At 35.0% G+C, this 57,671-nt stretch carries 43 protein-coding genes and 1 riboswitch (2 of these 44 cut by a window edge); of the genes, 18 read left to right on the top strand and 25 right to left on the bottom strand.

Translation table 11 applies throughout. The annotated features are described in order from the left end of the window. Both VB798_RS08390 and VB798_RS08385 read left to right on the top strand, forming a co-directional pair. Positions 1-313 carry the 3' portion of a RagB/SusD family nutrient uptake outer membrane protein gene (locus tag VB798_RS08390; RefSeq protein ID WP_323257876.1) on the top strand. The gene continues 1,169 nt to the left of window position 1, outside the view, so 313 of the gene's 1,482 nt are visible here — the last part of the coding sequence; the start codon falls outside the window, past its left edge; the stop codon is at positions 311-313. 86 nt (positions 314-399) lie between these two features. After that, complete coding sequence (locus VB798_RS08385) at positions 400-1,848, top strand: arylsulfatase (RefSeq protein ID WP_323257874.1); 1,449 nt, start codon at positions 400-402, stop codon at positions 1,846-1,848. A 164-nt stretch (positions 1,849-2,012) separates the two neighbouring features. Here the strand turns inward: VB798_RS08385 and VB798_RS08380 are convergent, their stop codons facing one another. From VB798_RS08380 to VB798_RS08360, 5 genes are all read right to left on the bottom strand, one after another. Continuing rightward, positions 2,013-3,203, bottom strand: a complete 1,191-nt coding sequence (locus VB798_RS08380) for a cysteine desulfurase family protein (RefSeq protein WP_323257872.1) — start codon at positions 3,201-3,203, stop codon at positions 2,013-2,015. A gap of 135 nt (positions 3,204-3,338) precedes the next feature. Next, positions 3,339-3,794, bottom strand: a complete 456-nt coding sequence (locus VB798_RS08375) for a protein-disulfide reductase DsbD domain-containing protein (protein ID WP_323257870.1) — start codon at positions 3,792-3,794, stop codon at positions 3,339-3,341. A gap of 69 nt (positions 3,795-3,863) precedes the next feature. Next, positions 3,864-3,959, bottom strand: a riboswitch (SAM riboswitch). 87 nt (positions 3,960-4,046) lie between these two features. Continuing rightward, the gene (locus VB798_RS08370) at positions 4,047-5,519 is read right to left on the bottom strand and encodes a tetratricopeptide repeat protein (protein WP_323257868.1); all 1,473 of its coding nucleotides are present in this window, start codon (positions 5,517-5,519) and stop codon (positions 4,047-4,049) included. A gap of 14 nt (positions 5,520-5,533) precedes the next feature. After that, complete coding sequence (locus VB798_RS08365) at positions 5,534-6,478, bottom strand: sulfite exporter TauE/SafE family protein (RefSeq protein ID WP_323257866.1); 945 nt, start codon at positions 6,476-6,478, stop codon at positions 5,534-5,536. Between the two features lie 36 nt (positions 6,479-6,514). Beyond that, positions 6,515-7,732: a sterol desaturase family protein gene (locus VB798_RS08360; protein WP_323257864.1), complete on the bottom strand. Its 1,218-nt coding sequence runs from the start codon at positions 7,730-7,732 to the stop codon at positions 6,515-6,517. Between the two features lie 248 nt (positions 7,733-7,980). On the opposite strand from VB798_RS08360, the gene VB798_RS08355 reads away from it, so the two are divergent. Beyond that, on the top strand, positions 7,981-9,942 hold the full coding sequence (locus VB798_RS08355) for a hypothetical protein (protein WP_323257862.1): 1,962 nt from the start codon (positions 7,981-7,983) through the stop codon (positions 9,940-9,942). After that, positions 9,924-11,609 (top strand): hypothetical protein, encoded by a 1,686-nt coding sequence (locus VB798_RS08350; RefSeq protein ID WP_323257860.1) that lies wholly within the window; start codon positions 9,924-9,926, stop codon positions 11,607-11,609. Before VB798_RS08355 ends, VB798_RS08350 begins: the two co-directional genes overlap by 19 nt. A 62-nt stretch (positions 11,610-11,671) precedes the next feature. Here VB798_RS08350 and VB798_RS08345 read toward each other — a convergent pair whose 3' ends face one another. The 3 genes from VB798_RS08345 to VB798_RS08335 all read right to left on the bottom strand — a co-directional run bounded on the left by VB798_RS08345 (position 11,672) and on the right by VB798_RS08335 (position 13,572). Beyond that, positions 11,672-12,319, bottom strand: coding sequence for a redoxin domain-containing protein (locus tag VB798_RS08345; RefSeq protein WP_323257858.1), 648 nt, complete (start codon positions 12,317-12,319; stop codon positions 11,672-11,674). Between the two features lie 125 nt (positions 12,320-12,444). Beyond that, complete coding sequence (locus VB798_RS08340; protein ID WP_323257856.1) at positions 12,445-13,008, bottom strand: redoxin domain-containing protein; 564 nt, start codon at positions 13,006-13,008, stop codon at positions 12,445-12,447. A gap of 18 nt (positions 13,009-13,026) precedes the next feature. Next, positions 13,027-13,572 (bottom strand): RBBP9/YdeN family alpha/beta hydrolase, encoded by a 546-nt coding sequence (locus tag VB798_RS08335; RefSeq protein ID WP_323257854.1) that lies wholly within the window; start codon positions 13,570-13,572, stop codon positions 13,027-13,029. A 313-nt stretch (positions 13,573-13,885) separates the two neighbouring features. On the opposite strand from VB798_RS08335, the gene VB798_RS08330 reads away from it, so the two are divergent. Beyond that, on the top strand, positions 13,886-15,547 hold the full coding sequence (locus tag VB798_RS08330; RefSeq protein WP_323257852.1) for an alpha-L-fucosidase: 1,662 nt from the start codon (positions 13,886-13,888) through the stop codon (positions 15,545-15,547). Positions 15,548-15,678: 131 nt separating this feature from the next. Here the strand turns inward: VB798_RS08330 and VB798_RS08325 are convergent, their stop codons facing one another. The 4 genes from VB798_RS08325 to VB798_RS08310 form a co-directional block, all read right to left on the bottom strand. After that, positions 15,679-17,097, bottom strand: coding sequence for a gluconokinase (locus VB798_RS08325; RefSeq protein ID WP_323257850.1), 1,419 nt, complete (start codon positions 17,095-17,097; stop codon positions 15,679-15,681). A gap of 119 nt (positions 17,098-17,216) precedes the next feature. Then, entirely contained in the window at positions 17,217-18,113 is an 897-nt protein-coding gene (gnd, locus tag VB798_RS08320) for a phosphogluconate dehydrogenase (NAD(+)-dependent, decarboxylating) (RefSeq protein ID WP_323257848.1), read from the bottom strand. Positions 18,114-18,300: 187 nt separating this feature from the next. Beyond that, positions 18,301-19,803, bottom strand: a complete 1,503-nt coding sequence (locus VB798_RS08315; RefSeq protein ID WP_323257846.1) for a SusD/RagB family nutrient-binding outer membrane lipoprotein — start codon at positions 19,801-19,803, stop codon at positions 18,301-18,303. Positions 19,804-19,909: 106 nt separating this feature from the next. Further along, positions 19,910-23,080, bottom strand: a complete 3,171-nt coding sequence (locus VB798_RS08310; protein WP_323257844.1) for a SusC/RagA family TonB-linked outer membrane protein — start codon at positions 23,078-23,080, stop codon at positions 19,910-19,912. Positions 23,081-23,288: 208 nt separating this feature from the next. On the opposite strand from VB798_RS08310, the gene VB798_RS08305 reads away from it, so the two are divergent. Both VB798_RS08305 and VB798_RS08300 read left to right on the top strand, forming a co-directional pair. Next, positions 23,289-24,170: a helix-turn-helix transcriptional regulator gene (locus VB798_RS08305; protein ID WP_323257843.1), complete on the top strand. Its 882-nt coding sequence runs from the start codon at positions 23,289-23,291 to the stop codon at positions 24,168-24,170. Positions 24,171-24,333: 163 nt separating this feature from the next. After that, positions 24,334-25,854, top strand: coding sequence for a gluconokinase (locus VB798_RS08300; protein ID WP_323257841.1), 1,521 nt, complete (start codon positions 24,334-24,336; stop codon positions 25,852-25,854). A gap of 93 nt (positions 25,855-25,947) precedes the next feature. Here the strand turns inward: VB798_RS08300 and VB798_RS08295 are convergent, their stop codons facing one another. Both VB798_RS08295 and VB798_RS08290 read right to left on the bottom strand, forming a co-directional pair. Next, positions 25,948-26,181: a hypothetical protein gene (locus VB798_RS08295; RefSeq protein WP_323257839.1), complete on the bottom strand. Its 234-nt coding sequence runs from the start codon at positions 26,179-26,181 to the stop codon at positions 25,948-25,950. A gap of 134 nt (positions 26,182-26,315) precedes the next feature. Next, the gene (locus tag VB798_RS08290; RefSeq protein ID WP_323257837.1) at positions 26,316-26,945 is read right to left on the bottom strand and encodes a 3-keto-disaccharide hydrolase; all 630 of its coding nucleotides are present in this window, start codon (positions 26,943-26,945) and stop codon (positions 26,316-26,318) included. Positions 26,946-27,276: 331 nt separating this feature from the next. Between VB798_RS08290 and VB798_RS08285 the strand changes: the two genes are divergently transcribed. Together VB798_RS08285 and cydB are read left to right on the top strand one after the other, a co-directional pair. Next, entirely contained in the window at positions 27,277-28,656 is a 1,380-nt protein-coding gene (locus VB798_RS08285; RefSeq protein ID WP_323257835.1) for a cytochrome ubiquinol oxidase subunit I, read from the top strand. A 37-nt stretch (positions 28,657-28,693) separates the two neighbouring features. Next, positions 28,694-29,728 (top strand): cytochrome d ubiquinol oxidase subunit II, encoded by a 1,035-nt coding sequence (gene cydB / locus VB798_RS08280; protein ID WP_323257833.1) that lies wholly within the window; start codon positions 28,694-28,696, stop codon positions 29,726-29,728. A 202-nt stretch (positions 29,729-29,930) separates the two neighbouring features. Here the strand turns inward: cydB and VB798_RS08275 are convergent, their stop codons facing one another. The 4 genes from VB798_RS08275 to VB798_RS08260 form a co-directional block, all read right to left on the bottom strand. Continuing rightward, positions 29,931-30,296, bottom strand: coding sequence for a helix-turn-helix domain-containing protein (locus VB798_RS08275; RefSeq protein ID WP_323257831.1), 366 nt, complete (start codon positions 30,294-30,296; stop codon positions 29,931-29,933). Positions 30,297-30,300: 4 nt separating this feature from the next. Further along, on the bottom strand, positions 30,301-30,615 hold the full coding sequence (locus VB798_RS08270) for a type II toxin-antitoxin system HigB family toxin (RefSeq protein WP_323257829.1): 315 nt from the start codon (positions 30,613-30,615) through the stop codon (positions 30,301-30,303). Positions 30,616-30,814: 199 nt separating this feature from the next. After that, positions 30,815-31,768 carry an SGNH/GDSL hydrolase family protein gene (locus VB798_RS08265; RefSeq protein WP_323257827.1) on the bottom strand — a complete coding sequence of 318 codons (954 nt, stop codon included), beginning with the start codon at positions 31,766-31,768 and terminating at the stop codon, positions 30,815-30,817. Between the two features lie 12 nt (positions 31,769-31,780). After that, entirely contained in the window at positions 31,781-34,486 is a 2,706-nt protein-coding gene (locus VB798_RS08260; RefSeq protein ID WP_323257826.1) for an alpha-L-rhamnosidase, read from the bottom strand. Positions 34,487-35,010: 524 nt separating this feature from the next. On the opposite strand from VB798_RS08260, the gene VB798_RS08255 reads away from it, so the two are divergent. Together VB798_RS08255 and VB798_RS08250 are read left to right on the top strand one after the other, a co-directional pair. Further along, on the top strand, positions 35,011-35,691 hold the full coding sequence (locus VB798_RS08255; protein ID WP_323257824.1) for an HNH endonuclease: 681 nt from the start codon (positions 35,011-35,013) through the stop codon (positions 35,689-35,691). Positions 35,692-35,998: 307 nt separating this feature from the next. Next, a complete protein-coding gene (locus tag VB798_RS08250) occupies positions 35,999-36,496 on the top strand; it encodes a YcxB family protein (RefSeq protein WP_323257822.1) in 498 nt (165 codons plus the stop codon). A gap of 214 nt (positions 36,497-36,710) precedes the next feature. Here VB798_RS08250 and VB798_RS08245 read toward each other — a convergent pair whose 3' ends face one another. Beyond that, positions 36,711-37,175: a hypothetical protein gene (locus tag VB798_RS08245; protein WP_323257820.1), complete on the bottom strand. Its 465-nt coding sequence runs from the start codon at positions 37,173-37,175 to the stop codon at positions 36,711-36,713. A gap of 151 nt (positions 37,176-37,326) precedes the next feature. Next, complete coding sequence (locus VB798_RS08240; RefSeq protein WP_323257818.1) at positions 37,327-37,521, bottom strand: hypothetical protein; 195 nt, start codon at positions 37,519-37,521, stop codon at positions 37,327-37,329. Positions 37,522-37,640: 119 nt separating this feature from the next. Between VB798_RS08240 and VB798_RS08235 the strand changes: the two genes are divergently transcribed. From VB798_RS08235 to VB798_RS08225, 3 genes are all read left to right on the top strand, one after another. After that, the gene (locus VB798_RS08235) at positions 37,641-38,777 is read left to right on the top strand and encodes a hypothetical protein (protein WP_323257816.1); all 1,137 of its coding nucleotides are present in this window, start codon (positions 37,641-37,643) and stop codon (positions 38,775-38,777) included. Between the two features lie 63 nt (positions 38,778-38,840). After that, positions 38,841-39,716 carry an alpha/beta hydrolase family esterase gene (locus tag VB798_RS08230; RefSeq protein ID WP_323257814.1) on the top strand — a complete coding sequence of 292 codons (876 nt, stop codon included), beginning with the start codon at positions 38,841-38,843 and terminating at the stop codon, positions 39,714-39,716. 96 nt (positions 39,717-39,812) lie between these two features. Beyond that, entirely contained in the window at positions 39,813-40,499 is a 687-nt protein-coding gene (locus VB798_RS08225) for a TerC family protein (protein WP_323257812.1), read from the top strand. Between the two features lie 239 nt (positions 40,500-40,738). On the opposite strand, the gene VB798_RS08220 is transcribed toward VB798_RS08225, so the two are convergent. Further along, complete coding sequence (locus tag VB798_RS08220; RefSeq protein WP_323257810.1) at positions 40,739-42,379, bottom strand: ABC-F family ATP-binding cassette domain-containing protein; 1,641 nt, start codon at positions 42,377-42,379, stop codon at positions 40,739-40,741. A 207-nt stretch (positions 42,380-42,586) separates the two neighbouring features. Further along, positions 42,587-44,947, bottom strand: a complete 2,361-nt coding sequence (locus VB798_RS08215) for a TonB-dependent receptor domain-containing protein (RefSeq protein WP_323257808.1) — start codon at positions 44,945-44,947, stop codon at positions 42,587-42,589. 405 nt (positions 44,948-45,352) lie between these two features. Between VB798_RS08215 and VB798_RS08210 the strand changes: the two genes are divergently transcribed. From VB798_RS08210 to VB798_RS08195, 4 genes are all read left to right on the top strand, one after another. Beyond that, positions 45,353-45,946, top strand: a complete 594-nt coding sequence (locus VB798_RS08210) for a TetR/AcrR family transcriptional regulator (protein WP_323257806.1) — start codon at positions 45,353-45,355, stop codon at positions 45,944-45,946. A gap of 361 nt (positions 45,947-46,307) precedes the next feature. Continuing rightward, positions 46,308-47,438: an efflux RND transporter periplasmic adaptor subunit gene (locus tag VB798_RS08205; protein ID WP_323257804.1), complete on the top strand. Its 1,131-nt coding sequence runs from the start codon at positions 46,308-46,310 to the stop codon at positions 47,436-47,438. A 24-nt stretch (positions 47,439-47,462) separates the two neighbouring features. After that, positions 47,463-50,639 carry an efflux RND transporter permease subunit gene (locus VB798_RS08200; protein ID WP_323257802.1) on the top strand — a complete coding sequence of 1,059 codons (3,177 nt, stop codon included), beginning with the start codon at positions 47,463-47,465 and terminating at the stop codon, positions 50,637-50,639. A 7-nt stretch (positions 50,640-50,646) separates the two neighbouring features. Beyond that, entirely contained in the window at positions 50,647-52,065 is a 1,419-nt protein-coding gene (locus VB798_RS08195; protein ID WP_323257800.1) for an efflux transporter outer membrane subunit, read from the top strand. Positions 52,066-52,136: 71 nt separating this feature from the next. Here VB798_RS08195 and VB798_RS08190 read toward each other — a convergent pair whose 3' ends face one another. From VB798_RS08190 to VB798_RS08180, 3 genes are all read right to left on the bottom strand, one after another. Then, complete coding sequence (locus VB798_RS08190) at positions 52,137-53,663, bottom strand: RagB/SusD family nutrient uptake outer membrane protein (protein WP_323257798.1); 1,527 nt, start codon at positions 53,661-53,663, stop codon at positions 52,137-52,139. A gap of 64 nt (positions 53,664-53,727) precedes the next feature. Further along, complete coding sequence (locus VB798_RS08185; RefSeq protein ID WP_323257797.1) at positions 53,728-57,048, bottom strand: SusC/RagA family TonB-linked outer membrane protein; 3,321 nt, start codon at positions 57,046-57,048, stop codon at positions 53,728-53,730. A gap of 38 nt (positions 57,049-57,086) precedes the next feature. Then, a protein-coding gene (locus VB798_RS08180; RefSeq protein ID WP_323257795.1) for a hypothetical protein crosses the window boundary here: on the bottom strand, positions 57,087-57,671 show its 3' portion. It continues 312 nt past the right edge of the window; 585 of the gene's 897 nt are visible here — the last part of the coding sequence; its start codon lies off the right edge, out of view; its stop codon occupies positions 57,087-57,089.

Raw genomic sequence — 57,671 nt, 5'->3', positions numbered from 1 at the left:
AGCAAAAGGCACACAAACAGAAGTAGATGCTTTGGTGAATCAAGTAAGAAATCGTGCAGGACTACCAAGTATTTCGAACGTTACTTTTGATACTTTATTGGAAGAAAGACGCAAAGAATTTTTAGGAGAAGGCACCCGTTGGAATGATTTAGTTCGTTCTGGAAATGCTGTTACTAAAATGAATTCTTGGATAAAAAATGATGGAATTCTAACAATCAATGCCGTAACATCCGACTTTTTGATTTATCCAGTGCCTGCCACTGAAATAGGAACAAAAGTAGGGCTGTATCAACAAAACCCTGGGTATAATTAAACATTTCTTGTCTTTAAGAACATACGTAGTAATTCTGTTTGCTACGTATGTTTTTGTTTTATAGGTAATTAAAAAATAGCATCATCATGCAAAAAATCATATTAGCTGTCGCCTTGCTGTTCACACAAGCAGTTACTTTATTGGCACAAAAAAATAAACAAAAATCAAATGATACTCGCCCGAATATCATCTTCATTTTAGCGGATGATTTGGGTTATGGCGACATCGCAATCAACGGACAAAAACTTATCAAAACTCCCAATATTGATAAATTAGCCAAGCAAGGTATTCGTTTTACGCAATTTTATGCGGGAACAAGTGTTTGTGCGCCATCACGTTCTTCGCTATTAACAGGGCAACATACGGGTCATACTTATATCCGTGGCAACAAAGGTGTTGACCCAGAAGGACAAGAACCAATTGCTGATTCTGTGCGCACTGTGGCTGAAATACTTCAAAAAGCGGGTTATCAAACTGGTGCTTTTGGTAAATGGGGTTTAGGACCAGTTGGTTCGGAAGGAGATCCTAACAAACAGGGTTTTGATCAATTCTTTGGTTATAATTGCCAAACGTTAGCACACCGTTATTACCCAAATCATTTATGGCAAAACGGACAAAAAGTTGTGTTGGAAACTAATAAAAATTTGATTGAAAATAAAGAATATGCCCCAGATATTATTCAAAAAAAGGCATTAGAGTTTGTTGATAACAGAGTAAAAGACAAACCGTTTTTCTTATTCTTACCTTATATTCTACCACATGCTGAATTACTTGTTCCTAACGATAGCATCTTGGAATATTATAAAAAACAGTTCAATGAAAAGCCATATAAGGGAAATGATTATGGTGTAAAAGCCACAAAAGGCGGTTATACTTCGCAAGAATATCCACATGCTACTTTTGCAGCTATGGTTAGCCGACTTGATTTATATGTCGGTCAAATTCTTGAAAAATTAAAGCAAGAAGGTTTAGATAAAAATACTTTGGTGATTTTCACGAGTGACAACGGTCCACATAAAGAAGGTGGTGCTGACCCTGTTTTCTTTAACAGTGGCGGTGGTTTCAGAGGCGTAAAACGAGATTTGTATGAAGGTGGAATTCGTGAACCATTCATCGCTCGTTGGACGAACGTCATAAAACCCAACTCACAGAATAATCATATTGGTGCTTTTTGGGATATTCTACCCACTTTCGCTGAATTAGCTGGTGTAAAAGCGCCTAAAAATACTGATGGACTTTCATTTGTCCCAACTTTAAAAGGTAATAAATCACAAGCAAAACACGCATATCTTTATTGGGAATTTCATGAAAATGGTGGGGTTCAAGCGGTACGACAAGGCAATTGGAAAGCCGTAAAATTGAATGCTTCTGTAAATCCTAAGAATGAAGTAGAATTATATGATTTAGCAAAAGATCCAGCTGAAAGTAAAAATATTGCCAAGCAATTTCCTGAAAAAGCAAAGGAGTTGGAAGGATTGATGAATTCATCACATGTAGAATCTACTTTATTTCCGTTTGTAAGTCAGAATAAGTAGGTTTGTAAAAATTTAAGCGACAGCCCGCCAAAACTAAAGAGAGTCAACCACCGACTTTCCTGAAAGATTTGACAAAGCTGTCGCTTAAATATTAATATTATATCCTATTTATTCGATAGACAAAGATACTAATTTTATCTAAAAGAACCATGCAAAATCAAAAATTAAGCATAAATTAATTGCGCTGATTTATTTTGAACTGACTTTCTTACGAAAATATCTTGCTCGTAAATATCCACAATAGCTTTTATAATCAAGTCGATTTCAGCTGGTGTGTTATATTTACAAAATGAAAAACGAACGCTGTCTTTATCAAGATTACGATTCAACGTTTTTAAAACATGTGAACCATTATTCGTTAAATTAGAACAAGCACTTCCTCCAGAAACCGCTATTCCAAGTGCATCTAAACGATTTACCAATACTCCACCTTTCTTTAAATTCGGGAAAGCAACGTTTAAAATATTGGGTAAGCTATCGGTAGTAGAATCACTTTCTCCGTTAAATGAAATTTCATCTCCAAACAAATCATGCAAGGCCGTAATCATCTTTGATTTCAAGAAAGCCACATAATTTTCGTACTCTTCTAAATTTCTGTAAGCAATTTCCAAGGCTTTTGCCATTCCTACAATACCAGCCACGTTTTCGGTTCCACCTCTTGTTCCTCTCTCTTGAGCACCGCCGTAAATATGTGGTTGAATTTTTCTGTATTTATTGATGTAAATAAACCCAACCCCTTTAGGACCATGAAATTTATGCGACGAACCAACGATGTAATCAATATAAAGTTTTGTGACATCAAATCTATGTTTCCCGATAGTCTGTGTGGTATCACTATGAAAAATAGCATCGTATTTTTTACAGATTTCTCCAATTTTTTTTATGTCTGTCAGATTCCCAATTTCATTATTGCCGTGCATCAAACTCACGAGTGTTTGCTGATTATTTTTCAAAAGCCATTCAAATTGCTCAAAATCTACATTGCCTCTATTATCAAGTCTTACAAAATCAATTTCTAAATCATTATGCTGACTATACTGCCCTAATGTTTGTAAAACGGCTTTATGTTCTAATCTACTTGTGATAACATTTCTGACTTCATAAGTTTTAATTGCACCAGAAATTGCCAAATTATTTGCCTCTGTTGCACCAGAAGTAAAGAAAATATCATTTTCAGAAGCGTTTAAAAGCTTCGCAATTTTATGACGAGCCTCTTCTACGGCCTCTCTGGCTTTTCTTCCAATAGCGTGGCTAGATGATGGATTTCCGAAATGATTAGTCAAATACGGAATCATCGTATCTAATACTTCCAAATCTAAGGAAGTTGTCGCAGCGTTATCACAATAAATCTCCATGGTGTTTTTTATGTTGTTTAGATTGTTGAAGGTTCAATTTTCAAGTCAATAGGTTTAAAAGGTTTTTTCCTTTCACTGTAATCTGTATTTATTGATGAAATGTAAATGAATGATATAAACTAAATTAACTAATTCCTAAAACTGAAATTTCTGTTCAAATGGAATGCAGACTCCTTTTTTATCATTACAAAATTGTCCTTTTATCCCTCCGAAAATATCTAAGGCATGTTCAACAATTCTTACTCTTGTTCTGAATTCCGCTTTGTCTTTAAAGTAGGTTACTTCAAATCCCCAGTTTTTATCTAGCTTCTTTAAGGGAGCAACTGGCGTAATTTTTCCGTCATATTCAAAAGAACCATTTTCTGCAAACCAAAAAGTAGTTGGTTGAGGACCAATATCCGCTTTGAAGTCATTAGAGTACAATGACCAACCTTTTTCTATATTCGCCGTAAAAATCAATTCTACTTCATCTCCTACTTTAAAATTAGGATTTGAATAAGTATATTTCCAATTAGCAATCTGATTTACTTGCTGGGCTTTTGCCGATACAAACGACAAAATTAATACAACGATAATAAATATACGTCTCATGATGTATTAGATTGTGGAATAGCAAGTGCTATTCCTTGATTAAACAAAATGTGTAATTTGATTTCTTCTGATTTATCATTAGAATAAGGTTGGGGCACCTTGTTGGTGGTAACAGGTTGCCAGAAGTTCGTTGAGCCTTATCTCTCCCTTCGTTCTTTATAAATCTATTTATTCGATAGACAAAGTTCTATTTTTATAATGAGTAATCCAAATATTTTAGGAATTTATTTCTTCAATTTTTCAAATTATATATCAAATTCCCATTTCGGTTAACGCTGCTTGCGCTTTGTTATCAATAGAATTTTTATACTCATGTTTTTTATAGGCAATGGCTTTTTCGAAAGACATTCTAGCTTTTAATTTATCATTCTTTTGCTGATAAATATATCCTAATTGTAAAGAAGAACTCGCTCCAAAATGGCAATTCTGGCCTGCACAAAGTGCCATAGCACGCTCAAAATAAGGAATTGCTTGATTCTGAGCATTTAATTTTTGTAAAATTCTGGCTTTTCTGAAATTAAAATTTGCTTTATCTAATTGTGCCGTAAAAGAGTTTTCATCAAGATTATCTAAAAATTCTAATGCTTCTGCATAATGTCCTCCTTCAAAAGCATAGTTCGCTTTCACAAGATTTTTATTCGGATAAATCTTTGTTTTCTGAAACTGTTCATAAAAATTTTGCGCAATAATATCTGTTTCAGAAAGCTTTTTCCCAACATTCGGAATTTTTGCCAAATGATTCAAAGCTTTATCTGGATTATTCGTCAGCCAGTTCGCCAAGAACAATTTAAAATTTACATCTTTCAAAAAACTATGTCCTCGGAAATTTTTCAAATAATTTTGATAATACTGAATAGCCTGCGGATAATTGCCTTTGTTGAATAAAATTTCAGCTTGATACAAATCGAAAATCGGCATTGCTAAATATCCTGAACCACTTGCTCTTGTCTGCAAAATTTTCTGTGCGATTTCACTTTTATTATCCCTCATTAAAATAGAAGTCGCCAAAAAGCTAATCGCCAAATTATCAGGATTGTTGTTTACAAATTGTGTTATTTCTTGACGTTCATCATCATTCAAAGTCAGTACATTCGACTGTATAAACAATTGATAAAACTTGGCTTCTTTACCGACGATTTTATCATTGATGGCAATATTCAATTCTTTCAAGCCTTGTTGAATATTTCCTTTTAATCCCAAGAGTTTTGTAACCCAACGATAATTTTCAGGAACTGAACCAATCATGACATGAAAAACGCCTAAATTCTTATAGTTCGCTGTGAAATTGGGAAATTTTTTACGATTTTCTTCCAACAATTTATAGGCTGAAATCGCATCAAAACCTCCTTTGGTTTCGTGTCCTAATTTCATTTTTACTAAAGCCCAATGAAGTTTTATTTCTGCTTGAACAAATTTATTGTAAGGCGAGTTTTCGTCTAAGTCTTCAATTAAATCTAATCGCTTATCTTCATTTTCTGCCAAACGCTCATATTCTTTTTCATCTTCACTAGCAAAAAGTACAATCATGTCTGCAAAATCTTCCAACCAAATTCTGATACCATTATTGGCAGGTTCTTTGGCTAACAATTGTTTGGCGTGTTGTACCTTTAGTTTACATAATTCGCTGTAAGCGTTTTGTAGATTAGGTGTAAATTCAAAATCATTCGCAAGTGAATTATTTGAAAACCAGAAAAGTACGATTAATATGAGGTTCCATTTTTTCATAATTTTAGCCTTTACTAATGAATAATCACTTTCGAAATAAATAAGTACAAATCAGGAATTATTGTCCATAAAGTCCTGAAACTTAAGAAAATCACGACTGAACCAACGATAAACATCAATGGTCCTCTTGGTACTTTATTGATTAAAATTGCACCAAAAGGAGCGGCAATAATTCCACCAACTACTAAACCTAAAATAATTTGCCAAGAATTAACGCCTTCAAAAAATAAGAAAGTCAATCCACTTGAAAGCGTAATTAAAAACTCAGCCGCATTCACTGAACCAATGGCATAACGAGGGTTTCTGCCTTGACCTAATAAAGATGAAGTAACGATTGGTCCCCAGCCACCGCCACCGATGGCATCCATAAATCCTCCGAAAATCGCTAAAATTCCTACTCTTTTGGTTTTGCGTTTAGCGATATTTTTCTGAAATGCTTTCTTCAAAATCACAAAACCAAGTATCAACATGTACAATGAAATATATGGTTTGATGAAATTTCCATCAATAATTTCAGAAAGTAAATAAGCACCAGCCACAGAACCAACTACGCCCCAAAGCAAAGCTCTGAATAGTTTTTTATTGATATTTTTGAATTGGTAATGCGAAATAGCTGACGCTCCTGTTGTAAACATTTCAGAAACGTGAACACTTGTACTGCTCAAAGCTGGTGGTACTCCAATACCCAAAAGAAAAGAAGTTGAAGTAATGCCATAAGCCATTCCTAAAGAACCATCGACCAATTGAGCAAGTAAGCCAACGCCAACGTATAAAAAGAAATCTTCTCCCAACCATATTTTGGTTTGATAAACGGCATCTAACAAAGGAGCTTTACCAATAAAAATGCTAAAGGCTAGCAAATAAATAGTAATGCCAATGAACCACATCAACACTCGTTCAAACTGATTGTTGAGTTTTAAACGAAGATATATTTTATTTAAGAACTGATTGTTTTCCATTTTGATGTAATTAAAAATAATACAAAAAACGCTGGTTTAGTTATTATGCAAGCCATAAATCAACCTTAAATACTGACGATTCAATGTTTTGAAATACAGCGTGACGATTAAAATAATGCTACTTAAAAAGTAAGGATTAATGGTATTTTCAAAGTGGATATAGCTAATCCATAAAATCAGAAAACATCGAATATATTCAAGATAAAAAATCCAGCGACGTTGTTCTAAAATGGCTCCACAATTCACCAGCGTAATTAATATGATGAAAGTCGTAGCAATTTGTGTGGCTAAACCTAATTGTCCTTCTAAAAGTAAAAAGGCAAATAGTGTGATTAAAATCAGCGTCATCTGTAAAACCACATAATTTCTAAAGCGTGTACTGTGTAGTTTATCGGTTTTATGAATCACAAATTTTTGTTCTAATACTCTTCTATAAGTGGGATTAATATGCTCTGGCTTGCCAAAAAGCATTTTTAATTTCTCTCTCCAGCCTTCAGCATATTTAAAAGCATAGCCCATTTCTAGCATGAAATGAAAATGTTGCCATAAAAAACTATTACTGTTTAATGGCTTTGTTAAACCATAAGTTGGCTCTTCAATTTCTTCGGCGAAAGTACCAAAGAGTTTATCCCAAATAATAAAAACATCACTGTAGTTCTTATCTAAATATTGCTCGTTATTGGCATGATGTACTCGGTGATGCGAAGGCGTTACCAAAATATATTCAAGGATTCCTAATTTCCCAACTGTACGAGTATGTATAAAAAATGGATACAAACCATGAACTAATAATATCGTCGTAATCATTTCCGCAGAAAAACCTACAATTGGCAAAAGTGACCAAAAGAAAGTACGTGCTACTGCTTGAAACAAAGTAATACGAGCCGAAACCGTAAAATTAAACTCTTCACTTTGATGATGTACCACGTGTACACTCCACAATAAATTTACTTCATGCCCTAAACGGTGATACCAATACCAAAGAAAATCTGTAATCAACAACAAACCAATCCAAGAAAGTACACTTGGCTGAATGTGGAAAATTGCAAAATGCTTGTACAAATAATCGTACACAAAATAGAATAATCCGAGTGTCAGACCATCCAACAATCTTTCTGCAATCCCTATACTGAGGTTTGAAACAGTATCATTAAAATTATAAAAATGTTTTCCTTTCTTTTTTGATACCCAGAATTCCAAGCCAATTAAAAACAAGAAGAAAGGAACTGCTAAAGCTAGATAATTGAAATTCATTGCTGATAATATTTTTATTAAGTAGTTAACAAATTTAAAACATTGTTTTTAAACTACAAAATCTATAGACTTTATATTTTTTAAATTGAGATAATTATCGCATCAATAAAGCCATTACTCTTGGGAAGATTTGGTTTTGCAATTACAAATAGCAATTTTTGTTAGTAATCAAATACAAAGGGTAAATATTTTGACTATTTACTTTCACAAGCTCCTTTCAAAAAATATAAGTTAAAACGCCACTATAAATGATGATAGAACATAAAGACTTTACTCACATAATCTTAAACCATAAAACACTATATTTTTCAGAAGAAATTCTTAGTGAGCCAGAAAATTATCCCTTAAAATTAGTTATGACATCGGCAGGAATTAGATGGTTTACTGTTGATTTTGAAAAATATCCTATGGAAGATCTTATAGATGTTCTTAAAAAACAATGTGATTCCATTCCAAAACATACTTGGGAAAATTCACTTACCTGCTTAAATAAAATTATAAACTTCCTGTCCCAAGATGGCAAGAAAATAGATTATAATACGAATAAATTCCTGAAAGAACATTTATCAATTTCACTTCTAAGAGATTTCATTGGCTATGATACAACCTTCCTTTTCACTTATATAGAAGAGCTTGAAGCCAATGAAATTGACTCAATTTTCTTAAATGGACTTATTTCAATATCTTTTGAAGCAGATTTTTCAATCGAACTAATCATTAAATTATTTAAGAAAGCTATTGATTTACAAAATGAAATTCACCTTGGATGGGTGTCAATTATTTTCGAATTAGCTTCACAAAACAATGATAAAGCCAAAAAAATTATTCAAACTCTTAAAGTTGATTCGGACTCAAAATATGATAAGTTAATAAGTCAATTAATTGGAGGCGTTTGTTCGACTTCATTCATTGAAAATATTGAGTTTTTTAATGATTTATACAAAGAAGATAAGTTTCAGCCCACTGTATTATGGGCGATGACTCGCATAGAGCAAGATTTGAATGAAGATGATATTCTTAAAATGCTTGATTTAGCAGAGACCAATAACAACGAAATACACACTTTATATAATTTGATGAGACTTTACATAATTGTTTGGGAAAGTAATCTACCCAAAGAAAATGTAACATCTCGATGTTATGAAGGTATCAAAAATCTTTTGACACATGAAAATCAAAATATTCTTTATTCTTTTTTAGAGAATATTACTTCCTACTCAAAACTCCCAGAAAAAAAAGTTTGTGAACTATTGAAACTATTCTTACAAAATCCAAATCACCCAACTTCTGTACTTTCTACAAATGGGAGCAATATTTATACACTTGATTGGTGTATAAATAAGTCTATCAAAAGCCCGAAATACTTTTTTGAGATACTCCTGTCATTTATAAATGATACCTCCCATGTATTTAAAATTGACATTTTTCAACAATCATTACCCGAAGTTCTTAAAAATTATCCAGAGGAGTCTGTACGATTTATTCTAGCATGTTTAACAGATTATAAAGGAAGATTTCGTCATTTAGGGCATAAACTTTTAGAAGAATTACTTGAATGTCATCCTAAGATTCGCTTAGGTGATGATTTGAAAGGTTTAAGTACAGAACAGCGAATAATATTGGTTTTATCTATTTCTATTCCTCAGACCCTAAAGTTTTCTAAATTGTTTCGTCTTGTTGTTCCTATTCTGGAAATAGGAGAAGACTCTGTTCAACAATTAATTATAAAAGTATTATTTGAAAACGTTCTTCAAAAAGAAGACTTAACCGATACTATAAAAGAAGAATTAAGTGAAAGTGAATTAAAAAATGAATTACTTACTATTTTAAATCAAGCAGATGAAATAAATCACCAAATTTTTGCTAGGAAGCAAGAACTCAAAGAGTTTAACCCTTCCTATACACACTATAAAATGTTCACTCTTTTCTCAAAAGTGTTTTATGGTTTTATGGACAAAAAAATACAACAAATTCGCAAAGAGCAACCTATAATGAAGGCTTTTGGGAACACTATCATTCTACTAAAGGGAGGCAGATTTAAAAGTGAGCTTAATGATAACTATACACCTTTAACAAATATTGGACACAGTTTTAGCATTCCTCAATCAGCATTTTTAGATTCAGAAGAAGAAGCACTCAATAATTTATTTTATTTTAACGAAAACTGGGAAACCACTAAAGACTGGCAAAAATGGTTGAGAAAATTTTAGTACGAGAATACTTATCAAGTTTAAAAGAAGATGGAGAATTAGATTATATTTTCGTTTTTCTCTTAGAGGCAATGGGCTTTGAAATAATTACAACACCTAAACAATCAAAAGGACAGTCTCAATATGGAAAAGACGTTGTTGCTTTAGGTGAGATTAAAGGATTAAAATATTGTTGGAATTTTGAGTTAAAAGGTTTTGCGGATAAAGATGTTAATAGTACATCTTTCAACAAAGACGATGGTATCAGAATGTCTTTACTTGAAATTAAAGATGTGGCATATAAAAATAATAGTTATCCAGACTTTGACAAATTACCTAAAAAGGTTGTACTGGTTCACAATGGAGTAGTTAAAGAAAATTTTAAGCCTCAATTTAACGGGTTTATAGAACAAAATTTTGAAGAAGGAGTATTTGAAGATTGGGATATTTACCGTTTGACAGACTTATTCTCTGAACACTTATTTGGGGAGTATTTACTTGCAGATGATAAAAATTCCTACGCCTTCAAACGTTTATTGATGTTTTTAGATGTTCCTGATTATAATTTTGAGGATTTAGAAATCCTTTTTTCAAATATTATTCAGGAATATAAAACTAATTCTAACGAAAGACAACGTTTGAAAATGTTTGCTACACTTAACTTACTAATGATGATTGTTTGGAGTTATGCACGACAAAAAGATAATCTTAATCCAGCAAAGCATTGTATAAATTATATCATTCTAAATACATGGGAATTCATATTGGTGAATGATTTTGAAAATTCAAAAAAACATCGATTCAATTTTAACAGATTACTTAATACTCAACTTAAATTTTATAATGAATATTTTTCTAAAACATGGGAAGTAGCTTCTTTTAAAAATGGGCTTTTTATCCCTTCTGGTTTAGGATTTGAAAACATAGGATATTCAATGCGAGCATTCGAGTATATGGATAATTTGGTATATTACTACGAGTTAAATAATGCTTTTGTTAAAGTTGATGAACTAATTAGGTTTCTAAAAAATCAAAAAAATAGCTTGAAATCATTGATTGACAATAATCAAAAAGGATGTAGTAAACCTATTTTAGATAATCATTTTATTCCCATTTTCCATCTTGTAAATTTCTTTTTGAGTAGCATAGATAGAACTCAAGAAGATGAGGAGTTTATAGTTCGCTATATAAGAGATTGTATAGAACAAATTATATTACGAAAACAGATAAAAAGTGTATTCCCATATCATGGTTATAATATGGATAGCTTAATTCATCTGGAAGCCACCAATGAAAAACAAAAGGATTATCCAGATAAAAGTTCTTTATTGATTCCATTTTTATTAGAAATCATCACTATTTTTTCTTTGGACGAACTATATGCTGAATGTATAATTTTTTTCGATAAAGAATTAAGCCTTCAAACTGCAATACCAAATTTTGAAGGTTTTCCTGATTTTGAACAACGTTTTTTCAAAGGGCATTTACATAATGAATATGACATAGAATTTAGTGTTAAACTTCCTTCAACTTTACAAGAATACAAGGAAAAACTTAATAAAAAGAAAGCTGAAAAAGTACTTTTTAGAACAGAAAAAGCTGGATATGGATTTTTAATAACTTTAGCTCGCTCTTTTTATAAAAATGAACCATTTCCTGATAATTGGAGATGTTGGCTTAGTAAATAATTTTGATGTCCCTTTTGATAAGCTTATTCAAAGGGGGCTTCAAAATTGATAATCTCAGGCAATTATGCTACAGCACGATATTTGATTGAATAAGGAATGTTATTAGCAGCACTAAATACAGCTCCTAACATTTCTGAAGGTGAAAATGGTTTGCTGAAATCCTCATCAATGGCATCATAAACAATTCTTCCTTGCTGACTAATTACATAAGTAGCAGGCACTGGCACATCTTCTGAAATTCCAGCAATTCTCTCCCAAACTGCATATTCTTGTGAATACACTCCAAATTGTTTTGCAATTTGATTATTAGGGTCGGCAACTACATTGAACGGAACATCGAAATAAGCTACTAACTCTTTGGTCTCTTCTAATGAAGCTTGAACAACAACTAATAAGTCACCGCCCAATGCTAAAATTTCTTGATAGGAAGCCTTTAAAATATTCAAATGCTTTAAGCCATATTCATTCCAACCGCCTGATAAAAAGCTAATCGTCAATGGCTTATTTTGCTGAATTTGTTGGAATACTAATTTTTGTGTATTGGCTTGTTCTGAAAGATTTTGCCATACGCCACTCGCTTTAGAGATAGACAATAAAGGTAAACGTGAACCTATTTTTAAAGGTGATAATTTGGCTGTGTTGCCTTTGAATATATTTACGGGAAAAGTAGTATCCCAAATGATTGCGTTTGATTGACCGTTAACTTGCATTATAATAATATTTTTTAATTGATATGTGCCTTTATTAGTTTGATAGAACAAAATTACAACAAAAAATCTTATATCCTATAGACTTAATAGATTATTTGATTAAAAATTTACAATTTGCTGTAAATCTACTTATTACGATACAATTTAATAAAGGCTTCCATTTCTTTAATAGAGAAAATGCTTTCAAAATCATCATCTACAAAGCTGTAAATAATAAGAAGATTACCGACGATGATAAAAGTAGCTGGCAATGGTACTTCATTTGAGATTCCTGTAATTCGATGCCAAATGGGATAATCTTTTGAAAAAACGCCTAATTTTTCTGCAATAGCATTTTCTTGATCATGGCAAATATTAAAAGTCAATTTATATTTACTGACCAAAGTGTCTAAATCATCAGGAGCGACATCTGTCAAAACTAAAATATCTGCTCCAATATTTTTCAAACGCTTATGTGCTTTTTGCATTAATTCTAAGTGAATTTCAGCATAATTATTCCATGATGGTGAAAAGAAACTTAATACTAAAGGTCGAAAAAGCATCAATTCACTTAAGGCAAAATTAGGAAGATGTTCAATATTTTTAGGAAGGGTAGTCCAGCGTCCATTAGCCCTAATCAGCTTAAAATTGGGTACAAAATTACTTGCCTGAAGTGCTTTCGGACGATTTTGTTCTATACTATTTTGCATGTTGATGAATATATAAATTTATAATGAGGTACTAAAAATCGAATTGATAATTCCTTTGCCTACTTTCCAATCAGCAAGGTTCGAATTAGCGTTGATATGCCCTAAAGCTCCAATATTTACAAATTGGCTTCCCCAACTTTCTGCCCAATGCTTTGCCCTTTCAATGGTGGCGTAATCATCATTTGTACTTGCAATCAGCACCGTTTGATAAGGAAGTAATCCTGTTGGAATGGGCGAAAAACCTAAAATTTCTTTTGGGAAACCTGCACTTTCAGCATCGGCTGGAGCAACCAATATAATACCCGCAATGTTAGTGGAAGTATATTTTTTTGCCCAATGAACCACAGCCAAACAACCTAAACTATGAGCTATCAATAAAGTTGGCGTACTTAATTGATGAATAGATTCGTTCAATGTTTCAACCCATTTTTCAACTTCTGGTGCATCCCAATCTTCTTGCTCTACTCTATTAAATATTTCAGGATTTTCCTGTTCCCAAATTGTTTGCCAATGCTTGGGTCCTGAACTTCCTAAACCTGGAACTGTTAAAAAATGTGTTATCATGATTTTTTAAAAAACGTTAGTAAATATACGTCTATCAGAATTAAACTCAAACCAAATAGACTATAAAACCGATAGACAAAGATTATTAATCAAGCTTGTATTTGCAAATTTTATTTAAAATTTATCCTCAAAAACAGTCATTTCTCTTTTAGAGAAAAATCTTATGGGTTCTATTGAAATAACCATTCTGTAAATTTTCATAGAGTGTTTATTATTTTTTCAACAAGGCAAAGAGTATAAAATGAACAAATCGTGTTTTACTTACACAATTTATTACAAAAGATTTAAATAAAATTCCTCCAAGTTTATTTTTATGAAAAGAAGAGATTTAATCAAAACAATGTTGGCGACTGTTCCTGCCTTGCATCTTACCCAAGCAATTGCGCAGAATAATTTAAATGGTTTAGCAGGTGATGGGCTTGAGCCAATGGCAAAAGGTCCTTTTAATCCAGATTGGGAGTCTTTGAAGCAATATCAAACCCCTGATTGGTTCAGAGATGCAAAATTTGGTATTTGGGCACATTGGGGTCCACAATGTCAACCAGAATTTGGTGACTGGTACGCCAGAGAAATGTATTATGAAGGAAGTAGAACCTATAAATTTCATGTAGAAAAATACGGACATCCCTCTAAATTTGGTTTCAAGGACGTCATTAACGAATGGAAAGCGGATAAATTCAATCCAGACCAATTGTTGGAATTGTACAAGCGTGCTGGTGCAAAGTATTTCATGGCTTTGGCGAATCATCATGACAATTTTGATAATTATAATAGTAAATATCAGCCTTGGAATTCGGTAAATCTTGGTCCAAAAAAAGATTTAATAGGTGCTTGGGCAAAAGCTACCAAAAAACAAGGACTACGTTTTGGGGTTAGCGTTCATGCGGCACATGCTTGGTCTTGGTTAGAGGGAAGTCAACATTCGGATAAAACAGGCGCTTTGGCAGGTGTTCCTTATGATGGAAAAATAACCAAAAAAGATGGGAAAGGCACTTTCTGGGAAGGCTATGACCCACAAGATTTATATGCCCAAAACCATGCTTTGAGTGAAGGAAGTGAAAATATCAATGGAATTCACAAACAATGGAATTGGGGCAATGGCGTAACACCTCCAAGTGAAAAATACTGCAATACTTTCTATAACCGCACAGTCGATTTAGTAAATAAATACGACCCAGATTTGGTGTATTTTGATGATACCGCTTTGCCATTGTGGCCTGCAAGTAATGTAGGTTTGCGTTTTGCTGCGCATTATTACAATAGAAGTATCAAAAAACATGGAAAATTGGAAGCTGTCATCAATGGTAAAATTTTAGATGAAGAGCAACGTAAAACGATGGTTTGGGATATTGAAAGAGGGCAAAGTAACAACATTGAACCACTCCCTTGGCAAACGGATACTTGTATTGGTAGTTGGCATTATGACCGACGCATTTATGAGCAAAAGCGTTATAAAAGTGCCAAAACGGTGATTCATACTTTAATTGATGTAGTGAGTAAAAATGGAAATTTGATGTTAAGCGTGCCACTAAGAGGTGATGGTTCTATTGATTCGGAAGAACAAAAAGTAGTAGAAGGTATTGCAGACTGGATGGCAATTAACAGTGAGTGTATTTTTGCGACAAGACCTTGGAAAGCATTTGGCGAAGGTCCAGCGATGGAAAAAGCTGCTCCACTTTCTGCTCAAGGATTTAATGAAGGGAAAGGATTGCCATTTACAGTAAATGATATTCGCTTTACTACCAAAGGAGATGTATTGTATGCTATTCCGCTTGGAAAACCAACTGAAAATAAGTTATTGATAAAAAGTTTGGCTTCAGGAAATACTCTTTATCCAAAGGAAATCGCAAAAGTAATTTTGGTAGGAAAAGAAAGCACCTTGAATTTTACCAGAACTTCAGAAGGTTTATTGGTTGATTTACCCGAAAACGTCAAAGAAGAATTTGCTTTTGCTTTGAAAGTTTTGCCTGCTTAGGTGGAAGCATTTAGGTAAACCTATAAGGATTCATATAATTATCTAATAATAAGAATTTGAACATCAAATCCTTGTAGGTTTATATGCTAAATTTATTTATTCCAAATGCTTAGTAAAAAGCATAAATTCATTTACAAATTTTTCAAGGCTTCATAAACTTTTGAAAACTTACGATAGCTTTCTTGATACACTGCTTCATGTTTTGGATTTGGTATAAAAATTTTTTCTTCAATATCAAGACAATTCGTATTAATCCCAAAAGCATCCAAACCAATCATTACTGCTCCCCAACATGAACCTTCAATGGTTTGAGCCACGACTACTTTCATCTGAAAAATATCTGCCGCAATTTGCAACCAAACATCACTTTTGGCAAAGCCCCCACTTGCCATAATCGTAATTTCTTTTCTTTGGTTTTTATCAGGCAAAAGAATTTCTGTAATACTTAATAAACCAAACAAAATACCTTCAAGCGTAGCCCGAATAGCATGTGCCTTTTTATGATTTATCGTAATACCCAATAAAGTTCCTTGTGCGGAAGCATCCCAAATGGGCGCTCTTTCTCCTAATAAATATGGCACAAAAATTAAACCTCCTGAACCCGCCTCAATACTTCCAGCTTGTTCAAATAAAGATTCGAATGATTCTTCTGTCTCTAAAATCGCTTCTTTCAACCATTGCAGAATTACTGCCCCATTATTCACTGCACCCAACACTAAATACTGATTATCAATCAGATGATAACATTGCGTTCGCATTTTATCATCAATAAATGGCTTGTCAATCGGTAATCTTACTGCGCCACTTGTACCAATCGTTAAAGACATTCTGCCTTTTTGCATCGCACCAGTTCCCAAATTTGCTAAAGCTCCATCGCCACCACCAATCACCAAAGTACGATTTCCAGCCACTGTTTTAGCTTGATGCTTTGGGCTTACAATTTTAGAAAGTTTATTTACGTCAATAGCTAAATGTGCTAAAATATCCTTGTTCCAAGTAAGCGTTTCAATATCCATCAATCCAGTACCCGAAGCCATTGAAGAATCTACCACATATTCACCTGTTAAATGATGCCAAACGTATTCTTTGATACTGATGAATTTATAGGTTTTTGTAAAAACTTCAGGTTCATTTTCTCGTAGCCAAAGTATTTTGGTCATCGGACAAAATGTATGAATTGGAATTCCTGTTTTTTGATAAAATTCTTTGCCTGTAGTACTTTCTTTTAGTTTCGTCGCTTCATCGCTTGCACGATTATCTGCCCAAAGTATTACATCAGTTAGCGGATTTCCCTGCTCGTCAATCGCAATAAGGCTTTGCATCGCAGAACTAAAACTGATAAAAAAGGGACTCGTATTTTGGGTAATTTTTTCAATACATTCCAACACTGCCTCTAAAATTTCAGCAGGTTTCTGGATACTCCAATCAGGTTCAGGATGATACATTTCATATTCTTTGGAATATTGTTGTATCATTTTCCCTTCGTTAGTAAAAACAATTGCTTTGGTGGCAGTTGTTCCGATATCAATTCCTATATAAAAATGGTTCATTATCTTTCAATCGGTGAATTCCGAAAGAATTTCATCGATATTGCTGTGTTGAAATTAACATTTTGAGAATAATCAAATCAATAAGCGCCCGAATATATTTAATCCAGACGCTCGGCGATTTATTTCTTTTCGACAGCATGACCGCCAAATTCATTTCTCAAGGCAGCTACTACTTTTCCAGAAAAAGTATCTTCCATTTGCGAACGATAACGCATCATTACCGAAAGGGCAATTACAGGCGTTGGTACGCCTAAATCTAAAGCCGTTTCCAAAGTCCATTTTCCTTCTCCCGAAGAGTGCATAATACCTTTGATACCGTCTAGTTTAGCATCTTTAGAGAAAGCTTTTTCTGTTAATTCCATCAACCAACCACGCACAACTGAACCATGATTGAACATTTTTGCCGTTTTCTGGAAGTCAATATCAAATTCAGAATGTTCAAATACTTCAAAGCCTTCGGCAATGGCTTGCATCATTCCGTACTCAATTCCGTTATGAACCATTTTCGTAAAATGTCCGCTTCCAGCCGCACCAGTATGTAAATATCCGTTTTCTACCGAAATATCTTTGAATACTTTTTCTACATAAGCAAATACTTCATCTTCACCACCAATCATCGTACAAGCACCATTTAAAGCCCCCGAAGTACCACCCGAAGTACCGCAATCTAAGAAATCTATCCCTTTACTTTTAAGATAAGTGTAGCGTTTTTTTGACTCTTTATAGTTTGAATTTCCACCATCAATAACTATGTCTGAAGGATTCAAAAAAGGCAAGAGTTTTTCAATTACTTGGTCAACAATTTCGCCAGCTGGTACCATCAACCAAATTACTTTTCTTCCTGTTAATTTTTGGGTTAAAGCATCAATTGTATTAGCAGGTTCAATTCCTTCTTCGGCAATTTTTTGAACGAATTCAGCATTGACATCATTGGCAATTACTTCATAGCCATTTCTTTGTAAGTTAAGTGCTAGGTTGAAACCCATTTTGCCTAAGCCTATAATTCCGATTTGCATAATGTTAAAGTTTACTGTGTTGGATAAATATTATTAAAATGGTATTTTAAAAAGCTAAAATAGAGAAATTAAGACAATTTGATGAATTATTCTCTATTGAATCTTTCAAAGATAAAATAAAGACTCCATGAAAACATGGAGTCTATACTGTTATGATATTGGATAATAGTTTGATACGCTGATGAAACTATTTATCCCACCAAACTTTAGTATCTAAGTCATCCGCTCCTTGTCGAGCCACTGCAGCATCCAAATTGGCTTTATTCACTGAAATTTCATCTACAGGATACGACAAACGATTAATAAAATTTCCTTTGATTTCTTTTCCAGGATAAGGATTCGCCGCCAATGCCGGGAAACCACTTCTACGGAAATTGGCAAATGCCTCAGGATTATTCATGAATGAAGCTACCCAATATTGCGTATTGATTTGCTCTAAAGCCTTTGCTGCATTAAATGGATTGGCTGTAAAATAAGCTTCAATATTAGCATCCGACACATTTGAATTAGCATCATATTCTGTAAATTGTTGAATATGACCTTTTACGCCAGCTTTGTAATAATCAACAGTGTTTCCGCTAATCCAACCTCTTTGAGCAGCCTCAGCTAACAAAAGTTGGGTTTGTCCGAAAGTAACGAAGAAGCAAGGAGCATCAAATTTTCCAATTTTAGTTCTATCTACTTGCGAATACATTTCTATTGCTCCCGGATAATTAGGCGCTTTAGCAATACTACTTTGGTCGTAACCGGCAGGTATTCCAATTTGGGCTGCTGGGTCTTTTGTAAAATTGGTTGGATCTTGAAGTTTAGTATTATACTTCAAAGCGATTATACCTAAACGTGGGTCATTGGTACTTTTCAAGAAATTAACAAAAGCTCCATGCAAATAAAAATTGGCTCTTTCGCTTCCATTCAACTGACTACCAATTTCATTTGTATAAGCTGCCGAATGACGCAAAATACAATTATCAGCATTCGCCTGCATCACACCGCCCGCAAAAGCCTTTTTCACATAATTTTGTGCTGTATTTGCATCTACTTTGGTTAAACGCATCGCTGCACGCAATAGTAAAGAATAACCCAAACGCTTCCATTTCGTAACATCACCTGCATAAATAATATCACTTACTTCTTTGGTTTTGTTGACATCTAATGCGGCTGAAGCTTCGTCTAATTCTTTTAAAATATCCGTATAAATCGCTTGCTGAGCATCATATTTCGGGAACATTGTTCCTTGTAAATAACCTAAACCTGCTTCAGTATAAGGAACATCGCCATAGCTATCTGTCAAAATCATAAAAGTATAAGCCTTCCAGATACGAGCCATGTTGTATAAATTACTTCGAGAAGCATCACCTTTGGTTTTAGCAATAACATCTACCAAATGTTTATTTACTTCTCTGTAATATCTTTGCCAGTTTACACCGGTAACCGATGTATTATTTTGATTAACATTCCCTCCTGCATTTACGCCCAAATATGGCGAAACGATTTGTTGAACAATAGCAGCTTCGTAAATGACAGATTGCCAAGTAAAAGAAGAGCGTAAAGTAGCATTATTTAATTCATAAACGGGATTAAGTGCCGTTGGATTTACTTTATTGGTATTTAACTCGTCGAAGCCTTTATCGCAACTGCTAAAAAAGCTAGAAGCAATAAGTATGCTGATATATAAAGTTATTTTTTTCATTTTCTTAATATTAACAATTGAGTACTTATGAATTTAATCTGATAGAAGTATAAATGATAGAATTTCAAAAGCCTAAAGCTTATCGCCTCTACCGCCTAAAGCCAAATTAGAATTTCACATTCAAATTAAAGCCAATACTTCTGCTGGTTGGTAAACCTGTTGATTCTAAACCGACAAGGTTATCCGACGAGAAGCCAAATTGCTCTGGGTCGAGGTTTGGAACCCATTTTTTAATCATCAATACATTGTTGGCTACTGCATTTAATCTAATTCCTTTGATAAACCAGTTTTTAGGTAATTTCTTTGTGAAATCATAGCCAATAGTAATCTGACGTAATTTCCAGAAACCTGAATCATACACAAACTCTTCTGCAATATTGTTGGCACGAATGGTTTCATAGAATGATTGCAAAGGCGTTTTTACCGCATTAGGTTCACCTTTACTATTTACGCCATCGCCAATTACATAGTTTTGTTCACGACCCACCAAAGTACCTTTGTGCAAACCTTCACGCCAAGCATTGTAGTTTGTTCCAGAAATCATTTTTCCACCTAATTTGAAATCAATTAAGAATGATAAAAGGATGTCTTTATAACGGAAATTATTCGTAATTCCACCAACCCATTTTGGTAAAGCACTTCCAAAATTCACTAAATCATTTGTTCTTTCTGGGCGACCACTTTGGTCATTGAAAATTTTACGTCCTTGTGCATCACGCTTGTAAGCAAAACCATATAATTGACCAAGTGGCAAACCAACAACCTGACGCAAAACACCCGTATAAATACCCGTTCCAACAGTGATATTACTTTGGTTTCCAGCCAATTCTAATACTTGTGAAGTATTGTATGAACCATTAATATTTACGTCCCAAGAGAATTTGTTGCTTTTTACTGGCGAGAAAGTAAGCATGGCTTCAATCCCTTCGTTCTGACTTTTTCCGCTGTTCAACAAAGTGGTTTGGTAACCAGAGGCGTCAGATACTTGTGCTGAAAGAATTTGATCTGAAGTAATTTTCTTGTAATAAGAAACGTCTAAACCTACTTTATTCTTGAACAATTTCAATTCTAATCCAAATTCAGTTTCTTTCACACGCATCGGGCGAAGGGCTGTATTCGGAACAGTAGTCGTGTTGATTGAACCAATTGGTTGGTTTTGTAAAAGGTTACTTCCAACAGTATAAAATAAGTTATTTGCATAAGGTTGAACGTCGGTATCACTTCCTACTTCTGCATAAGCTGCTCTTAATTTACCGAAAGAAAGCCATTCAGGCGTATTCTCGAAAGCTTGAGTAAATACAAAACTTCCTGTTACTGATGGGTATTGAACTGCACGAGAACCAGCAGCCAAAGTAGAGAACCAATCGTTACGACTTGTTACGTTCACGAACAAAAAGTTTTTGTAAGAAATCTCAGCTGCTCCATACAATGAATTTACTTGACGTTCACTCAATCCATACAAAGGGTCTTTCAATTGTCCATTCATTACGGTATAAAGTCCACGCACTACAAAATTTTGGACATAAACACTGTTATAATCACTACGACGATACATTTGGTTTCCACCCAATGTTAAATCGAAACTGAAATCTCCGACAGTCTTTTTAGCGCCAATCAAGAAATCGGCATTGGTTTCACGGAAACGACGAGTTTCTTGTGTGTATTGACCATTCACAAAACCCGCAGGCGCTACGCCTAATGAAGCTTCACCCGTTGGGAAGTTATAATCTTGGTCACGAGAGTAATAATCTTGTCCGATTCTTCCTTGGAAATACAACCAATCCGTAAGATTATAACGTAAAGTAATATTGCCCAAAATTCTATCACGACGAATGTTCTCAAAACGCTCATAAACAGAGTAATAAGGATTTGTACGATTTCTGAAACGTGACCATACGTATTCATCACCATTGGCATCCAAACGTTTTGATTCTAATAAATCAAAAGGCATTGAGTTCGACATCGTGTAAAGTACCGTTGGGGTACTTAAATCTTGTTGTCCGATTTGCGGTGGATTACGGTTGTATTCATTTGAATAATTTACGTTCCCCATCAAGATAAGCTTAGAGGTTAAATTATAGTTAAAGCCTAAATTTATTGTCTTTTTATTATAATCTGAATTAGGGACAATACTTGTATTTTTTAAATTAGAAAGTGACAAATTAAAACCTCCTTTTTCTGAACCAGACGAAAGTGAAACTGTATTTGTCCATGAAGTTCCTGTGCGATAAAACTTGTTAATTCTATTGTAAACAGGTTCGTAAGGTACTTCTATGCCATCAAATAAAATCTGTTTCATACCCGGCTGAAATTTTTCACCAAAACTCCAAACACCCGTTTGTGGATTAGGAGTAGTTGGTCGAACACCATTTTCTCCCTGACCGTACTCATATTGAAAGTCCGTGAAATCTAATGGTGTATCGACTGTATAATTGCTGTTGTACTCAATACCTATTCCTTTACCACTTCCTTTAGTTTTCGTCGTAATCATCACTACACCGTCTTTTGCACGAGAACCATATAAAGCTGCCGCAGTTGCTCCTTTTAAAACCGTCATCGTTTCGATGTCGTCAGGGTTGATACTTGTCAAACCATCCCCACCATCAGAGGTATTAAAGCTTCTGTTTGCTAATGAACCATCACTATTTCCATTTGGATTTGCACCAAAATTGGTATTATCCATCGGCACACCGTTCACTACAATCAATGGATTGTTTTGTCCGTTGAAAGAAGATTGTCCACGAATACGAATTTTACTTGTTCCTGCCGGGCCAGTTCCTAAAGAAGTAATATTTACACCCGCCATTTTGCCTTGTAAACCATTCATAAAGTTTACTTGGCGGTTGGTTGTAATTTGTTCAGCATTGACACTAGCAGTGGCATAACCTAATTTTTTGGCTTCTTTCTTAATCCCTAAAGCCGTAACCACAACTTCTTCAAGATTTTTAGTTTCTTCTACCAAGGATACATTAATAATTGTTTTACCACCAACTGCAATTTCTTGCGTTACATAACCGATAGAGGTAAAAATTAAAGTAGCGTTGCTAGGAATTGAAACTTTGTAATTTCCTAAAACATCAGTTGTAGTTCCTTGATTACTTCCTTTAATTTGTACAGAAACACCCGGAACGGCGCCGTTACTTTTGTCGGTAACAGTTCCCTTCACCACTAAATCCTGTGCAATTGAAGTAAGAGAAGAAAACATCAAAGTCAAATACAAAATGGCTTTTGTAAAGCTTTGAGGTTCAAAAAGACAGATTCGTCTAAGTTTTTTCATAGTTAAGTACGTTTTTGGATGAGGGTTTGAGTTAAATATAATTGTGTTTTTGATTGTCCTCTGTTTGAGATGATGCAAAATTTCATCCTTATTTCAAGAAAAACTTTCATTTTTTTACAGCGGTGATTTTTGTAATATTTTTATAAATTATTGACCTAATTTTACTGGAAATCCAGCAAGAAAATTTGTTAATCATTCCATAAACCTGATGAGTCAATTTATACTGTACCAAGGAAAGGCGAAGGAATTATCGTATTTCCCGTACATTATTGAGTTTGCCAATTATAAAATCCAGAATATTCAGCTCAATTCCCAAGAAATAAAGGCAAGTGAAGGCATTAGAATTTGCTTAATTGTAGATGGGAAATTTGATTGGAATATTGATGGACAACCTTTTTTACTGTATCCAAATGATGTTTCGCTTACTTGTCCGTGGCAAACAATCGGGAGTAGTAAAGGAGCTTACGACATCGGAGCATTGATGTGGATAACCATAAAACCACTTCACTTTGAAGCCAATGGAGAATTGGTTTTGGGAGAATGGAGTAGTATTTCTGAAACCGACCAAAGAGTAATCGGCACTATTCTTTCATTGAATAAAAAACCTATTCTTACTCGTTTAAAAGCTTGCCAACAAATCTTCCAAAATATAGAAGTAGAATTATTCACCAAAGAGTTGGGCTACAGAACTCGTGTAAACCATTTAATTGATGAATTATTGATTACTGCGGTGCGACATTTGAGCAAACAGGATAACCTCAGGCGAGATTTTCCGCAAACTTTTTTGAAATTGGAACAAACTCTTCGTGAAAATTTATCACATCCTTGGTCGGTTGAAGAAATGGCAGGTTTAGTGGGTCTGGGAACAACTGCCTTTAGTGAAAAAGTAAAAGCGTTTTCGGGCTTTTCGCCTTTAAATTATCTTATCAACATCAGGATTTCAGAAGCCATTAAATTATTAAGCAGAAAAGATTTAAGTTTGACAGATATTGCTTTGGAAACAGGTTTTTATTCCTCTCAGCATTTTTCGTCAACCTTTAAAAAACTAACAGGCTACACGCCTCGTGAGTTTAGAAAGAATACTGATTAAATAGCGTCAGGCTTTCGGTAATCAGCTATCGGCAAATAGTAAAAAGAAAAAACGAAGGCTCACAGCCGATTACCGAAAGCTGATAGCAAAGAAATTACCCAATTTTATAAACTTAAAAAAGCTCAAAGCTGATAGCTCACGGCTCATAGCTTAAACAATAACTATGGATTGTATCATTACTATCGACATTAATACTTCTGCTGTTAAAATTCATGCTTTTGATATGAATGGGCGAATGCTTTGCTGGAAAAAAGGTTCGTACCCAACCTTTCATCCACAGCCTGACTATAGCGAACAAGACCCCGAACAGATTTTTATCACTACGCTTTATATTCTTAAAAACTTATTGAACGAGTACGTTCATCCTAAAAAATATAAAGTAACCGCCATTTGTTTTAGCTCGTCGATGCACAGTGTTTTGGCGGTTGATAAAATGGGAACTCCTCTTGGAAATGCTATTATTTGGGCGGATAATCGTGGCGTAAAAGAAGCAGAAGCCCTAAAAAAACATCCTCAAGGAGAAAGTATTTTTAATACAACAGGTACTCCGATTCACCCAATGTCGCCCATTGTAAAAATTACTTGGATAAAAAATCACGATAAAGCTCGCTTCGATCAAACACATAAATTTATCTCCTTAAAAGAGTATATTATTAAACAACTTACTGGCGAATATGTGGTTGACCACAGCATTTCGTCATCGACAGGGCTTTTTGATATACATAATCTTAAGTGGAATCAAGATTCTCTAGATTTTGCAGGCATCACCGCCGACCGACTTTCTGAACCACTTTCGGTTTTCAATACCAATCTATTCTTGAAAAAAGAGTATTGTTTTACATTGGGTTTACCCGCTAAAACTACTTTAATTATTGGTGCAAGCGATGGCTGTTTGGCAACATTAGGCGCTGGAATTGTTGGTTCAGGCAGAGCCACCATCACCATTGGCTCTAGTGGTGCTGTTCGGGTGGCTGGGAAAGGAGTATTAAAAGATGAAAAGAATCGCTTTTTTAATTATCTCTTAGCCGAAGGCTATTATGTTTCGGGTGGACCAACCAACAATGGCGGAGTTGTTTTTGAATGGTTTGCACGCCAATTTGGTGATTTTTCAGAAGATTTAGATTTTGAGGATGTCGTTAATGATTTATTCAAAGAAGCGGCTCAAGTAAAAGCTGGAGCTGACGGTTTATTGTTTTTACCTTATTTACTTGGAGAAAGAGCGCCACTTTGGAATGCCAATGCCCGTGGAATGTACTTTGGTTTAAATATCAGTCACGAACGGAAACATTTTGTACGTGCCACGCTTGAAGGAATTCTTTTTGAAATGTACAGTATCGGAAAAATCCTTGAAACGCATAGAAATTTTGATAGCATTTATATCAATGGGGCTTATGCGTCTTTGCCTTTGTGGACACAAATTTTGACTGATATGTACGGAAAAACCATTCACGTCAACGACCATCATGATAGCGTAGCTTTGGGAACAGCTTTATTGGGACTTACTCAATTAGGTGTTTATAGTAATTTGGAAGCGGCGGCTTCGACTGTAAAATCTGTGGAGACCTATCAACCCAATCCTAAAAATCACGAAATTTATATGAAGTACTTCGAGATTTTTGAACGATTAAGCCATAACTTAAAAAATGAATTTGAACAGATTGTTGCCTTGCAACAAGAGCTTTAAGTACTTTCGTACAAGATGTAAGAATTTAAAAAAACTTAGTCAAGAGACTCTCTTTAAAACACTCAATCAGTTTTAAAGAGAGTCTCTTGATTTTTATTCAGCTTTTGTCAGATACTTATTAGAAACCAAGTCCGCTAAAAAAGCACCGTAAGAAAGCGTACTAATTTTTGAACCATTTGACTTAAAATGTCTATTGGCAAAACTAACCATAAACTCCAATGTTGTTTGATTGGCTGGAAATTGTAATCCATTACGAAAGGCAACAATAATATCAGGGAAAGTCTCTCCTTCAAGTACTTCTCCATTTTGCGTTAAATACTTCATCATAGCTAGTTTTAATTATGTTTTAGATATTGTAGGACAAACATAAGCTTCTAAAAGCAAGTTTCAAAGCCAAAAAGGTGCAAGATACTGCTATCCTACACCTTTTATAAAAGATTTTTAAACACTTCTAAACAATACTACTCTAAAATCTTGATTTTAATATCTTTAAAATAAGCTACACTTTTAGGGTCATGTCCCTGTAAAGCAATTGTTCCTGAACTAAGTTTTTTCAACCCACGGTCAGCTGGAAGAGTATCAGGCTCTGTATAATCAACCGCTACTTTATCGTTTATTTTAATAACAATTCTTTTGTCTTTCACAATTATATGATACTCGTACCACTCATTATCTTTCGCCAAATTTTCTTTCACGTCGTTGATACCATACAAACTTCCCGTTTTACGCCAGTCGCCATGTGTTTGGTTTACTTGTACTTCATAACCTTTTTCGGGCCAGCCAGAAGCTTGGTAAGCTGTATGAATAAAAATACCTGAGTTTGAACCCGGTAAAGTTTTCGCTTTTAATTTTAACTCAAAATTTTTGAAGTCGTGTTTCCCAACAGTTCCCTCATAAAATAAATGAGTACGTTCGCCTGCTACTTTTATCGTTCCATCTTCGATAGAAAACGTATTGGGATTTTCTTCATTTACTTTCCAACCAGCAAAAGATTTTCCATCAAAAAGCGAAAACCAACCTTTTTCTTTTTTCTGAGAAAAAGCAGGACTCATTGATATTAAGAATAACAGTACTAAAGATAGTTTTTTCATGTTTGAATGATTTGAATTCCTTTGGAAGGAATGGGTTGTTTTATTGAATCGCTAAATTACGAATACATTTTGGCTATAAACGTTGAAAATCGCTGTATATGTTTCTGTAGGGTAATTACTTCAGAGAGTATTCGAAAATTCATTTTCTAGCCTCTTCTCAAACCTAATAAGTACTAATAATTATATATTTTCTTGAGTCTGTTAAACTTACTTAGTAGATGATAAAATCTTGCAGAAATAAGGCAAAAAAATACTTAATTTTTTAGGTATTTTAAGGTAGAAATGACGCTCCGTGGCTTACATTTGAGGAATAATTTTATACCCTCAGCTCATGGATAATGTAGAAATACTCTCTCGGATTCAGTTCGCTTTTACCATTGCTTTTCATTATATCTATCCGCCATTAAGTATTGGTCTTGCCTTGGTGATGGTCTGTATGGAAGGTCTCTATTTAAAAACAGGCGACAAAGTTTATGAACAATTAACCCGTTTTTGGATTAAGATTTTCGCCCTAATTTTCGGTATCGGTGTCGCCACGGGTATCGTAATGGAATTTGAATTTGGTACCAATTGGGCTTCTTACTCTCGTTATGTAGGTGATATTTTTGGTTCTGCTTTAGCGGCAGAAGGTATTTTCGCTTTCGCTTTAGAATCTGGATTTTTAGGAATTTTGATTTTCGGTTGGAATAGAGTAAGTCCGAAAGTACACTTTTTTGCAACCATTATGGTTACGATTGGTTCAATGTTTTCAGCCGTTTGGATTGTGGTCGCTAACTCTTGGCAACAAACACCAGCGGGTTATCACATCGTTGGCGAAGGCTTAAAAGCAAGAGCTGAAATTACAGATTTCTGGGCAATGGTTTTCAATCCTTCTTCTGTGGACAGATTGTCACACGTTTGGATTGGCTCATTTTTGGCAGGTTCTTTTTTGGTTCTGAGTGTTCACGCTTATTATTTGTATAAAGAACGCCATGTAGCACTTTCTCGCAAAGCTTTTAAAATCGCCTTGACGGTCGCAACAATTTCTTCATTAGCACAATTATTTACGGGGCATCATTCAGCAGATGGGGTAGCCAAAAATCAACCTGCCAAATTAGCGGCTTTTGAAGGACATTATGATAGTTCAGCCGTGGCAGATATGTATTTATTGGGTTTTGTTGATACAAAAAAGGAAGAAGTAACAGGCTTGAAAATTCCGAAAGGCTTGACTTTTTTACTTCACCAAGATTTTACAACGCCCGTAAAAGGACTCAGAGCCTTCCGAAAAGAAGACCGACCAACAGCCGTAAATTTTGTTTTTCAGACTTATCATTTGATGGTGGCAATCGGGATGGCGTTAATTGGGCTTACACTTTTAGCTTCTTTTTTATGGTATAAAGGGACTTTGTTTAATCAAAAATGGTTGTTTAGAATTTTCTCATTCTCGGTTTTATTACCGCAATTGGCGAATCAATTAGGTTGGTACTCTGCCGAAGTAGGGCGACAACCGTGGGTGGTTTATGGTTTATTGAGAACTTCCGACGCACTTTCTAAATCTGTAAAGGCAAATCAAGTTTGGTTTTCACTTATCATGTTTACTGTAATTTATGTATTACTCTTTATTTTGTTTATTTACTTACTCAACAAAAAGATAAAACATGGACCAAGTGACCATCATGAAAAAGATGAAATTATAGATTCTTCAAAACGGAATAATCCAATTTTAGACTAACCTCTCTTAAACCTTCAACTCATAAACTCAGAAGCTTATGGCTACTTTTTTAGGAATAGATTTGCCCACATGGTGGTTTGCCGTTATCGGAGCGGTTTTTACAGGCTATGCCATTTTAGATGGTTTCGATTTAGGAGCAGGTGCCATTCATTTACTTTTCAAAAAAGAAGAAAGCAGAAGAATCGCCCTCAATGCCATTGGACCGGTTTGGGATGGCAACGAAGTATGGTTGGTAATTGGTGGGGGAGCATTATTTGCGGGTTTTCCAGAAGTATATGCTACATTATTGTCTGCTTTTTATATTCCCTTTATGTTGTTTTTGATGGTGCTGATTTTGCGTGCCATTGCCATAGAATTCAGAAGTAAAGAAACCATGCTTTGGTGGCGACAACTATGGGATATTATTTATTCGATTTCAAGTATGATGATTGCTTTTCTATTAGGCGTTGTATTAGGAAACCTTATTCAAGGTATTCCGATTGATGAGAATTTTGAATACCAAGGAGATTTTGTACAATTATTGAATCCTTACGCCTTACTGACGGGTTTAACTACTTTAGCATCTTGCACGATGCACGGTTCAATATATTTAGTAATGAAAACCGAAAAAAGACTTTATACCAAATTATCTATTATGGTAAGTGATACCAGTCGCTTTTTTGTGGTTTGTTATATCTTGCAAACAATGGTAACATTGGTATATTTTCCTAGTATGTCAGCTACATTCAAAGCCCATCCTACACTCTTTGCCGTGCCTTTGATTACAGTTTTGATTATCATCAACACCCGAATACTGTTAGAAAAAGGAAAATATATGTTGGCATTTATGTCTTCTGCATTTACGATGGCATCACTTTTGGTGACGGTAGCGATGAACTTATTTCCCAAAATCATCCATTCAACCATCAATCCAGCCTACTCAATTACCATTTATAATGGAGCTTCTTCTGAAAAATCGTTGTCGATTATTTTGCTCTTTGCCACAATTGGCGTACCGATTGTAGCTACTTATACTTTCTTTGTATTCTGGACATTTAAAGGGAAAGTAAAGTTGGATGAGAGTTCTTATTAGGATTTAGTGAGTTGTGAATTAGTGATTGGGGGGATATTTTATAAAGATATTTGCTCCCTTTTCTATACTAAGCATTAATTTTTAATGTAGTGGCAATCCCTTGCGGTTGCCATTCCATATTGTGGCAAACGAAAACGGCAACCGCAAGGGATTGCCACTACAAGTTCTGAATATCTCAATCTTGCAATGATTGAAAGAAAATCTATATTGAAATTAAAGTATTGGCAGAAATACCTAAGTTTTTGTGTAAATTCCTAATCATTTTAAGGCTTAACTGTCTTTTTCCGTTCAATACTTCAGACACTCTATTTTCTCCGCCAAAATATTTTGCTACGTCTTTTTGATTTAATTCTAATTCTGCCATTCTGTATTTGATTGCCTCAATAGGATTTGGTTTTGGAATTGGAAAATGTTTCTTTTCATATTCGCTTGCCAAAATAGTAATAGCTTCTAATATTTTTTCTTCCTCAGAACCTTCAGGACATTCTAAAAGTAACTCAATAAGCTCATTTGCTTCCGCAAATTCTTGTTCATTGGTAATTGGCTTGATTTGAATTTTAGTTTCCATTTGTCTAAATGTTTGAAATGTCTTTTATTTTGTCATATTCTTTATGAGTACCTAAAAATCTAACGTAAACAGCAAAGAATTTGTACCTAACATAAGCAACTAATCTGTATTTATTTAGGGCGATATTAAAAACAATTCTACCGTTTCCTACTATATCTGCTCCTTTAAAATCTTCAATAATTTGATTAGGGTTTTCATAGGTGTTTTCTTCCATCTTCTCATACCAAATTTCCAGAGAAGTTCTTGCATCAGGGTATTTGTCCCAAAATTCTTTTAGCGTTTTATGTGAATAAATCCTCATTATTACAAATATAATCAAATTAGTTCCACAATTTGGGAAGTATTCTTTAAAAAAACTAATCGAAACAAATGTTGTTCAGAAAAGATGATAATTGCCTTAAAGCGTAGCGGCAATCCCTTGCGGTTGCCGTTCCACAGGCAAACAAAAACGGCAACCGCAAGAGTTGCCGCTACACGATATTTTAGGCAAGGACAATTCATCATTCAAAACTCCTCACTCACTTCGCCATTTCCCGAATTTGTACTTCTAAGGCTTCGGCTTTGCTTTGTGCTTCTTCCAAAGGTAAACCTTTATTCATTTCTGGACGTGAATGTCCGATATTCGTTAGCCAAGCGTCTTTTAAAATATTTTGTCTTTCAGTAATCAGTTTTATAAAAGCATCTGGGTTTTCAATATTAGTAAGTGTTGCTTGAATCGTTCCTGCTTTGATGATTTCTTTTGCTCCTAAGTGCATCAAAATGCTTTTTGCCATAATCCAATGCCCTGCTTCGGCTGGGTGAATGCCATCATTTGCCAAAGCAAAAGAGGTTTCAATACCTAATCTTTGGTCTAATCTACGATGTGCATCCAATATCCTTTGCATCGGATAATGCACATCTATTACTTCCCATTTTTCTTTTTTGGCTTGTTCTATCAACCAATTTGAATATACATCTAAGACATCAGCATAGCCAATTTTCTTGCCTTTTACTTCATCGTAAATCGGTGGTGTCAGGTGGATTATTTTTGCCCCAGAAGCCACTACTTTGTCGTGCAACCATTGAATGCCATCTTTAAACTTCTGAAAACGGACTAAATCTAAAGGTAAATAAATGCCGTCGTTCATGCCATAAGAGGCAAAGACTAAATCGGGTTTTGTTTTTGCTAATACTCTTGATAGGCGTTCGTGCAAATCTGGTCGGGGAAATCTTCCGTCGGCATGACCATCTTCCGACAATCCCGAAACAGTTTCACTGGGCAATCCAACATTGATAAATTCAATCTTTTGATTGGGAAAATGAGCAATACAATATGCCTCAATGTCATTGACATAATTGCCTGCGTAAGTAATGCTATTGCCCAGAAATAATACTTTTTTAATTTCTGGTTTAAACAATGGCTGTGGTGCTACTTGTGCAAAAGCGATTGATGCTACTAAAATAAGGAATAGAGAAAAAATACTTTTTTTCATGTTTTGGTTAATTTACTGAATCTCGAACTGATACGTTCCTGCTGTTAATGTATTAATTTTTAATTGTTTATGCGTAATGGAAATACTTTTTTCTACTACCGAATACTGCTTTTGAATATGCTGATTGGTTTTTACATTCAGTAAAACTGTTGCCGTTGCATTAGCAGGAATGGTGATAGTATAGACAATCTTCTCTCCTACCCTTTTCCATGAAGAAATAATTTTGCCTTGCGGACTATCATGCGAAGCTTCAAAAGCGTTTAGGTTTTCTACAAAATTAGGTGCTAAAATGATATTTTTAAAACCCGCCTGAGAAGCATCAGGTTTGATTCCCCCGATGCCTTTGTACAACCAAGCTCCAATTTCACCAAACATAATATGATTCATTGAAATATCGCTTTTGGCATCAATCGGCCAATTTTCAAACAGTGACGTTGCCCCGTTGACAATCCACCAGCCCCAAGAAGGAAAGGTTTCTTGCGAAGCGATTTTATACGCTACATCGGCATAACCATTTTCACTTAAAGCATTCAAAATAGCTTTTGTACCCAATAAGCCTACATCTAAATGGTTGTTGTCGGCTGTTACTCGCTTTGCTAAGTTTTCAGCTACTTTGGCTTTCAATTCTTCTGGCACTAAACCCCAACACAGCGGAACGCTTAGTTCTGTCTGGAATCCGCTTCCGTAAATGCCTGTTGTTTTGTTGAGGTACTTGTTGTTGAAAGCTGTTTTTATCTTTTCTGCCAAAGCTGAATACTTTTCATAATCGGCGGTTTTGCCAAATAGCTTGGCGGTTTTTGCCAAGATGCTGGCATCTACAAAATAGTAAGCCGAAGAAGTTAATTCAACTGGTGATTTTGATTTGACAGGCACCCAGTCGCCCAAGCCCCAAGTCGTTAATCCGTTTGGACTAATGGATTCTATATGATTGACATAGCGTTTGAGGTTTTCGTAATTGTCTGCCAAAATCTTGGTATCGCCATAAAACAAATAGATATTCCAAGGAATAATGGCGATGGTACTTGTCCAGTCTGGGCCATTTCCCCATTCATAACCCCAACCGTCAGTAGGAATAATAGAAGGCAAAACGCCATTGGCTTGTTGTTCGTCACGATGGTCGGCAAGCCATTTTTCGTAAATCGTAATGCCGTCAAAATTATATAATCCCGTTTCGCTGGCGATATGGGCATCGCCCGTCCAACCATTTTTCTCTCTTTGTGGACAGTCGGTCGGATAACCAAATAGATTCGACAAGTAAGAAACATTCGTAGCCGCCCAAATTTTATTAATGGTCGGGTTAGAGGTAGTCACATTTCCAGCCACAGGTACATCACTGTGCATAAAATAGCCCGAAAGACTTTCTTTCGTCAATTGAATCGGCTGCGAACTCGTTACTTCTACATATTGAAAACCCTTATAATTGAAATGTGGCATAAAACTTTCTTCGCCTTTCCCCGAAAGTATAATGATGTCCGTTTGGAAAGGGTCTTTATCATCCGTCGGGCGATAATGCACATCAATATTTGATAAATCCGCTCTTCCGTTCGGGTATAACCTTTCAGCGTGCTTCAAGCGTAAAACCGTACCCGCTTTGCCCGAAACTTTAATTTTACTTACGCCCGAAATGTTTCTGCCCAAATCAAAAACAAAGGTACTATCATTGATTTTATTTAAACTTTTGCTCGAAATTTCTTCTACATTTCTAATCGGATGCAAAGCCTGAGCGACGATATTGTTGGAAGGAGCAGTTCTAAAAATTACCTCTTTCCAATGTTTATCATCAAAATTAGCTTTGTTCCAATCGGCTTGCTCCAGTCTGGCATCGTAATGTTCTGCCGTGTAAATACTATTGAAAATAATCGGACTCAAAGCCGTTTTCCAATCCTTGCCCGTAGCAATTACTTCGCTTGTTCCATCGGCATATTTCACCCGAATATCCATGCAAAAAGTGGGACGACCACGCCAAGGTGCTTCGTGAAAATACCAAACGGCTGTCGATTGATGATTGTACCAACCATTGCCCAAGAGTACACCAATGGCATTTTTGCCCGATTGTAATTGCTTCGTCACATCGTGCGTCACATACAAAGTACGTCTATCAAAACGAGTGTACATCGGGTCGAGGCGGTGATTACTGATTTTTTCACCATTGATATACAATTCATACAAACCAGCCACGGCAATATAGGCACGTGCCGAAACGATTTTTTTGTTGCTCTGAAAACTCTTTCTAAAATAAGGAGCAGGCTTGGTATTTACCTCCCTCGAATCGCTAATCCAAGCACCTTGCCAATTACTCATGTTCATCATGCCCGTTTCAAAAGTGGCAATGTCAGAAATCGTCGTTTGTCCATCTTTATCCCAAATCTTTACACGCCAAAAGTATTTAGTAAAAGCCTGCAAAGCCTTGCCTTGATAGCTCACTAAGGTTTGGGAAGTGTTTTTTTGACCAGTATTCCATTCATTCGCAATGCCTTTGCTTAAAGCCAAAGAATCAGTATTGACCAAAACCTGATACGCCTTTTGTTTTGCCCCTTTTCGGGCATCCGCCAACTGCCAAGTAAATCGTGGCGAAGGTGCATCAATTCCCAAAGGATTGACCAAATACTCACACTGCAAAGCCCTGAGTTGGCAAGGCGTATTGCCCAAAATACCTTGACCAAGCAACAAAAAAGCAGATAAAATACAAAGACGCATGGAAGAAAATGGAAGGTTCATAGCTGTTTATGAGTAAATCTAAATATAAGAGCAAGGAAATTACGGTAGAAAATATTAGAAGCTATTCTCTTTTGTGGGTTAAATTCCTTCCTGCAACATGCAGGAAAGAATTTCAGCGTATTATTTTGTTCCTGCAACGTGCAGGAAGGAATTTCAACGCATCTTTTTGCTCCTGCAATGTGCAGGAAGGAATTATCATTCGATGTTTTGCTCCTGCAACTTGCAGGAAGGAATTTCAGCGTATCTTTTTGCTCCTGCAACGTGCAGGAAGGAATCATCACTCGATGTTTTGCTCCTGCAATGTGCAGGAAGGAATTATCACCCGATGTTTTGCTCCTGCAACGTGCAGGAAGAAATTACCGTATAATAAATTCTGAGTAAAAAGATGTTTTAGGGTTTTTATGTTTAGGGTTAAAGTGATACTTTTAGGGGATTGGACGGTTTGTATATTTTAACTATGCCAGAGTTTTCATAAAACTTTTGTATAGTTGCAAGTTGTTTGAATTTTAAACTAACCAAAATAAATGAAGGGGCAAAAAGAGAAATTAATAGAAAGTATAAATCTCTATTTAAGAAAAAATAAACTTGACAACGACACAAAAATATATAGCATTGAGCAATGGAGAGAACGAAATGAAGAACATCTAAACGATAGTGATTTTGTAATTGTATCAGAAGGGGGACTTAATTTCATTTTGAATTATGGTGATTCTGATGAGTTCGACGAATTAATAGAATCATTTGGGTATTATATGGAAATGGGGCATAGTTGGAGTTATGGTTTTTATTTTGATGGAGTTACTAAGGAGAATAAAAATTTAGGAAACATAAACTATTTTGAAAAATTAAAAGATGAAAGATGGATACTTAAACGAAATAAAGTAAGAGTAAAAGCTAATTTTGAATGTCAAGATTGTGGTAATACAAGTAACTTAGAAGTTCATCATTGCTACTATAAATATGGCTTGGAGCCTTGGCAATACCCAATTGACGCCTTAAGATGTTTGTGTTCAAAATGTCACGAGGAAAGAGGAATAGTTGAAATGGAATTAAGAGCCAGAATGGCTGACCTGAAGACACAAGATTTAAAAATTATTTCTGAATTGCTTTATGGAGGGATTAATTATTATCCACAAAATAAAGTTTTAGATTTAATCCAGTATCTAAAATTAAGTATAGATGCGTTAAAAACTGAACAACAATAGTACAAAATAACCTCGGCTATTCAAACACTTCTCTCAAATTGAACGATAAATACAATGCAGACGCTGTCTGCAAAGCGAGTAATTGTTAAGTGAAACAACACCAAAAACAAAAGTCCCGATAGGGACAATATATCGGTAGAAAACCACAAGACCATTGCCCAAACATAGTTCCGCAGGAACGAAATATACCGTTCCTACGGAACTATGATTATCTTTCACAAAACATTTCTACCGATATTTTACTCCTACGGAGTATTGAGCTACTCGGTTATTTCAAAGTATTTTAACCAACATAATTTCACAATCAATGAATTTCAGTTTGACTTATGTACTTGATAGGCAATACTATGAAGAAGCTTATCGGGAAATGATTTCTTCATTAAAGCTAAAAAAATATGAGCCTGTTTTTGCAATCATTATGATAGTTTTTGGAATAGGTTTGTATTTATTGGATAAAAATAATAAGCTAAGTATATTTCCTTTGGTCTTTATTTGTCTGGGGATTTACGAGTATTACAAGGTTCACTATGAGAAGAAAAAGTGGCTAAAAGATAGATTAGATAGTAGAGTATTCAACCAGCCAATGACTCTTGAGTTTAATGAAGCCACGATAAAACACAGTAGCACCTTCGCTGATGGAGAGTTTAAATGGGATGGTCTTAAAGACATCGTTAAAACAAAGAATGGCATTCTTTTAAAGCCTGAAAATGGTGTAAGTATATATTTACCCGATAAAATATTTAGAAGTAGCGAAGAAATTGAATTTATTCTTTCCAGAAAGAAAGGGGAAAAACACAAAAGCTAATGCTGGCAATATTTCCCTCGCTGTTCAAAGTATTCTTTCGAATTGAAAGATAAAGTAAAATGCAGACGCTGTCTGCAAAGCGAGTAATTGTTAAGGGAAACAACAGCAAGAACAAAAGTCCCGATAGGGACAGTATATCGGTAGAAAACCGCAAGACCATTTTCCCAAACATAGTTCCGTAGGAACGAAATATACCGTTCCTACGGAGGGTATATTAAACATCCTTTACTTCAATACCATATTTAGGCAGTTCATGCCTTATTTCTTCGTATATTTTTAGCCATTCTTGATAGCCTTCCTCAATCTGCAATTCCGTACAACTTGCAAAGTTGGCGTGCTTACGTGTAAATTCTAACTCTTCTTCGACTTTCATTAATAAAAGCTCTGGTGAGGGAATGAATACAGTATGCAATCGATGATTGTTTTCTTTAAGTTTATTGGATAGATACAACATCTGTTTGATATTTTCACAGGCATAACTTACTAAAACATCAGTTGCTTTATCGTTTAATTCTTCACATAATATATCTAATATTTTTTCTGGTTTCCCTTCAAATAACTCATATCTATGTAAAATATGCTTATTGAAAAAATCTCCCATTATTATTTTTTCAATATTAGGAATATTATCAAAGTAAGGTTCAGTTGTCCTTAAACCTAATGTTATAAATACATTCATAAATAAAAATATTAATTTATTTCTCAATATTGCCTTTTGTTACGCTTTACCAATTGGTGAAATGCCATTGCGTATCCTCCAACTACTAAGTACTCGACTTGGTGTTGATTCAATTGAGATATAAAATCTTCAAAGTCTGGTTCAAGTGTCATTACTTCATTGTTTTTTGAGAAGAAATAGTTTTATCCATTCTTTGTAAGGGTTTTAGATTTTGATTCACCAGAAAGGTAACTGCTGCTAAACGTTCTTGAGGTGTCTTACTCTGCCAAAAGCTAAAATCTTCAAGAGCTTGGTTACTGTTTTTCAAATCAGTTTGGTTAAAAACCATCGCTATTTTTCTTCTCATAATTCCTTATATTTGACAAATAAAGGTACAAAATTTACCACGCTGTTTCAATCCTTACTTACTTTTGGTTTCAAACTCAGCCTACAAATTATTCTAAACACACATAAACAAGCATCATCATGAAAAAAAGCCTCTTAATCCTTTGCCTATTGATTGTCAATTGTACTTTCGGACAAAGTAAACAAGCCCTTACGGACGAACAAAGACTCAATAAATGTATCGCTGAAAATACCAATTACTTTACTTTCGACGGACAAAAACCCAATGGAAAAGGATGGACAATCCTTGAGAATCTTTTTGCCGAAAATCAATTTGTGGCTTGGGGCGAATACCATAATTCGCCAATGCTTTCTCAGCTGACAAGCTTTGCTTTGGAAAGTGCTTCAAAGAATGGCTATAAAACTTGGTGTGTTGAAACAAGTCCGTTCGTGGCATCGGAATTAATGAAAATTGCTAAAACCAGTAATCCTTTAGAAACGATTCAAAGTTTTTCAAAAGAGAATCATATCAGACCTACCTTTCCTTTTTTTGAAAGTAAGGAAGACATACAAATGCTACAAACAGCCAACAAATTGAATTATACTATTTGGGGAATTGACCAAGAATTTCAAATGACATTTCCTTATTGTATCAACAAATTGTATAACAGAGTCCCGAATTCGTTGAAACAACAGTATAAACCCGTTGCTGATAGCCTGTTGGCTAAATGGTGGATGCCTAACGGGAAACTGTTAGATAGTTTAACAAAAGTAGTGAAGTCGCCAAGTTTAAAACAATTAGCCAATGAAATTAAAATCTCAAAAGAGATTTATTACGAAGGCGACAATGCCAAAAGAGCAAGCTTGATGAAAAGTAATTTCTATAAATATTATGACGCTCTGAAGACTAAAGATGAAAAAATATTTTTCAAAATGGGAAGTAATCATTTAGCAAGAGGCATGAATTTAATAACAAAAGTTTACGATATAGGAAATGCCATTTTTGAAGTAGCAGAACATAACAAAACTAATTTTGCCAATGTTTATTGTATGGTGAGATATACCACTGAAAAAGGCAAAATCATTGATGATTTTGAAAGTAATGATAACGAAAACCCAAAAGTATTTTCAAAATTATACGACAAAGAGAAATGGGTTTTGGTTGATATAAGAAGCCTTAGACGTAGGATTAAATATGATGGCTCGCTGACAATGGATACCTATCGTTTAATTGAAAAATACGATTTTGTATTAGTTTCGTCAGAGATTATGCAATAAAAATACTTTATTTCACAATTTCCTATTATACTTCGACCAATATCCAAAAAATCTCAATTTACTATGAAAAAAATTCTTTCATTAATACTTTTTATCTGTTGTTTTCAACTAACTAAAGCGCAAATTCTGTCCGATTCGATGATGATTGAAAACCATTCTCGAAGCTTCTATTATCTGCCTACGAATAAAGCTAAAGCTTCTTTAGTGTTTGTTTTGCATGGCTCGCAAGGCGACGGAATGCTTATCCGAAAGTATGGAAATTATGAGCCTACCAAAAAGTTTGAAGAATTGGCGGCTAAAGAAAATATACTCTTGGTTTTTCCAAATGGCTACAAACGTTATTGGAATGAATGTAGAAAAACAGCAAATTCAGCCGCTAATCAAGAGAACATCAATGAAGAAGCTTTTTTCGGACAAATGATTAGTTATTTCAAAGAGAAATATCAAATTGATGAGAAGAAAGTATTTGCTGTTGGTACTTCTGGCGGTGGACACATGGCATATAAATTAGCGCTGACGATGCCCGAAAAGTTTAGAGCCATCACAGCAATCGTTGCTAATTTACCTGATACAAACAATTTTGACTGTGCTGAAAAAAGAATAGCGAAACCAGTAATGATTGTCAATGGTACTTTAGATCCAATTAATCCATATCAAGGTGGAGAAGTAAAACTTGGTCCGACAGTAAATTTAGGTTTCGTTCGTTCAACTGACCGCACTTTTGATTATTGGGCAAGTCTTGCAGGTTACAAAGGCGAGCCAAGCTTGGAAAAATTACCTGATAATGACCCGAACGATCATAAAACCATTGAAAAATATACTTTCAAAGAAAAGAAAAAACCAGAAGTAACTTTATTGAAAGTAATCGGCGGGAAACACGATTATCCTAATGATATTGATGTATATTTAGAAGCTTGGGCTTTTTTTATGCGGAATTAAATGTAATTTTTCTTTGGCAAGAACCAAATGTGTTGGCTGGTACAATATTTCAATAAAAAGTATGTTTAGCCTAAAACAACTCAATTAAGTTAAAACATGACAACAGAAATTCTGATTTCACTCATTACGCTTATCGTTCTCGAAATCGTTTTAGGTATCGACAACATTATTTTTATTTCTATTTTATCCGACAAACTTCCTGCTGAAAAGCGCAAAAAAGCTCGTTTAGTTGGTTTAAGTTTGGCTTTAATTACTCGTTTGATTTTACTGGCAGGTATTAGCTGGATTATGAAACTTGACAAAACGCTATTTACTATTTCGGATATAGATTTTTCTGGAAAAGATTTAATTCTGATTGTCGGAGGTTTGTTTTTATTGTACAAGAGTAACAAAGAAATTTTTGAAAAAACAGAAGATGAACATGACGACAAGCCCTTTATTTATACTTCGTTCTCAAAGATTATTGGGCAAATCATTATCTTAGATTTGGTATTTTCAATCGACAGTATCATCACTGCGGTTGGTTTAGTAGATGAACTTTGGGTGATGTATACAGCAGTAATTGTGTCGATTTCAATTATGATGATGGTGGCGGGTGCAATCAGTAATTTTATCAGTAAACATCCATCTTTGAAGATTTTAGCCCTTTGTTTTTTGATGATGATTGGCGTAACGTTGATTGCCGAAGGTTTAGCTTTTCATATTCCAAAACAATATATTTATTTCTCAATGGCATTTTCTTTCTTAGTGAATGTAATTCAGATTAGAAAAAGTGCAAAATAGATACAATATGATGAGTTATCCAGAATTTTCACTTTAAATAGCGAGTTTTTAAAATTCTTGGATTTGTTCTCGTCCTTACTTTTTGTCTTGATACAAAAAGTAACAAAAAAATCAAGAATTCCTAAACTCGCTCCGCTCAAACAGTAGGAATTCATTACTCATCAATCATAAAAAAGCGGTCGAAATTAGTTTTTCGACCGCTTTTTTATAACTTTAAAATTCAGGATGACTTATATTTCTTACTTTTCTTTACGTTCAATTTCTCTCAAATTCTCTAATTTCTTATTTCTCAAGAAGCCCGTAATATCTTCAAAATGTTCTTTTACTCGCTTGTTGCCGAATTCAAATACTTTGTTAGCTAATCCGTCTAAGAAATCTCTATCGTGAGAAATCAAGATGATTGTTCCTTCAAAACTCTTCAAAGCATCTTTCAAAATATCTTTGGTTTTTAAATCCAAGTGGTTAGTTGGCTCATCCAGAATCAGCAAATTCACAGGCTCAAGTAACAATTTCACCATTGCCAAACGAGTTTTTTCTCCCCCAGATAATACTCTAACCTTTTTGTTAACGCTATCGCCACCAAACATAAATGCCCCCAAAATATCTTTGATTTTAGTACGAACTTCGCCCACTGCAATATTATCAATCGTTTGGAAAACCGTTAAATCTTCATCCAACAAAGAAGCTTGATTCTGAGCAAAATAGCCAATCATGGAATTATGACCTAATTTCAAATCACCTTCAAAAGGAATTTCGCCCATAATAGCTTTTACCATTGTTGACTTACCTTCACCATTTTTTCCTACAAAAGCTATTTTTTCACCTCTTTCAATAGTCAATGAAGCATCTTTGAAAACGACATGGTCATCATAACTTTTACTGACATTATCGACAATAACAGGATAATTACCTGAGCGTGGAGCAGGTGGAAATTTCAAGTTCAAGGCAGAAGTATCTATTTCATCTACTTCTACGATTTCAATCTTCTCCAACATTTTTACTCTTGACTGTACCTGCAAAGTTTTTGAGTACGTTCCTTTGAAACGGTCGATAAACTCTTGGGTTTCAGCAATCATTTTTTGCTGGTCATTGAATTGCTTTTGTTGCTGTTCCTGACGCTCTTTTCTGAGTTGTAAATACTGAGAATAATTTACTTTATAATCGTAAATCCGTCCCATCGTCAGTTCAATGGTGCGGTTGGTAATATTATCAACGAAAGCTCTATCGTGAGAAATTACGATAACGGCTTTGGCATTATTAATCAAGAAATCCTCTAACCATTGGATAGATTCAATATCCATGTGGTTGGTTGGCTCATCTAATAAAATTAAATCTGGGTTTTGAAGAAGTATTTTCGCCAACTCAATTCTCATTCGCCAGCCACCACTAAATTCACTGGTTTGGCGAGTAAAATCTGACCGTAAAAAGCCTAAACCTAAAAGTGTTTTTTCTACTTCTGCATCAAAATTGATTTCTTCAATAGAATAATATTTTTCACTCAATTCAGAAACTTTTTCGATGATGTGCATATACTCATCTGATTCATAATCAGTTCTAGTTTCAAGCTGAGTATTCAATTCATCAATTTCTGCTTTCATGTTCAATACTGTCGAGAAAGCTTTAGAAGTTTCTTCAAAAACAGTACTGTTATCTTCCGTGAGTAAGTGCTGAGGTAAATAAGCAATTACGGCATCGCCCGGAGCTGAAATTTTGCCTCTGGTGGCTTTATCAACGCCTGCTATAATTTTCAAAAGCGTAGATTTTCCCGCTCCATTTTTCCCCATCAGGGCTACTTTATCTTTATCGTTGATGTTGAAAGTGACATCACTAAAAAGAGCTCTTCCACCGAACTCTACCGCTACGTTATCTATTGAAATCATTGTATTTTTTTATGATGTGCAAAGATAAGGAAAAACAAAGTTTTTTATAAATCTGTTTGGTAATCCCTTTAGGTTCCTAAATTGAAGAGCAGTAGAATTAAACATTTCTTGTGTAGCGGTAATCCTTTACGGTTACCGCATATTCAAAACGGCAACCGCAAGGGATTGCCGCTACAATCTATCTTTTGAAAATCCAACATCGAAAAATCATTCTTCTAATTTAGGTTTTGAAGCCGATTTTGCTTGGTTCAAACGGTAACTTAAAGTCAAATTGATTTGTCTTTGTCTTGGTAAAAAATCTCTGTTTGAATAAAAATTTACACCTTCAGTAATTGTTCTTACTCTTCTGCTATTGAAAACATCCAAAATATTTAAAGTAAGCGTACCTTTTCCTTTAAACACATCCTTATTCATCGCCAAATCGGTATAAAATAAATAGCCTCGTCTTCCTTGTGCCAATTGTTGTGGCGCTTCATAATTCGCACGTACTTGTAAATCCACGCCTTTAGGTAAATTAAATTTGGAAGTTTGTCTGGTAAACCAACTGTAAGTATCACTTTTATAATTGCTTGAAACGTTTGAACCATCGGTAATGGCTCTGAAAAAGCTCCAGCTAAAATCTAATTTCCACCATTTGGCTGGCGAGTAAGTGGTGGCGAATTCAGCTCCGTAAGAATTTTGTCCAAGCAAATTCAAGGGTAAAGTCGTAGAAATTCCAGATGAGTTAACAGAACGAATCGACTCAATTTTACCAGATGTTTGTCGGTAATAAAGTGAAGAAGAAAACGAACCTTTTTCAAAATACTTCAAATGCCCCAACTCAAAAGCATTGGTAAATTCTGGATTCAAATTGGGGTTTCCGCTGAAATAATTTCTTTGGTCAGAAAAAGTAACGAAAGGACTCAAATCGTTATAAGTTGGTCTTCTTACTCTTCTTGAATAAGAAATTTGCAAGGCATTTTCATTCGCCAAATTCATCGTAAAATGTGTACTTGGAAATAAATTAGCATACTCTCTTGGATTTACTTCATTGGTTTGCTTCAAGGTCGTTGTCACATTCGTCAATTCTGCTCGCAAACCTACTTGATACGAGAATTTCTTGGTTTTGTTACCGATAATTCCGTAAGCTGCTGAGATATTTTCGTTGTAAACAAAATTATTGGTGAGCCCAGCGAGTGGCTCAAAATTACCTGAAGCATTTTGTTGTGTCACACTATAATCGTTGGTCATATCTCTGAAACTGGTTCGCAAGCCAGTTTCAATTTTTCCTTCTTTCCCAATTGGCTGAATATAATCTACTTGTAATAAAATCTGCTTTTCCGCTTCATCATTAAGCGATTTTTGCAATTTGGTATTAGCCGAATTAGGTTTTCCATCCGCCCAAAATCCATTTTGTTTGAAAGTTTGGTCAGAACGTTCCCAATAATCTAAATAGCGAATATCAGTTACCAATTCCTGACCTTTTTTATCGAAACTTTTCTTGTAAGTAATTGAATATTCTGAATTGGGTTCAGTTTCAGTTTCATCTTGTTGACGATAAGTAATCGTATGTAAAGTTTCCGTTTTATTATTAGAATCATCGTAACGGAAATCTGTAATGCGTCGCACATCGCTTCTTCTTAATAAATATGACGCCGTGAAAATATCTTTATCCGTCAAGAAAAAATCTAATCCACCTTTGATATTATTGTTCAAACCTTTCACACTTCCGCTATTGGTTTGATTCAAGGTAAAAGTTGTATCGTTCGAAAACACATTTTGAAATAATGTACCATTTCCTCTTAAATCACGATACGAAATGCCATAATTGACGAAGAAATTGACTTTTCGGTGACGATAATTGACATTTGCCGAAACGCCATAATTAGCAGGATTTCCAGAAATTAATTCAAATGAGCCATTGAAACCTTGTTTTTGCTCTTTTTTCAGAATGATATTAATAATGCCCGACATTCCCTCTGCTTCATATCGTGCCGAAGGATTTGTGATAATTTCTACTTTTTCAATCAAACTTCCTTGTAATTGTTGTAAGCCAGCACCTCCTTTGAAACTGACTAAACCCGACGGTTTTCCATCAATCAAAATCCTGACATTATCACTTCCACGCAATTTTACACCACCTTCGGCATCCACAGAAATGGAAGGAATATTACTAAGAATATCCGAAGCCGAACCGCCAGCATTCGATAAATCTTTGCCGACGTTAAAAATCTTTTTATCCAAAGCCAAGACCATCGTACTTTTTTCGGCTTGCACCACCACTTCATCCAAAGTACTGCTTGAAGCAGCCAATTGAATCAATCCTAAATCGATTGTCTTCTTTTCTTTCGATAAAGTAAAAACTGCCGATTTAAAAGATTTATAACCAATAAATTCAACCAAAGCATAATAAGTACCGTAAGGATTTTGAATAGAAAATTCTCCTGCATCATTCGCAATATTGCCCCCAACTAACTTTTGGTCGGCATTATTAAAAATTCTTATGGTTGAAAAACTCAAAGCTGTAGCTGTTTGAGCATCCTTTACTTGTCCTTTTACCGTTCCTTGTGCAAAACCTAAAAAGGGCATAAAAAGTAGAAGTATAAAGGGAAAACATTTATGAAATTGTTGGGAGTATGGCATCTTTAAAATTTAGCGATTCATTTGATAAAAGGATGAGGTATTTTTTACTAAAAAATGGTTCGCAATTTAGAAAAGTAATATAACTTTTGTATTGGGAATTATAGGGAACACTGATAATCCATTACCTAAAATCTATTTGAAAAACTTTTACTTAAAACAAAAGTCGTTTCATTCCCTTTTTTACTGTTACAGCTTTGGTGTCCGTCTTTGTCTTATTATTTTTATCAGTGTAAACTTTTTTTCTATTTTGTAAGTTTATACATCATACAAATAAAATCATGTTAAATTTACATCTCTAAACAAAATGCTTTTAATATTATCTAACAGCGTTAAATTATTTATTTTATAGAAATGGCAAGTAAGGACAGGATATTAAGGTTAAAGGAAGAAACCCGCAATAATATATTAGATGCAGCATGTAAAATTGTGAAGGAAGAAGGATGGCAGGGCTTGAGTTTACGAAAAATTGCTGATGCCATAGAATATACTGCTCCTATTATTTATGAGTACTTTGCCAATAAAGAAGCAATCCTTCAAGAATTAACCAAACAAGGTTATTTAGTTCTTAATAAAGATTTAATTTCAGCAAAACAAAGTAAAGAGAATCCAACTGAACAATTGGAAGCTATGTGGTTGGCTTACTGGAACTTTGCTTTCGAAAACAAAGAAATGTACCAATTAATGTTTGGGGTTGAAATGACAACCTGCCACATGGTAGCATTTCCAGAAGTACAAACACCTTATGACTTGTTTACTGAAACAATTATTGAAGTAATGGGTGATAAAAATGCTGATGATGATACTATTTGTCAGAAATATTATACTTATTACTCTGTGGTTCATGGTCTGATTTCAATCAATTTGGTTGGAAATGGTTTGCCGAACGACATGAATCTTCAAATATTAAAAGACGCCATTATTGGAATTACAAGGTCGTTAAATTAATCTCAAATTTCATTTTCAAAAAATTCGAGCAATTGGCTTAATGATTTAAATTTTCTTCATCCGTTATTTTTCTTGAAGTATTTTATTTAACACTGTTAAATTATTTATTCTCATTAATGAACTAAAAATATTCAATATTGATTTTATATAATAAGCGACAATATTTTTTTGAATTATTACTTAACACTGTTAAATAATTAATTAAGATTAAATTCCCTCAAATTTTAAACTAAATAATCCTTATGAATCAACATCCTAAACACAGCAGTAATGTATTTCAAGGCAAATGCACTACAAACAATTAAAACAAAGTTTTTAAAAATTACATTAAGTCAATTCATTTTAACAAATCAAATTAGTCATGAAGAATATATTCTTAGGTGTATTAATCCTTTATACTTTATCTGCTTGTTCAGAAAAGAAACCTATAGTCCAGACCGTTACCGCTCCTTCATTACCTGTTATCAACATTAACAGTACATCAGCACTAACTATTTCTGAATATCCTGCTTCCATTCAAGGAGCAGTAAATGTTGAAATTCGCCCACAAATAAGTGGAAATTTAGAAAAAGTATTTGTTGACGAAGGCGTATATGTAAACAAAGGTCAGTCCCTTTTCAAAATCAATGATTTACCTTTCCGTGCGCAACTAAATAGCGCTATTGCTAGCCTTCATGCCGCTGAGTCGGCCGCTATCAATGCCCAACTGGAAGTAGATAAATTAAGCCCATTGGTACAAAACAAAGTTGTTTCTGAATATCAATTGAAAACAGCACAAGCCAATTATAAAACAGCTTTAGCCAATATTGCTCAAGCCAAAGCGATAGTAAATACTGCTGAAATCAACTTAGGTTATACTTTGATTAAAGCTCCAGTAAGCGGTTTTATCGGAAGACTTCCTAAAAAGCAAGGTAGTTTGGTCTCGTCTGCTGATATTGAAGCGTTGACCCAACTTTCGGATGTTCATGAAGTTCATGTATATTTCTCATTGGGTGAAAGTGATTTTATCGCCTTTAAATCACAATATGAAGGCTTTTCAATCAGTGATAAAATCAAAAACCTTCCGCCAGTTTCGTTAATACTTCCAGATAATTCTGTGTATTCTGAAAAGGGAAGAATTGATATGATAGATGGGCAATTTGATAAAAATACAGGTGCTATTGCCTTACGTGCGACTTTTCCAAATACAAAAGGATTGCTTCGTTCGGGTAATACAGGCAAAGTAAATCTGAGCGTTCAGCATGAAAATGCCTTGTTGATTCCTCAAGAAGCAACTATCGAAATACAAGATAAAATATTTGTTTTTACGGTTGATAAAAGTAATAAAGTAAGCAAACAGCCCATCACAATTGCTGGAAAAAGTGGAACCAATTATTTAGTAAAAGAAGGCATAAAAGACGGGAATAGAATTGTATTCAAAGGTTTCGAAAATTTGCAAGAAGGCACTATCATTGCGCCTGAAAATACTGATAAAGAAGTTGCAAAAAACTAATTCACAAGTTATTCAATATCCATTATGTTTAAGAAATTTATAGACAGGCCAGTGTTGGCAACTGTCATATCCATCCTATTGGTAATCCTAGGTGTTTTAGGCCTTGCTAAATTACCATTACAACAATTTCCTGATATTGCTCCGCCAGCAGTACAGGTAATGGCAATGTATCCGGGTGCAAATGCGGAAACAGTATTGCGTTCAGTTGCTCCTTCACTCGAAGAATCAATCAATGGTGTAGAAAACATGAGTTACATGAGTTCAACCGCCAGTAATGATGGTTCATTAGTCATCACGGTGTTCTTTAAATTAGGAACCAATCCTGACCAAGCAGCCGTAAATGTACAAAACCGTGTAGCACAAGCTACTAGTCAGTTACCTGCAGAAGTTGTGCAAGCGGGTATTACTACTGCCAAACAACAAAATAGTTTGATGATGGTAGTTGATATGTATTCCGAAGATGAAAAAACATATGACCAGACATTTTTAGCCAACTATGCTCAGATTAATATCATTCCAGCAATTAAAAGGATTCCCGGCGTAGGACAATCCATGATTTTCGGAGGAAATAAAGACTATTCAATGCGTGTATGGCTGAATCCTACTCAAATGACTAGCTATAACCTTACTCCAAAAGAAGTAATGGCAGCCATTCAGGATAAAAACCTAGAGGCGGCCCCAGGAAAATTTGGAGAAAGTAGCAAGGAGTCTTTTGAATATGTAATTAAATACAAGGGGAAACTAAATAAACCTGCCGAATATGAAAACATCGTGATTCGCTCTAATGCAGATGGTTCAGTATTGCGTTTAAAAGATGTTGCGAAGATTGAATTTGGAGCCTATACTTATGGAAACTTTACAAGAGTAAATGGCAAGCAAGGTATTAATATTGCTACCATGCAATTGGCAGGTTCTAATGCGAATGAAATCCAGATTGAGATAGCCAAACTAATGGAGAAGGCATCTAAAGACTTTCCTAAAGGTGTAAAACATCTTATCTTGTACAATACCAAAGACTCTTTAGATCAATCTATTGACCAAGTAATCTCTACGCTGATTGAAGCCTTTATCTTAGTTTTCATTGTAGTATTTATTTTCTTACAAGATTTTCGTTCAACGCTTATTCCTGCTATTGCAGTGCCAGTGGCTATTTTAGGGACATTCTTCTTTATGTCGCTCTTTGGTTTCTCTATTAACCTTCTTACTTTATTTGCTTTAGTACTAGCGATTGGTATTGTGGTGGATGATGCCATTGTGGTAGTAGAGGCTGTTCATGCTAAAATGGAACATCGACTACTTCCTCCGAAAGCGGCTACTACTTCGGCTATGAGTGAAATTACGGGTGCCATCATTTCAATTACGCTCGTAATGTCGGCGGTATTTCTACCTGTTGGTTTTATGAGTGGCTCAACAGGGGTTTTCTACCGTCAGTTTGCTTTTACATTGGCCATTGCCATTGTTATATCGGCTATCAATGCCTTAACATTGAGTCCAGCCTTAGCAGCCTTATTTTTAAAAGCCAATCATTCCCACCAAGGTGGTCATGAAAAAGCTAGTTTTAAGGAGAAGTTTTTTATTGGCTTTAACAAAGGATTCGATAAGCTTACTAATAATTATGTAAGAAGTCTATATTTTTTGGTAAGAAACAAATGGCTAAGTATTGGTGGATTAGTAGTAGTTATCGCTGCGACCATCGTGATGGTAAAAAGAACTCCGACAGGTTTTATTCCCTCTGAAGACCAAGGGTTTATAGCCATATCGCTATCAATGCCTGCTGGTGCATCGTTAGAAAGAACCACAAATGTAATTCATCAAGCTGAAACTGTATTGGGGACGATGGAATCTAAAAAAACTTTGATGGGACTTTCGGGCTTTAATATCCTTACTCAATCTTCAAGCCCTTCGTCAGGTGTTGCTTTTGTCTTATTAAAACCTGCCAAAGAAAGAGGTGCCGTAACAGACATTAATGAGATTATGAATGAAGTAAGACAAAAGCTTAGTGGTATCAAAGGAGCTAATTTCTTTGTCTTTACTTTCCCTACCGTTCCGGGTTTTAGTAATGTTGATGGTCTGGATTTAGTATTACAAGATAAAACTGGTGGTAGTCTTGTTAAATTTAGTGAAGTTGGCAATAAATTCCTTGGCGAATTGATGAAACGACCAGAAATCGCATTTGCCTTTACTGCTTTCAAAGCAGACTATCCACAGTACGATATGGAAGTAGATGATGTAAAAGCTGAACAACTAGGTGTAAGCGTAAAGGATATTCTTCAAACAATGCAAGCATATTTTGGTAGTGCTCAAGCATCAGACTTTAATAGATTTGGGAAATACTACAGAGTAATGGTGCAGGCAGAAAAGAATGCGAGAACTGAAATCTCTGCAATGGACGGTATTTTTGTGAAGAATAGATTAGGTAATATGGTGCCCATTAATACACTAGTAAAGTTAAAACGTGTTTACGGACCAGAAACGGCTTCTCGTTATAACCTTTTTAATTCAATTGGTGTAAATGCCATTGCCAAACCGGGTTATAGTTCTGGAGATGCTATCCTTGCTGTAGAACAAGTAGCAAAGCAACATCTACCAACAGGTTATACTTTTGAATTTTCAGGTATGACCAAAGAAGAACTTTCTTCGGGGGGACAATCTACTATCATCTTTATGCTTTCATTGTTATTCATCTATTTCTTATTGGCGGCTCAATACGAAAGTTACATTCTACCTTTTGCTGTTATTCTATCAATACCTACAGGGATATTTGGCGTATTTGTAGCAATAGGTTTGAAAGGCATTGAAAACAATATTTATGTACAAGTGGCCTTGGTGATGTTGATTGGTCTGTTGGCTAAAAATGCTATCCTGATTATAGAGTTCGCTTTACAACGAAGAAAAGCAGGCAAGAAACTCGTTGCTGCATCAATAGAAGCAGCAAAACTTCGTTTAAGACCAATTATTATGACCTCCCTAGCTTTTGTAGTCGGCTTAATTCCGATGATGGATGCCAAAGGTCCTTCGGCTCAAGGTAACCATTCTATTAGTATTGGTGCTGCAGGCGGAATGATTTCTGGAGTAGTCTTAGGCTTATTTATCATTCCAGTGTTATTTGTTATTTTTCAATACTTACACGAAAAAATTTCTAGAAAAAAACCAGAGATTAATTCTATCATTCATGAAGATTTAGTCGCTGCTTATAATTAAGCATACAATGAAAAATCATATAAAAACCTTGTCGATAATGCTATTATTATCGACAAGCATCATTTCTTGCAAGGTTTCAAAAGACGTTAAAATCCCAGAAGATGCTGTTCCTGTTACTTTCAGAGATGTAAGCCTTTCAGATAGTACTACTAGCGTAGCAGATTTAAACTGGAAAACGTTTTTTACAGAAACTACTTTACAAAAATTAATTGATAGTGCCATTCATCGTAATAATGACTTGTTGGTTGCTCAGAAAAATATCGACATCGCTCAGTTACAATTAAAACAGGCTAAGTTTAATAATATTCCTAATTTGAATCTTCAGATTACTTCAAATTCTACTAATCCTTCAAACAATAGTTTGAATGGAATTAGTTTGAATCAATTTTTGAAAAAGGAACATATAGAAGATTTTACTACAGCAGCAAGTTTATCTTGGGAGGCAGACATCTGGGGAAAAATTCGTAATCAAACGAAAACTACCCTCGCACAATATGCTCAATCAGAAGAAGCTAAAAAGGCTTTACAAACTACCATTGTAGCCGCTGTTTCAAAAGGCTTTTATACTTTACTGATGTTGGATGCGCAAGTGAAAATTGCTAAAAAGAATCTGGAATTAAATGATAAAACTATCTTTATGATTAATCTTCAGTTTGAATCAGGTCAAGTTTCATTACTAGGCAAACAGCAGGCAGAAGCACAAAGGTTAGTGGCTGCTCAATTGATTCCCTTGTTAGAACAAAATATCGTTATTCAAGAAAATGCTTTAAGTGTATTAACAGGAGGTTTCCCAAAAGCTGTTGAACGCAAAGTGATGTTGAATGCTATTGAATCTAAAAACCAACTTTCAGTAGGTGTACCATCTGCTTTGGTTAGCAGAAGACCAGATGTCAAAAATGCGGAATTGCTATTGCAAGAAGCGAATGCAAAAGTTGGCATTACAAAAGCAAGCCTATATCCCTCATTGACAATTACCGCAACTGGTGGCTTGAATGCCTTTGAAGCAAGTAATTGGTTTTCGCTTCCTACTTCCTTATTCGGAGTCGTTGCGGGTGGAATTACTCAACCTTTACTAAATGGCAAAAAATTGAGTACTCAGTATGAAATAGCCAAAGTACAAAGAGAGAAAGCCGTTATTGGTTTCCGTCAATCTGTTTTAATTGCAACTTCAGAAGTCTCGGATGCTTTGATTAAAATACAAAAAATAGAAGAGCAAAACACGAAGCTTTCATTAAGGGTAACAACATTACAACAAGCTATTAGCAATGCAGACATGTTGTTTAAAAGTGGTATGGCTAATTATTTAGAGGTAATTACTGCTCAAAGTAATTTACTACAAAGTGAATTAGAATTAGTTTCCTTGAAAAAAGCCAGACTAGAAGCTGATGTAGATTTATATCGTTCGCTAGGTGGTGGATGGAAATAACAAGTATTTTAGGATTTGTATTGAAGTAAAACAGCTCAGCCGTTTCGTTTGGCTGAGCTGCTTTGCTTTTTCTAATATCCCGTATTCTGATACATTTTCTCTGGATTCAATTTGTATTCATCAAATGGAATTGGGAAAAGATAATCTTTCAAACCAAAGTTTGATACTTTAGCTGTTCCATAGTCTGACTGTGACTTACTTTGAATATAAGTAACCAATTCTGTTGGCGTAAAGAAACGAAGTAAATCAAACCAACGGTGATGTTCAAAAGCTAATTCAACTCTGCGTTCATGAAGAATAGCTAATTTCAAGGTTGGATACTTTGTAGCGTATTCTGGATTATTTTTCATCGCTTCATAAGTAGGTAATTTAGCTCTTTCACGCACTTGGTTCAAGAATTGAATTGCAGTCGTTTCATCGCCCAAATACATATTTACTTCTGCCAACATCAAAATCACATCGGCATATCTGATTAAAGGCCAATCATTTCCGCCATAACCATTTGCACTTGCCAAAGCACTTACATCTCTGAATTTAGTAATGTACCAATCTTTTACGGTAGCATCATTCGCATATTTTATCGAGAAATCCTTACGCAAATCATTACTTTCGTATTCTTTCACTAAATCTTGTTTTACATTTCCACCTACGCTATTACTTGGTTTTAGTGAATTCGTTGTTTCACCTTTTGCTTGGTTATTCGCAGCGATTGAAGATGAATAGGTGATATCGCCTTGTTTGCTAACAATCTGGAAAATGATTTCTGCATTCGTCGATTTTTTAGTCACATCAAATACATCAGTATATGGAATATCCTTTAAATCTGTAAAGGTTTTCATGTTATAAGCTGCCGTCAAATACGTTTTTGCATTCGCTAAATTACTAGCACGATTGGCTTGGTCTAAAGTAGTTGCCATCGTTAAATATACTTGTCCTAACAAAGCATTGGCTGCCGCTTTTGATACTCTACCTTTTTCTGTAACAGGTTGATGATTCGGTAAACCACTGGCTACGGCTTCTTTCAAATCAGCAATAATTTGTTCATAAACTTTCTCTTTTTTCTCACGGAAAGTATTCGCAATTACATCGTCGGTTGAATTTAATTGCTTTGTAACCAATGGTACATCTCCCCATTTTCTTACCAAATGAAAGTAAATCATGGCACGAACAAATTTCACTTCTGCATTGTAAATTCCCTTATTTTCTGGTGTAGTAAAAGTTACTTTATCAATGTTTGAAGTAACCTGATTACAACGTGCAATGGTTTGATACAATGAAAGCCAGTGACTTTTTAAATAAGTATTACTTGGTAAAATCGAAAAATCATTGAATTGGAAAGGTTCTCCTGCATTCGATTGGTTATCATTTCTACCTGCATCGTCAGAACGCTCGTCAGTGAAAAGTCCGCTGTTTTCACCAATATTATTTCCACCACGAAGCGATTGATACACGCCATTTACCGCTTGAAGGACATCGTTATCTGTACGGAAATAATCTGAAGCGGCTACTGAATTTGGATCTGTTTGTAGCACAAAATCATCGCTACAACTTGCAAGGGCTGTCGCCACAACAAGTAATGTTATTAATTTCTTTATCATTTTTTTTAATCTTTTTTAATTGAATTTCAGGATTTTAATATTGATTACTTCCTGAAAAATTCATTTAGAATGTCAATTTTGCACCGATGTTGTAAGCTCTCATCAAAGGATATTTTCCATAATCAACACCAGGAGTAAGGTTTGCTCCATTGTTATAATCAACTTCTGGGTTATAGCCTTTGTACTTTGAAATGGTGAAAGCATTATCAATTCCTATGTAAATTCTAGCATTTGATACTGATTTTTGTTTCCCTAACCATTGCGTTGGTACTGTAAAACCAAGCGTAAGATTAGTACAACGGAAGAATGAACCATCTTGTAAATAAAAACTTGAAAGACGAGTACTATTACTTTGGGTTCCACCACGAGATGCACGATAAACCGTTCCGTCGCCCGGTTCCGTTTCTGAACGATAACGATTTACGACCGAAGCATACTGATTTCCAGAACCTTCCATGTTATAAACATAATAATCTTGTCCATCTAATACTTGGTTGCCATAAGAACCATTGAAAGATGAACTCAAATCAAAGTTTTTGTAGCTTGCCGAAAGTGCAAAACCATAAGTAAACTTAGCGTAAGGCGTACCAATTACAGTTTTGTCTAAATCGTTCACCACGCCATCGCCATTTACGTCTTCAAAATAAAGGTCTCCCGGTTTCAAAGGATTACTTGATGCAGTAGAACGTGCTGGACCTTTGATTTTATAATCTTTTGGGAAAGATTGCGTTGCTGCATTATAAACCAAATTATCTGCCGCTAAATTATCCATATCCGACTGGCGAACCATTCCTTTCACTTTAAAACCATAGAACATACCGATTGGCTGACCTTCTTGCGTAGTGTGTGTGATATACGAACGTTCAGCACCTGCACTGAAAATGGCATTTGCACCACCAAGGTCTAATACTTTGTTGCGGTTGATTGAAATATTACCACTTAAATTTACTTTCAAATCGCTCGTCTGAATCAAACGAGTATCAATCTGTAAATCCAAACCTTTGTTTTGTACTTTAGAGTTTCTTAGGTTTGTTAAAATCGTAGAAGCTCCCGCAACAGCTGAAACAGGTTGATTAAACAATAAATCTGAAGATTCAGAAACATAATAATTCGCCATCACAAAAACACGGTTGTTGAACAAACCAATGTCTGTACCAAAGTTGATTTGAGAAGTAGATTCCCATCCTAAACGTTGGTCACGAATATCGTTTGGATATACCGCAGATTGAATTGTTCCATTGCCAAAAACGACTCCTGTGGGGCTTGACATCGTCTGTAAATAATTATAATTACCGATGTTGTTGTTACCACTTAAACCCCAGCTTGCACGCAATTTGATAGAAGTTTGGTCTCCAAATTTATCAGCATAGAATGGTTCTTGAGAAAGATTCCAGCTAGCAGAAACAGATGGGAAATTTCCCCAACGATTTAAAGGACCAAAACGAGAAGAAGCGTCACGTCTGAAAGAAGCCGTTAAGAAATATCTTTCTTTATAATTGTACCCCAAACGCCCCAAATACGAAAGCAAAGTAGCTGTAGATTTTCCTGTAGCACCATTCAATGTAAATAAAGTTGGGTCAGCACCTTTTCCAGTAATTTCCTCAATTCTATCATTTTGGAAACCTTTTGCTGTTACGCTAATTACATCAATATCTAACTTTTGTGCCGTATAACCCGCCAAAGCACTGATACTGTGTTCGCCAAATTTTTCATTATAATTCAACGTAAATTCAGCTAATTTATCCATTTCAGTTCTTGTCGTCGCTACAGCGTTGGCTGCGGCAATTGACTGTGGAGAACCCGGAGGATTCGCACCATTACTCAATGAAGTTGGCAAATAATACTCGTACTTTTCGTTATAAGTCTGTAAACCAACGTTTACTTTAGCCGATAAACTTGGTAAAATTTGATAGGTAGCATTTCCACTAAAAGTACCACGAACACCTTTTCTTGAAATATGTGTTTCGGTTGCCAAAGCAACTGGGTTTTCAAGTGTTTGATAAGCATATAAAGATGATTTCGAAGCCGCTTCGTTTTTCTTTAAACTTCCATCTTCGTTATAAGCACTGAAAAATGGCATATAAATCAAAGCGCCAAGAATTGGACCTTGGTTAAAACGTCCTTCTTGTACTTCACGATTTTCGTTGGTCGTCACGGCTAAGTTTCCTGAAACTCTTAGTTTTTTACTTACTTGACCATCAACATTTGCACGGAAGTTGATACGTTCTTGCTTGGTACTTTTAATAATCCCCGGCTGATTCAAATATCCACCACTGATGGCATAACGAGTAGAAGAATTACCACCAGAGAATGATAAATTATGGCGCTGTGCCAAAGAGGTTTGATATAATTCATCTTGCCAGTCAGTATTAATCGTTGGTTTAATCAATGTCTGCGTGGCAAAATTGTAGAATTCTGAAGGAATACTTACAGAAGAAGCATTTCCAACTTTAGATACTCTGGTCGCATTATCGTCTGAAAACATGGCATCATTCCAAGTTCTTCCAGAATTCACAATTAAATCACGATATGAGTTATTATGACCGTCTATTAATAATTGTGCAAATTGCTCTGAATTTAGCAAATCTACTTTTTTACTTAGTTGATTCAAACCATATTGAACGTCGTACTGAAACTGACCTGTTCCTTCTTTTCCTCTTTTGGTGGTAATTAAAACTACCCCACCAGAAGCTCTTGAACCATAAATCGCCGCAGAAGCAGCATCTTTCAAGATGTCAATTGATTCAATATCGTTTGGATTGATAAATAAATCATTACCAACTGGATAGCCATCAACTACATAAAGTGGGTCTGAACTGGCATTGATTGAACCTACACCACGCACACGAATTTTGGTACTTACATAAGGCGCACCACTTACTTGTGATACTTGTACGCCCGCAACTTTTCCAACTAAGGCTTGTCCAACTGTAGGTGTTGTAAGGTTCAATTCTTTTGCTTTTACGCTAGAGATTGCACCCGTTACGTCGCTTTTACGCACTGTAGAATAACCGATGGCTACAACTTCTTGTAATTCCTGTGAATTTTCAAAAAGCTTAACATTGATTTGCGAAGATTTCCCCACTAAAACTTCCTTCGATTCATAGCCTACAAAACTGAAAACCAAAGTATTTCCTTCAGTAGAAACAATTGAATATTTCCCATTCGCATCTGTTACTGTTCCTTTTTTTGCCGTTTTATCAAAAACGTTTACTCCCGGCATTATTTGTCCCGCCTCGTTCGTTACAGTTCCTGTTATTGTCGCCGCCACTTGTTTTTGCTGTGTAAAAGCAGTCGCTTTTACTGTACCGATTGTCTGGGTACCAGCCATTACAATTAACAGCATGGCTCTTAGCCAAAGCTGTTTTTGTACTTGTTTTTGCATTTTTTTGTTGATTATTTATTGGAATTTGGATTATATTTTCACCATTTTAAACTTGCTAAATGCACGTTTGCTTTACGAGCAGACGTAACTGCAATACCTTTTTGAATATTTTTGGTCAAGGCAAAACCTTCTAATTCATCTGTCTTATCGAGGTCTATTGTTTTTAAAACTACTTCGTGTCCTGTCTCTAAAGATTTTTCAAAATCTAAGAAAGTAAGTCGCCATCTGCGTCCTTCAATTTGGTTCTGGATTAATACCAACACCTTTTTTTCAGGAACCCAAAGCAAATTTTGCACGAAAGGACTACAAGTAAATTTCTTATAAAGTACACCTGCTTCAGAAGTCTTTTTAGCAGTTTTCAAAGCTAACGGATTGTATAAACGTACTTCGTTTTTCTTATTGCTATAATCAGCAGTTACTACAAACCATTTGTTTTGATATTGTACATATTCTGGACGAGTCCCTTGAATACAAGCATCGTCTTCAATGATGTTCAACAAATTGCCATCAAGTGTTTTTGTTTTTTGTAACCCATTCCAATCAACATGATAAATAATGGCTTTCCAAAGTGTTCCTTCTGGATTCAAGCGGATACTGTTCCCGATAAAAGTTGGTTGATTTTT

Source organism: Arcicella lustrica (assembly GCF_034930985.1).
GTDB classification, from domain to species: Bacteria; Bacteroidota; Bacteroidia; order Cytophagales; family Spirosomataceae; genus Arcicella; species Arcicella lustrica.
Note: the sequence above shows the minus strand (reverse complement) of the source record. Positions and strands in the feature narration are given on the sequence as shown.

Coding starts and splice junctions, on each gene's coding strand:
- VB798_RS08385 (WP_323257874.1), top strand. CDS start 400: ATGCAAAAAATCATATTAGCTGTCGCCTTGCTGTTCACACAAGCAGTT.
- VB798_RS08380 (WP_323257872.1), bottom strand. CDS start 3,203: ATGGAGATTTATTGTGATAACGCTGCGACAACTTCCTTAGATTTGGAA.
- VB798_RS08375 (WP_323257870.1), bottom strand. CDS start 3,794: ATGAGACGTATATTTATTATCGTTGTATTAATTTTGTCGTTTGTATCG.
- VB798_RS08370 (WP_323257868.1), bottom strand. CDS start 5,519: ATGAAAAAATGGAACCTCATATTAATCGTACTTTTCTGGTTTTCAAAT.
- VB798_RS08365 (WP_323257866.1), bottom strand. CDS start 6,478: ATGGAAAACAATCAGTTCTTAAATAAAATATATCTTCGTTTAAAACTC.
- VB798_RS08360 (WP_323257864.1), bottom strand. CDS start 7,732: ATGAATTTCAATTATCTAGCTTTAGCAGTTCCTTTCTTCTTGTTTTTA.
- VB798_RS08355 (WP_323257862.1), top strand. CDS start 7,981: ATGATGATAGAACATAAAGACTTTACTCACATAATCTTAAACCATAAA.
- VB798_RS08350 (WP_323257860.1), top strand. CDS start 9,924: ATGGTTGAGAAAATTTTAGTACGAGAATACTTATCAAGTTTAAAAGAA.
- VB798_RS08345 (WP_323257858.1), bottom strand. CDS start 12,319: ATGCAAGTTAACGGTCAATCAAACGCAATCATTTGGGATACTACTTTT.
- VB798_RS08340 (WP_323257856.1), bottom strand. CDS start 13,008: ATGCAAAATAGTATAGAACAAAATCGTCCGAAAGCACTTCAGGCAAGT.
- VB798_RS08335 (WP_323257854.1), bottom strand. CDS start 13,572: ATGATAACACATTTTTTAACAGTTCCAGGTTTAGGAAGTTCAGGACCC.
- VB798_RS08330 (WP_323257852.1), top strand. CDS start 13,886: ATGAAAAGAAGAGATTTAATCAAAACAATGTTGGCGACTGTTCCTGCC.
- VB798_RS08325 (WP_323257850.1), bottom strand. CDS start 17,097: ATGAACCATTTTTATATAGGAATTGATATCGGAACAACTGCCACCAAA.
- gnd (WP_323257848.1), bottom strand. CDS start 18,113: ATGCAAATCGGAATTATAGGCTTAGGCAAAATGGGTTTCAACCTAGCA.
- VB798_RS08315 (WP_323257846.1), bottom strand. CDS start 19,803: ATGAAAAAAATAACTTTATATATCAGCATACTTATTGCTTCTAGCTTT.
- VB798_RS08310 (WP_323257844.1), bottom strand. CDS start 23,080: ATGAAAAAACTTAGACGAATCTGTCTTTTTGAACCTCAAAGCTTTACA.
- VB798_RS08305 (WP_323257843.1), top strand. CDS start 23,289: ATGAGTCAATTTATACTGTACCAAGGAAAGGCGAAGGAATTATCGTAT.
- VB798_RS08300 (WP_323257841.1), top strand. CDS start 24,334: ATGGATTGTATCATTACTATCGACATTAATACTTCTGCTGTTAAAATT.
- VB798_RS08295 (WP_323257839.1), bottom strand. CDS start 26,181: ATGATGAAGTATTTAACGCAAAATGGAGAAGTACTTGAAGGAGAGACT.
- VB798_RS08290 (WP_323257837.1), bottom strand. CDS start 26,945: ATGAAAAAACTATCTTTAGTACTGTTATTCTTAATATCAATGAGTCCT.
- VB798_RS08285 (WP_323257835.1), top strand. CDS start 27,277: ATGGATAATGTAGAAATACTCTCTCGGATTCAGTTCGCTTTTACCATT.
- cydB (WP_323257833.1), top strand. CDS start 28,694: ATGGCTACTTTTTTAGGAATAGATTTGCCCACATGGTGGTTTGCCGTT.
- VB798_RS08275 (WP_323257831.1), bottom strand. CDS start 30,296: ATGGAAACTAAAATTCAAATCAAGCCAATTACCAATGAACAAGAATTT.
- VB798_RS08265 (WP_323257827.1), bottom strand. CDS start 31,768: ATGAAAAAAAGTATTTTTTCTCTATTCCTTATTTTAGTAGCATCAATC.
- VB798_RS08260 (WP_323257826.1), bottom strand. CDS start 34,486: ATGAACCTTCCATTTTCTTCCATGCGTCTTTGTATTTTATCTGCTTTT.
- VB798_RS08255 (WP_323257824.1), top strand. CDS start 35,011: ATGAAGGGGCAAAAAGAGAAATTAATAGAAAGTATAAATCTCTATTTA.
- VB798_RS08250 (WP_323257822.1), top strand. CDS start 35,999: ATGAATTTCAGTTTGACTTATGTACTTGATAGGCAATACTATGAAGAA.
- VB798_RS08245 (WP_323257820.1), bottom strand. CDS start 37,175: ATGAATGTATTTATAACATTAGGTTTAAGGACAACTGAACCTTACTTT.
- VB798_RS08240 (WP_323257818.1), bottom strand. CDS start 37,521: ATGAGAAGAAAAATAGCGATGGTTTTTAACCAAACTGATTTGAAAAAC.
- VB798_RS08235 (WP_323257816.1), top strand. CDS start 37,641: ATGAAAAAAAGCCTCTTAATCCTTTGCCTATTGATTGTCAATTGTACT.
- VB798_RS08230 (WP_323257814.1), top strand. CDS start 38,841: ATGAAAAAAATTCTTTCATTAATACTTTTTATCTGTTGTTTTCAACTA.
- VB798_RS08225 (WP_323257812.1), top strand. CDS start 39,813: ATGACAACAGAAATTCTGATTTCACTCATTACGCTTATCGTTCTCGAA.
- VB798_RS08220 (WP_323257810.1), bottom strand. CDS start 42,379: ATGATTTCAATAGATAACGTAGCGGTAGAGTTCGGTGGAAGAGCTCTT.
- VB798_RS08215 (WP_323257808.1), bottom strand. CDS start 44,947: ATGCCCTTTTTAGGTTTTGCACAAGGAACGGTAAAAGGACAAGTAAAG.
- VB798_RS08210 (WP_323257806.1), top strand. CDS start 45,353: ATGGCAAGTAAGGACAGGATATTAAGGTTAAAGGAAGAAACCCGCAAT.
- VB798_RS08205 (WP_323257804.1), top strand. CDS start 46,308: ATGAAGAATATATTCTTAGGTGTATTAATCCTTTATACTTTATCTGCT.
- VB798_RS08200 (WP_323257802.1), top strand. CDS start 47,463: ATGTTTAAGAAATTTATAGACAGGCCAGTGTTGGCAACTGTCATATCC.
- VB798_RS08195 (WP_323257800.1), top strand. CDS start 50,647: ATGAAAAATCATATAAAAACCTTGTCGATAATGCTATTATTATCGACA.
- VB798_RS08190 (WP_323257798.1), bottom strand. CDS start 53,663: ATGATAAAGAAATTAATAACATTACTTGTTGTGGCGACAGCCCTTGCA.
- VB798_RS08185 (WP_323257797.1), bottom strand. CDS start 57,048: ATGCAAAAACAAGTACAAAAACAGCTTTGGCTAAGAGCCATGCTGTTA.